General features: G+C 35.4%; 46 protein-coding genes and 1 pseudogene (1 of these 47 cut by a window edge). 2 read left to right on the plus strand and 45 right to left on the minus strand.

Translation table 11 applies throughout. From position 1 onward, the window contains the following. Positions 1-698 precede the first annotated feature (698 nt). From AC5WOE_RS09205 to AC5WOE_RS09300, 20 genes are all read right to left on the minus strand, one after another. Positions 699-2,339, minus strand: coding sequence for an RNA-dependent RNA polymerase family protein (locus AC5WOE_RS09205; protein WP_496052430.1), 1,641 nt, complete (start codon positions 2,337-2,339; stop codon positions 699-701). Positions 2,340-2,943: 604 nt separating this feature from the next. After that, on the minus strand, positions 2,944-5,424 hold the full coding sequence (locus tag AC5WOE_RS09210) for an RNaseH domain-containing protein (RefSeq protein WP_496052431.1): 2,481 nt from the start codon (positions 5,422-5,424) through the stop codon (positions 2,944-2,946). 6 nt (positions 5,425-5,430) lie between these two features. Further along, positions 5,431-8,256: a hypothetical protein gene (locus AC5WOE_RS09215; protein ID WP_496052432.1), complete on the minus strand. Its 2,826-nt coding sequence runs from the start codon at positions 8,254-8,256 to the stop codon at positions 5,431-5,433. Between the two features lie 471 nt (positions 8,257-8,727). Further along, on the minus strand, positions 8,728-10,098 hold the full coding sequence (locus AC5WOE_RS09220; protein WP_496052433.1) for a restriction endonuclease-related protein: 1,371 nt from the start codon (positions 10,096-10,098) through the stop codon (positions 8,728-8,730). A gap of 711 nt (positions 10,099-10,809) precedes the next feature. Continuing rightward, positions 10,810-12,258 (minus strand): protein kinase domain-containing protein, encoded by a 1,449-nt coding sequence (locus AC5WOE_RS09225; protein ID WP_496052434.1) that lies wholly within the window; start codon positions 12,256-12,258, stop codon positions 10,810-10,812. A gap of 1 nt (position 12,259) precedes the next feature. After that, entirely contained in the window at positions 12,260-12,874 is a 615-nt protein-coding gene (locus tag AC5WOE_RS09230; protein ID WP_496052435.1) for a hypothetical protein, read from the minus strand. Further along, positions 12,858-14,546, minus strand: a complete 1,689-nt coding sequence (locus AC5WOE_RS09235) for a helicase HerA domain-containing protein (protein WP_496052436.1) — start codon at positions 14,544-14,546, stop codon at positions 12,858-12,860. The genes AC5WOE_RS09230 and AC5WOE_RS09235 overlap by 17 nt, the downstream gene beginning before the upstream one ends. After that, positions 14,533-15,702, minus strand: a complete 1,170-nt coding sequence (locus tag AC5WOE_RS09240) for a hypothetical protein (protein ID WP_496052437.1) — start codon at positions 15,700-15,702, stop codon at positions 14,533-14,535. Before AC5WOE_RS09240 ends, AC5WOE_RS09235 begins: the two co-directional genes overlap by 14 nt. After that, positions 15,686-16,489, minus strand: a complete 804-nt coding sequence (locus AC5WOE_RS09245; protein WP_496052438.1) for a hypothetical protein — start codon at positions 16,487-16,489, stop codon at positions 15,686-15,688. The genes AC5WOE_RS09240 and AC5WOE_RS09245 overlap by 17 nt, the downstream gene beginning before the upstream one ends. Further along, entirely contained in the window at positions 16,489-20,541 is a 4,053-nt protein-coding gene (locus tag AC5WOE_RS09250; protein WP_496052439.1) for a hypothetical protein, read from the minus strand. Before AC5WOE_RS09250 ends, AC5WOE_RS09245 begins: the two co-directional genes overlap by 1 nt. A 15-nt stretch (positions 20,542-20,556) precedes the next feature. Then, a complete protein-coding gene (locus tag AC5WOE_RS09255; protein ID WP_496052440.1) occupies positions 20,557-21,633 on the minus strand; it encodes a hypothetical protein in 1,077 nt (358 codons plus the stop codon). Further along, a complete protein-coding gene (locus tag AC5WOE_RS09260; protein ID WP_496052441.1) occupies positions 21,633-22,718 on the minus strand; it encodes a hypothetical protein in 1,086 nt (361 codons plus the stop codon). The genes AC5WOE_RS09255 and AC5WOE_RS09260 overlap by 1 nt, the downstream gene beginning before the upstream one ends. Before the next feature lie 14 nt (positions 22,719-22,732). Continuing rightward, on the minus strand, positions 22,733-24,160 hold the full coding sequence (locus AC5WOE_RS09265) for a restriction endonuclease subunit S (protein WP_496052442.1): 1,428 nt from the start codon (positions 24,158-24,160) through the stop codon (positions 22,733-22,735). Positions 24,161-24,211: 51 nt separating this feature from the next. Then, the gene (locus AC5WOE_RS09270; protein ID WP_496052443.1) at positions 24,212-26,104 is read right to left on the minus strand and encodes an HsdM family class I SAM-dependent methyltransferase; all 1,893 of its coding nucleotides are present in this window, start codon (positions 26,102-26,104) and stop codon (positions 24,212-24,214) included. Positions 26,105-26,117: 13 nt separating this feature from the next. Continuing rightward, on the minus strand, positions 26,118-26,477 hold the full coding sequence (locus AC5WOE_RS09275) for a hypothetical protein (RefSeq protein WP_496052444.1): 360 nt from the start codon (positions 26,475-26,477) through the stop codon (positions 26,118-26,120). Beyond that, positions 26,464-27,756 (minus strand): restriction endonuclease subunit S, encoded by a 1,293-nt coding sequence (locus AC5WOE_RS09280; RefSeq protein ID WP_496052445.1) that lies wholly within the window; start codon positions 27,754-27,756, stop codon positions 26,464-26,466. The genes AC5WOE_RS09275 and AC5WOE_RS09280 overlap by 14 nt, the downstream gene beginning before the upstream one ends. 402 nt (positions 27,757-28,158) lie before the next feature. Next, positions 28,159-28,377 carry a hypothetical protein gene (locus tag AC5WOE_RS09285; RefSeq protein WP_496052446.1) on the minus strand — a complete coding sequence of 73 codons (219 nt, stop codon included), beginning with the start codon at positions 28,375-28,377 and terminating at the stop codon, positions 28,159-28,161. 66 nt (positions 28,378-28,443) lie between these two features. Then, on the minus strand, positions 28,444-29,265 hold the full coding sequence (hisJ, locus tag AC5WOE_RS09290) for a histidinol-phosphatase HisJ (protein WP_496052447.1): 822 nt from the start codon (positions 29,263-29,265) through the stop codon (positions 28,444-28,446). A gap of 23 nt (positions 29,266-29,288) precedes the next feature. Beyond that, the gene (locus AC5WOE_RS09295; protein ID WP_496052448.1) at positions 29,289-30,023 is read right to left on the minus strand and encodes a nucleotidyltransferase domain-containing protein; all 735 of its coding nucleotides are present in this window, start codon (positions 30,021-30,023) and stop codon (positions 29,289-29,291) included. Between the two features lie 25 nt (positions 30,024-30,048). Beyond that, positions 30,049-30,798, minus strand: a complete 750-nt coding sequence (locus AC5WOE_RS09300; protein ID WP_496052449.1) for an alpha/beta hydrolase — start codon at positions 30,796-30,798, stop codon at positions 30,049-30,051. 151 nt (positions 30,799-30,949) lie between these two features. Here AC5WOE_RS09300 and AC5WOE_RS09305 point away from each other — a divergent pair, with 151 nt between their 5' ends. Then, positions 30,950-31,456: a 2'-5' RNA ligase family protein gene (locus AC5WOE_RS09305; protein ID WP_496052450.1), complete on the plus strand. Its 507-nt coding sequence runs from the start codon at positions 30,950-30,952 to the stop codon at positions 31,454-31,456. A 42-nt stretch (positions 31,457-31,498) separates the two neighbouring features. On the opposite strand, the gene galU is transcribed toward AC5WOE_RS09305, so the two are convergent. Continuing rightward, positions 31,499-32,368: a UTP--glucose-1-phosphate uridylyltransferase GalU gene (gene galU, locus AC5WOE_RS09310; protein ID WP_496052451.1), complete on the minus strand. Its 870-nt coding sequence runs from the start codon at positions 32,366-32,368 to the stop codon at positions 31,499-31,501. 15 nt (positions 32,369-32,383) lie between these two features. Next, positions 32,384-33,676 carry a UDP-glucose dehydrogenase family protein gene (locus AC5WOE_RS09315; protein WP_496052452.1) on the minus strand — a complete coding sequence of 431 codons (1,293 nt, stop codon included), beginning with the start codon at positions 33,674-33,676 and terminating at the stop codon, positions 32,384-32,386. Between the two features lie 316 nt (positions 33,677-33,992). On the opposite strand from AC5WOE_RS09315, the gene AC5WOE_RS09320 reads away from it, so the two are divergent. Further along, a complete protein-coding gene (locus AC5WOE_RS09320; RefSeq protein ID WP_496052453.1) occupies positions 33,993-35,375 on the plus strand; it encodes a glycine--tRNA ligase in 1,383 nt (460 codons plus the stop codon). A gap of 76 nt (positions 35,376-35,451) precedes the next feature. On the opposite strand, the gene AC5WOE_RS09325 is transcribed toward AC5WOE_RS09320, so the two are convergent. From AC5WOE_RS09325 to AC5WOE_RS09435, 23 genes and pseudogenes are all read right to left on the minus strand, one after another. Beyond that, positions 35,452-36,603 (minus strand): phosphotransferase, encoded by a 1,152-nt coding sequence (locus AC5WOE_RS09325; protein WP_496052454.1) that lies wholly within the window; start codon positions 36,601-36,603, stop codon positions 35,452-35,454. Positions 36,604-36,606: 3 nt separating this feature from the next. Next, positions 36,607-37,866 carry a Gfo/Idh/MocA family protein gene (locus tag AC5WOE_RS09330; RefSeq protein WP_496052455.1) on the minus strand — a complete coding sequence of 420 codons (1,260 nt, stop codon included), beginning with the start codon at positions 37,864-37,866 and terminating at the stop codon, positions 36,607-36,609. Between the two features lie 37 nt (positions 37,867-37,903). Then, complete coding sequence (locus tag AC5WOE_RS09335; RefSeq protein WP_496052456.1) at positions 37,904-38,806, minus strand: transketolase family protein; 903 nt, start codon at positions 38,804-38,806, stop codon at positions 37,904-37,906. 23 nt (positions 38,807-38,829) lie between these two features. Then, positions 38,830-39,678, minus strand: a complete 849-nt coding sequence (locus AC5WOE_RS09340) for a transketolase (protein ID WP_496052457.1) — start codon at positions 39,676-39,678, stop codon at positions 38,830-38,832. Positions 39,679-39,701: 23 nt separating this feature from the next. Next, positions 39,702-40,484: an SDR family NAD(P)-dependent oxidoreductase gene (locus AC5WOE_RS09345; protein ID WP_496052458.1), complete on the minus strand. Its 783-nt coding sequence runs from the start codon at positions 40,482-40,484 to the stop codon at positions 39,702-39,704. 26 nt (positions 40,485-40,510) lie between these two features. Further along, the gene (locus AC5WOE_RS09350; protein ID WP_496052459.1) at positions 40,511-41,758 is read right to left on the minus strand and encodes a hypothetical protein; all 1,248 of its coding nucleotides are present in this window, start codon (positions 41,756-41,758) and stop codon (positions 40,511-40,513) included. Further along, positions 41,743-42,384 carry a class I SAM-dependent methyltransferase gene (locus AC5WOE_RS09355; protein WP_496052460.1) on the minus strand — a complete coding sequence of 214 codons (642 nt, stop codon included), beginning with the start codon at positions 42,382-42,384 and terminating at the stop codon, positions 41,743-41,745. The genes AC5WOE_RS09350 and AC5WOE_RS09355 overlap by 16 nt, the downstream gene beginning before the upstream one ends. Positions 42,385-42,431: 47 nt before the next feature. After that, entirely contained in the window at positions 42,432-45,110 is a 2,679-nt protein-coding gene (locus tag AC5WOE_RS09360) for a non-ribosomal peptide synthetase (protein WP_496052461.1), read from the minus strand. Positions 45,111-45,586: 476 nt separating this feature from the next. After that, a complete protein-coding gene (locus AC5WOE_RS09365) occupies positions 45,587-46,276 on the minus strand; it encodes a peptidoglycan recognition protein family protein (protein WP_496052462.1) in 690 nt (229 codons plus the stop codon). Position 46,277: 1 nt separating this feature from the next. Continuing rightward, positions 46,278-46,520 (minus strand): hypothetical protein, encoded by a 243-nt coding sequence (locus AC5WOE_RS09370; RefSeq protein WP_496052463.1) that lies wholly within the window; start codon positions 46,518-46,520, stop codon positions 46,278-46,280. A gap of 11 nt (positions 46,521-46,531) precedes the next feature. Next, on the minus strand, positions 46,532-46,834 hold the full coding sequence (locus AC5WOE_RS09375; protein ID WP_496052464.1) for a hypothetical protein: 303 nt from the start codon (positions 46,832-46,834) through the stop codon (positions 46,532-46,534). Positions 46,835-46,881: 47 nt separating this feature from the next. Continuing rightward, positions 46,882-47,013, minus strand: a complete 132-nt coding sequence (locus AC5WOE_RS09380; protein ID WP_496052465.1) for a hypothetical protein — start codon at positions 47,011-47,013, stop codon at positions 46,882-46,884. Between the two features lie 12 nt (positions 47,014-47,025). Further along, positions 47,026-47,322: a hypothetical protein gene (locus AC5WOE_RS09385; RefSeq protein WP_496052466.1), complete on the minus strand. Its 297-nt coding sequence runs from the start codon at positions 47,320-47,322 to the stop codon at positions 47,026-47,028. A gap of 6 nt (positions 47,323-47,328) precedes the next feature. Next, the gene (locus AC5WOE_RS09390) at positions 47,329-49,929 is read right to left on the minus strand and encodes a phage tail spike protein (protein ID WP_496052499.1); all 2,601 of its coding nucleotides are present in this window, start codon (positions 49,927-49,929) and stop codon (positions 47,329-47,331) included. Positions 49,930-49,937: 8 nt separating this feature from the next. Then, on the minus strand, positions 49,938-51,389 hold the full coding sequence (locus tag AC5WOE_RS09395) for a distal tail protein Dit (protein ID WP_496052467.1): 1,452 nt from the start codon (positions 51,387-51,389) through the stop codon (positions 49,938-49,940). Continuing rightward, positions 51,390-53,855 (minus strand): phage tail tape measure protein, encoded by a 2,466-nt coding sequence (locus tag AC5WOE_RS09400; protein WP_496052468.1) that lies wholly within the window; start codon positions 53,853-53,855, stop codon positions 51,390-51,392. Between the two features lie 170 nt (positions 53,856-54,025). Continuing rightward, positions 54,026-54,430, minus strand: a complete 405-nt coding sequence (locus AC5WOE_RS09405; protein WP_496052469.1) for a hypothetical protein — start codon at positions 54,428-54,430, stop codon at positions 54,026-54,028. A gap of 75 nt (positions 54,431-54,505) precedes the next feature. Then, positions 54,506-55,447 (minus strand): phage tail tube protein, encoded by a 942-nt coding sequence (locus tag AC5WOE_RS09410; RefSeq protein ID WP_496052470.1) that lies wholly within the window; start codon positions 55,445-55,447, stop codon positions 54,506-54,508. A 360-nt stretch (positions 55,448-55,807) separates the two neighbouring features. Beyond that, complete coding sequence (locus AC5WOE_RS09415; protein ID WP_496052471.1) at positions 55,808-56,269, minus strand: hypothetical protein; 462 nt, start codon at positions 56,267-56,269, stop codon at positions 55,808-55,810. Next, complete coding sequence (locus AC5WOE_RS09420; RefSeq protein WP_496052472.1) at positions 56,266-56,790, minus strand: HK97 gp10 family phage protein; 525 nt, start codon at positions 56,788-56,790, stop codon at positions 56,266-56,268. Before AC5WOE_RS09420 ends, AC5WOE_RS09415 begins: the two co-directional genes overlap by 4 nt. Then, complete coding sequence (locus AC5WOE_RS09425; protein ID WP_496052473.1) at positions 56,771-57,172, minus strand: hypothetical protein; 402 nt, start codon at positions 57,170-57,172, stop codon at positions 56,771-56,773. Before AC5WOE_RS09425 ends, AC5WOE_RS09420 begins: the two co-directional genes overlap by 20 nt. Before the next feature lie 5 nt (positions 57,173-57,177). Beyond that, entirely contained in the window at positions 57,178-57,360 is a 183-nt protein-coding gene (locus tag AC5WOE_RS09430; protein ID WP_496052474.1) for a hypothetical protein, read from the minus strand. A gap of 3 nt (positions 57,361-57,363) precedes the next feature. Next, positions 57,364-57,671, minus strand: a pseudogene (locus AC5WOE_RS09435) (phage major capsid protein); its annotated part runs 544 nt beyond the window's last position; the annotation flags it as partial.

The raw sequence follows: 57,671 nt of genomic DNA on the forward strand, positions 1-57,671 counted from the left end.
TCCCAAAGGTAGTATTAGAAAGACTTGGTCATGCAGAAGTAGGTATAACCTTGAATACTTATAGTCATGTATTGTCAAACATACAAAAAAGTTTAGCAGATAATATTGAAAATGATATTCAAATCGAGAATGCTTCCATCGATAAGAAAGGTAAAATACTTTAGCACAATAAAGGTTACCAAACGAGGTATTAAACAAAAACGAAAAGCCAAAAGTCCTTATAAATCAAGGAAAATTGGCTCTCGTTTAGTGAGTGTCGATTATACTTCCATATTAAATATAGGTGATTCCTTGGGTTTCCTCTGGGTTACATAAGTGCATGAAGTCCTGTATATCAAGGGTTTGTGTTCATTTGTGTGTATGTGGGAGAACCCAAGGATTTTTAGTGTGTGGGCAAAATGTGGGCAATTAGGTTGGGATGTGTTATGGGAATATGATTCGAGTGTTATTAATTTTAATAAAACTTTAAATTATGGTTATCTATTCAGCATTATGTGTTGAAACTTCTTCTATGTTAAATAAAAACGGATGGGTAATTAAATAAAAACAAGAGTGAATTAAGCTAGAGAAATCAAGGAGTTATCTAATATTATGTAGTAGAAGGAAATGAGAGAAAATCGGTTCGTTTGCAATGTAGTAGTCAGCGTTTATTATAGAGAGAAATGTTTTTTCTGTACCTTTACTGTCACAAAAAAGCACTAATTTTCCTTTATGTATTCAAGAAATGCTTTATCTTCAGGCAAATTAAAGTATTCATTCAAAATATCTCCCCCTTTTCCTCGCCGTAGCTCAGAAATAAAATACAAGGCATACCTTCTTTCTAGCCGATTTATTCGATGAGAGGACTTCCCAATATGTGTTTTTAGTTTTTTAAGAATTCCTTTATTTTCGGGTCTTTCAAGGATATCCGCATGGTCTATTAAAAATTTTAAACATATACATCTTGAATACCATTGATAATTTTGATCTACTGCTTTGAAATAGTACTTATAAAAAAAATCAATGTCTTCATCACAACAAGTACCCACTAAAAGTTCGAGAATGAAATACTCAACATTTGGATAAACATTTTGTTTACTAGTCAAAAATTCCTTTAAAAAACTTTTCAGTTTTGGATATGTGTTTATTAGACATCGAAAAAATGGAAAATGATCCTCACTAAGACGAAATAAAAGCTTTGGTTCATTTATAATTGATAGTATTAATTCATGGACTTCATCATAGTTAGAAAACAAAGTGTTTATTGTGTCTTGTTTCATAAGTCTTTTATTTGTAATTAATGTCTTTAGCGCATATGAAGCTGGAGTAAACCATCTGCCTTTATGATATGCATATAGTTTTTGATATTTATTAAGCAGAAAGTTTACATTTGTTTTATTTTCTTTAATTTCATTGATCTCATCAAAGAGCCAATAATCTGCAAATTGGATAGAATCGAAAAAATCTAGTTTTCCTTCATTAATATGTAATTTAATTTTATTTAATTCAAATGATACTTGTTGAACTAACTTTAATACCTCATTCTTATCTCCATTTAAACTAAACCACATGTCATCTGCATAACGAGTATAAAAGCCATTGTTACTAAATTTATCGTACACATGCTGACTTATATTCTTATCAAAAGATGCCAAGTAAAAATTCGCTAATAGTCTGGACATTTCTCCCACATCCTCTTGCGGTACACCCACACTAGATGAGTTATAACCCAAGTCTGTTTTGTCTGATAGACGTAGGAAGTTGAACAATAAATCAATAGTCTTAGATTTACCATTTACAACATTTCTAATTTTGTTTTCAAGTACATCCAGATTTATATCATCGTAAAAATGAGCAAAATCAATATGTATATAGTAATCGAACCCTCTGTCAAATAATGATTTAGCTAAACGTTGGTATTCATTCCACTCCTTTTTGAATCTATTTTTTGATAAACCTCCTTCATATTCTGTAGGGTGATCTTCCAATTGATTTAACTCTTGTTCTGTCATTCTCAAATCTGGAGTGAATTTAAATCCCCCAAAAACAAATTGAGTCTTTTTTATTTCATTAGTTAGTTCTTTCTGTAAATTTTTCACACAATAATAGTAAATACATGTGTCAGCTAATGTATACAATTTGATTTTTCTTAAGATACCATTTGATTTAGGTGAATAGTAATAACAAGGTTTACTAATATGATGTTCAAAATTATTAATACTTCTGGCTAAACTAGATAAAAAATTATCTTTTTCAATATCCTTGTAATTTACGATATCTTTAAATAGAGAATCTTTGCTTATTTTATTCCAAAATTTGTTATCTATTGAAGCTTTAAATTTTTTGACATCTATTATCAAAATCCTGCCTCTTTTCCATTACAGTCTTTATTAATTATTCTAATAATATTTATGATTCCCTCCATATAACATTACGAACAGTTTAGAAAAATGAACAAAATTAGAATGAGTATTCTGAAACCATACATGGGGGAAATGAGCTATGGAAAAATTTATTAAGAAGACAACAGGAATGAATTTTAAGTCTAGTACAAGAAATGGGTTATATGTTGCTTACATACTTGTAATATACAGAAATGAGTAAAGAAGAAAGTTTTAAGACTTATGAGGGGAATTCTTGATTTGTATAACTTATATGATCAAATCAGTATTTTAATAAAACTGGAGCCAAAATCCCTGAAATACTAGGAATTCTGACTCTGGTCGTTTAGAATAATTACATTTCTTAATAAATGCTGGTATTTCCTTTGGTTTTCTCTGTATTACATATGTGCATGAAGTCCAGATCAAGGTTTTCTGTTTATTCATGGTGAATTTGGATTTTTAGTGTGTGGGCAAAATGTAGTAAGTGAGTTGAATTGTGTCTTTTAGATGTTTTTTAATACCAATAAGTCAAGAAAAAATACAATCGAATTTCCTATTGACCTATTATCATTGAAGTTTCTTATTTCACAAAAATATATTCCTCCAATAACTTAGCTAGATGAATTGGTAGTGGATTTTCTAAGTAATCATCTGTTTGTACAGAGATATTTCTTAGACCATGAGTCAATTTTGCTAATCCGAATGAATCCGAATATTTTTTGTTATATGCAAGTATTGTTAATTCGACTGCAGTTTCACGGCGAAATGAAGTACTTTCGTTCTCTAACTTTGTTCCAGGGGATACTCGAAAAGTGTTAGGTTTCCTAGCAATACTGAAGAATACATTTTCGTTCCATCGGACTAATCCAGTTTGTAAAGCTTCTGGAACATCTTTTATTTGTAGTTCTTTTTCTTTCAAATAAATTCCCCTACCAGTCCATTCAGGAGTCTCATTACGATCCTCTTGTCTAACTCTTATTATTGAATATTTCTCTGTAGATAGATAGCGATCTTTACCAAGTATAATTTCGTTCTCTGAAATTATTGTGTTTTGGAACCAAGGAACTACTGAACGTATATTTTGTGCTACAGCAAATAAAATCGTATGATCTACATTGTATAAACTCCTAAACTGTTCCAATGCCTTGTATAATAAAAAACTTACTTTATCTTTCTCTGCTGTAATTGTTTTCGCCACATTCTTTGCCAAAATTTGAGGAAGTAATCTGTAGGGAACCCAGTTTTCTCTGATTGTAGGCGCATTTGCATATATTTCCTCACCTAATAATGAAACTAGTAATGGAATAAATTTTCCAGATTGTTTAATAACATGAATCCCAACTAGTCCAGTTTTCACAGGGAATTTTTTATAAATACTTTTTAAATTACCAAACTGACGCCTCATATCTCTTACAGCACTCAAACACCTATGTTCAATGCTAGCAACCTTATTTTTTTTATTTGATTTATTATCGTTTTCTTTTGGCCCAATTGGGACGATAAATTGAGTTAATATTCCCTTTTTTGCGAATGAATTTCGTAAAATATCTTTTGGATCAGTTCCTTCTTCAAAAGACTCCTTATTCGGTAGCTCAATAAAAGCAAATGATGTAACATTATTATCCTCTACTGCCTTACGTATACTTCCCGCATATTTTTTTCTAGCTTCATTTACCTTTTTATCCTTTACATTAATATCATAAGGATTATCACCAAACATCTCAAAAGCAGATACACATTTAATTCTTATACTCTTCTGATCTAGTTGAAAGACTTCTTCTTGTCCTGTCTGATTCAAATTAAATTCCTTCATTAAAGCTTTGACTAATTCATCTTTCCATTTTGAATCCGTATAAACTATTTGCACAATATCGGGTAAAATATGATTTTGAAATCCTGATTTTCCAGACGAACTATTGAATGATAATTTAGGCAAATGTGGGAAAGAGTCTCCAAAACCTGACCATACATTTCGTAACTGGCTCTTAATCTGCTCAGCAAGTTGTAATCTCTCTTGATTTCCTAATCCAGATTTAACTGAATGTATATTCTTAAAATGATTCCCATAAGGTATCGCGATACTTAGATAATTGTTTTGATCCAGATAATAAGCAGGATTTTTTTTAAATTCATCGATTGGAGGCAATAATTTCTCACTGCCCATCATCTTTAACATTGCCTCAGAAAAACTTGGCCACTTTGCATATTTACTACCTATTTTAAATTCAATAATTGATACTGAGGGACCACCTTTTCCGATAACATAATCTTCGGGTAATTGGTAGAATAAATTAACTCTCGTTTTTGGATTTCTAAGAAAAGCGGAATTTGCACATCGAAATAATTTAGGGTGTATAAACAAGTACATCGATCTATCAAAGGGAATAGATTGTAGAGACAATTCAACTGAATAAGACCATTTTCCAATTTCTCCATGTGGCTTCCAACTAATTAACTTATCATCTCCATCCTTATCTAATAGTTTAGTAAAGTTCCCATAAAAATTCATTTCTTTACCTTTTATACTAAATGACATCTGATTTAATTCATGTAGTATATAACGAATAAAAATTAAATAGGTATTACTTCCTATCTTAGGTTCACAATCCATTTTAGCAGTTCCATTTGGATTTAATCCAAACAGAAACTTGATATCTAGTTTTTCTTCTTCCAAATCAAGTATAGAAAGATCAATACGGTTTTTTGGATAATAAATATTTACCCATTCCTTAATGAATTGGAGAATGTCTTCTTTTGGTAACTTTTCTTTGGAAAGTATCCATGGTAAATGTAATTCCGAATTCTTCACAGGATTTACATGAACTATATCAGAATACATTTCCGCTAAGAAAGCATTCAATTCCTGCAGACAAAGATAGTGTTCATAGTTTTTTCTTCTATCATCTTCCATAAAAGAATCGATAATTCGGAAAACGAGTTTCGGAAACAAATAGGCATAAAGATCGACCCTCATTTCACTGCCTTTTATGGGTACTGCAAGAAATTTTAATTCATCTACTTTGTATTTTTTTTCTACTTTTTTCTTTGTTGTTGTATCCATTTTGATTCACCTCTTCATATTCATCAAACCATCAATTCTAAAGCCATACAAAATTCTCATTATTTCTTCATCAACTGGCTTTTCCATAGGTCTGTTTAAAATTTCTTTCCATCCTTCTAACATACTTGTTTTAAAGGTATCCTTCTTTCCTTCTCCAAATAGAGGTGAGAAACTGTCATCTAAGAAAAATACATTTGCATCCTGAGGTTCAATTCCTCTAAATAGTCTTCCTTCGATTTGCGAACAATTTGTGTTTGTGTCCATCAGAAGGCCATCTCGTAATTCTCCTAGTGAGCGATACCCACAATTCTGCTGAAAATACTCTTTTTGAATGATATAAGCCTTTCTCTTAATTGTCATCATTTCCTCGTACAGTGATTCATTTTCATTTTGGGAATCTTTATAGGCCGACAGAGCATATGCATTTAACAGATTGGCCATACCCAATAGATCTCGAGGTCTAGGAAATGGACGAACCAAATAAAACAAATTGGAAAATGCCGCCACTTTTTCACCATTAACATTTGTCAATATATTATGTCCTCGTTCAAGTGATAACAAAGGTGCAATAAGTACTGTTTTCAAGCCTTTACTAGCAAAACTCGAAACATTTTGCCTTTCAATATAGAATTCTTTCCATTTTTCATCCTGTTTTTCATTTCCAGAAACAAGTACAAATACTCTTCTTTCCTGAAAAAATGATGTATTTTTAAATGCATCTAAGCAGTGGAGTGCTTCCTGATACGATCCAGTTATTAGCAAGGCTCTTTGTCTACCTTCAGGTGAATTATCTAAAATATTTTCTAGATAGTTGTTTCGAAGAAGAAATTGAATCTGTTCCTCTAACGCACTGAATCTGGCTCCATTACGTTTTCCTGATACTTTTGTTGTTTTTACAAATTCATACTTAACTTTTGCCTGCCTATGCCCTTTTTTAGAAATGATATATTGAACAGGTACTTCAATGTGGTATTTAGGAGACAAAGGTGCGTAGCTAGTTGCACTAAGTAAAACAGTATGAGCACCATTTTTTCCATCTAAATTGGAAAACAACTCAGAAAAGTGATTAATTATATATCTTCCGATACCGAGATAGCGAAAAATTTGTAACTCTCCACCTTGTTTCACTTCATCTTCTTGATATTCATAACGAAATCCAAACTGAGTTCCCACCGGATTAATAGGTACAATCCCTCTATAATCTTTTGGAAGATTATAAAAAAAGGAACCAGAGGTAGTCGTCTTTCCGATTTCAAGAAATTCTTTCACATGGGAATATAATTCAGTAAGAAGGTACAAACGTTTTTCAAAATAACAAACAAATAACGCAAACGAAAAACGGTTCACTAATTGTGTAAAGTCTCCACAAATCAATCCTTTTTCTGTAATCAACTCCCCGAGAAAAGTTTCTAACAATACCTTTCGTTGTGTAAAATCGGAATTCTCCGTAATGTTGTAAAGTTGATTTTGAGACGCTGTCAGTTCTATCTGCTTCTCTAACCCATCGTCTTTGTAAGCATCATAAAAACCAAAAAATAGATTTAGCAAGTCTAGATATTTATTATATTTCTCTTTATTTTCATTGTCCTTACTTTCAACCAACCATCCAAAAGAACCATCATCTTTTTTTATCGACACCAATTGAATTGCAAGTTTACTTAGTAATTGTTTCCCTGTAAATGATTTAGAATCCATAAAACTTTTTATATTCTTTTTTGTACTGCTATTCTCAAGTAAATATCGAATTTCACTTTCAGCGTATTCTGCCTGCTTTAAGCTTGATAGCCAATCTCGAATATCTGGATTATGCCATTGAATTGAGGGATTTTCTCTTACAACCGATTTCACTTCATCAGCTATTTTTGTAAGCCACCCTCCCAAATCATCTTTTAGGGATTCATTTGGAATAAATTTCTCATCCGTAACATGCTGACAACGATCTGATTCATCGATAAAAATTAAGCTAGATTTTCTAAGGATATACTCTAAAAACAAAATATCTTTGCTTGTTCTAGAAACAGGAATCCTCTGTGTTAAAATACTCTGCATATTGCTAATGAAAACTTCAGCATTATCCAAATCATCGTTCACTTTGTGATAAGAACATTTGTTGATAAATGGACATATTTTATAACTAATTTTGGATGTATTTTCTCTAGTATCTGGATCAACCAGCGTTTCACAAGGAGGTGAATCTTGAATTAAGTTCCCTAACGATCCTTCGTTTGTTAAAGGACAACCAAATGTTAGATACTTAAATGATTTTTTTTGAAAAATATCTAAACCATTACCTAACTTTTCTTCCTCATCAATCGATTGCAAATATTGCTTTACGTGATTTTTTCTGTTTCTTGGACTCATTATTGGAATAGCATTAATACCCAATTCATCAAAACGATCTACCAGTGTTAACATTTCTTGTATATCTTTGACAATAATAGCTACTTTTTCTTTTCTTGTTTTGACCATAAAATACGTTGCTACTTCGATTAGACTTGATTTCCCTACAGATAGGGGACCTACCCAATGCTGTGTCCCTTTAAAGTTCAATATTTCAGTTTTCTTTATTTGATCTATTACCTCGTTAAATTCTAAAGGCTTCATTCTATCGTACCAATGCATTGTTGGAAGTTCCTTCTCCCGTCTTAGATCGTCCATTTCTTTAGCAGTAAAAAGCAATTGTGAAACTGGTATAGTAATATCTTCACGATTCTCTACATGTCCTAGATCCAGTTCTTTTGGGACATAAAAAGTCCTTAAATATATAGGTATTGGAATTTTCTCAAATCTGTTAGTAGAATTACTCCAAAATTCTGATTTTTGCTTTTCCAATACTTGAATGTTTCGATCTTTTAATCCTAGATAGTTATTTAAAACGTTTTCATATTCCTGTTTTCGATTTTTATGAGTGAGGTTATTCCAATCAAATAACCCATTAGTGAATGAAACATGCAACCCTATTTCTTTGAGTTCTATATACTGGGAGATTTTTTGGTTTACTAATCTCTTTACCTTCCAATGGGGCAATAAACTTTGAACGTTTGCAAGAATATGTTGTTCAACCTTCGATTTTTTTACCATACTTGGAAGCACACTGCTATAAAAAAGAAAAGGTATCGCTTCGATTTTCTTTTCACTTGGATATAACAGCTTCATACTACAAATCGCAAGTTCTACTTCAATTATACAAATGGCTTCTTTTCTGGCCTTTTTCATATTTTTTGCCAAATTTAATCGTAATACTTTCCTAGATAGTTCCTTAATTAATCCACTAAAGACATGCGAAACACTTACTCTCATTTACTAAACCACCTCTATTTTCTTCTTTACTTCTGAAAGAAAATCTTTAAAACTAATAACTTCATAAGAAATATCTTCATCTAGTAGGTTAACTAATTGACGAATGTATCGTTGAGTATAATGCATTGGAATTACTACACATGCTCGTGACCAATTTTGATGAGAGTAATATTGAAATGGAGGACTATCTACTAATTTTCTAGCTAACGACTTGCAGCTTACCCAATCTTTGACATCGATTAACCAATACTCTCCACTATTGAACTGAATACTGATATCACAGGCATCACAATCGGGGTAAAGTTCTACTTGGATATCTGGGATCTCTTTTAACTTTATATACAATTGATATTCAGCAATCCCTGGAACGGTAATATATTCTCGTACTCCACTCTTTAATCGGACAAGTGAATCTACATATTCTATTGATTCAGGATTTCTCCACACTTTTCCTAAATGATTCCTCTCAATTGCTTTTTGACACTTAATACTTCCACAATTCCAATCAATCTCGTCATTTCTATACATTGTCTTTCTCAGAGTCCAACCACAGTAAGGACATTTATAAATGATTTTCCTTCCATATCTTTCCGAATAAATATAAGATAAAGGAATCGGCTCGTAGAATTCAACAATCTCTGCTCTATACTGTTCTGGTAATTTACTGAGTGTTCTTATTCGACTCCGTTTAAGATCTAAAATTGATTGATCAGGATGGAAAAACGATCTTAACTCCCTATATTCTTCAATAGATTGAATCCTTTCTTGTTCATTTATTGGAACTAAAGCCTTTTGTTTTAAATCTTTCATCCATCTTTTAAAAATGATCAAATCTCTATCTTCTTCTTGACCATATTCCCTTGCCATATCCACACAATATTCTGTTATTTCTCCATCGTAAAAAATAGGTTCATCTTCCATTTCATCATCTTCTTCAAAAATTTCTGCAAATTTAGGGATTGGCCATTCATACAAAGGTATCTTCCAATACTTCTGTTGTTCATAAATATTAAATGGAAAGGGTTTACCACACATTTCAAGAGATAGATTATGTAGTCGTAACGATGCTGTTAACCAATTGGTTGGGTATTCTAACAACATATTTTGTTTAATCAAATTATCCATTTCTAATATTCCTTTTGCTAGAAGAGAAACTGTTTGTCGAATCTCCAATTCTTTTCTTTTTGTAATATTGATTCTCAAAACAAAGTTATCGTTACGAATCGCTTCAATTTTATCTATACGATATCGTCGATGTCCGTTAGCTGTTCGAATTGGGGTTAGTATCCCTCTTTCTTCCCATCTACGCAATGTTTTGACATTGACACCTAATAAATTGGCTGCTTCACTAATCCTTAATGTATTTTTTTGCATTTCTTCTTCCTTCCTTTATAAACAAATTGAGTTAACTAAGACATTAATTCTAAATATATACAGAAACTGTAAATTAAATTGGCGGATTTGTCCAGATTTTTTTAAACGAATAGTTTTATCTATTGAAAGTAGCCTTTTTAACGGACTATTTATTTTGTATTTTTCACCATTATAAAATTCCCTACGTGACCAACAAGAAAACCATAATTATGCTAAAAAAATTATGTTTATCAAAACAGCATGACTTGAAATGATTAGATATGATAGAAGATCACTTAATTAGATTGTTTATCACTAATGCCTTGAAAAATGTATATAATGGACTACGAAAACTAGACAAAAAAAAGGAGCCGCTAAATAAGGCAGGCATGGGTAAAAGGTGAAAGTTTTCACCGAAGCCCAGATCCTAGATTGTTCTGAATATACTAAAAAGAGAAAAATCAATCTCCCAACTGTCAAGTGAATACGAAATTCACCCTGTTCAACTGTGCAACTGGAAACGAGAGGATTTGCAGAACTTATTTCAACTGTTTGTCGACGATCGAAAGTATATACCAAGATATAAAAAATACGAAGAGAGGATCGATACCCTCTATAACGAGGCGGGAAAGCACAAGGCTCAATTGAACTAGCCCCACATGGAAGGCTAATGAATGTCTTTAAATAATCCTGCATATGTTTCACACTTGTATTAATATAACCTAAATTGTTTTATAAATAAAAATCATACTTGTCCAATTTCTCTTTCACTTCTTTATCATTTGGGTTTAATCTATGAGCATACTTAAAATAACCTCTAGCTTTTTCGAATTCCCTTTTTTGTTCATACGCTTGGCCTAATTTTTTTACTACTATCCAAACCCCAGGTGTCTCTTGATTTATTTCCTCTAAAAGCTGTATAGCCATATCTTCTTGGTTACACAAGCCATAGCATATCGATAAACGATAGCGATAATCAATAGATTTTGGTTCCCGTTTCACTAATTGCTCATAAATTTTCTGAGCTTCTTCATATTTTTTTATGGAGAACAATATTCTTGCCTTAAGTTCCTTCAAAGTGATGATAAACTTTTCCCTTCTTGTCTCTTCGATTTCTTTTACACTAATGGCATCTAGAGTTTTCAATGCTTCAAAACGACGATCCGTCTTAAAATAAATAAATGATAACTGAAGAAGTAGGTCAGGATATACACGGTTATTTGCAATCTCTGCCTGTAAAATCTTCTCAGCAAGTTTGAATTTTCCTAACTTGCAATTTGTTATTGCTAATTCAAGAGCATCCCTTTTTTCAACAAGGGTTGTTTTTGGTATAAACTTCTCAGTTAAATTTTGATTTAGTTGCTCCTTTGCTGCTTCTTTAAAATCATTTCGAAACTCTTTAATTGTTTGATAACGATCTTTTGGATTACGTGCTAAAGCTTTTAGAATGACCTGCTCCATTTTTTCTTGGATTGACTTATTTAATTCTCTTGGACGAGGAAATGGCTTGTTATGAATAACCTCTAAAAAAGTATGATGCGGTGTCTGCCCTGTTAGAAATTGATAAAGAATAGACCCAAGTGAATAAATATCTGAATTTAGATATCTTTCTTTTGAATTTACAACTTCCGGAGCAATATAAGCATAAGTACCTGCTCCATCAATCGTTTTAACAAAAACATCTTCAACTAGGCGACTTGTTCCAAAATCGGTAATTTTCACTTGGCTATCTTTAATGAGTATATTAGCTGGTTTAATATCACCATGAACTATCTTTAATTCGTGCATAAACTCTAATCCATCTAGTATTCTTTCAAATATTTCATACACTGTTGCAAATGTGCGAAGGGAAGATAGTCCAGTATCTGTTATCTCTTGGGATAGAGGATGACCTTCAAAATACTCCATTTCAATAATAAAGTATCCGTCAACTCGTCCCATATCAAATATCTGAATAAGATTAGGATGGGAGAAGCCCTTTAACTTTACCCCTTCAGCTAACACTTTATCGCCTTTTTCTTGGCTTTTTGGTATCTTTAAGGCAACTGTTTGACTATCATTAGACCGAACAGCCTTCCATACTTGTCCAAAAGTCCCTTCACTTACATATTCTTGTAAAATATACTTATCGCCTAATTCTAAATCTCTTGTTAAATTTAATACATATCGTTTACGTGCCATACTACTTCACCTGAATCCATTGATTAATTGTTAATTTTTCTTTGGAACCTTTGGCAACAGCTTGAAACACCAAATAATCACTATCAAAAGAATTAATCCCACTAATATATGTGCCATTTGAAAGTCGAAAACCTTCATCCAACGTAGAAATAATTCGCTCAATATCTTTTGGTACTATTCCACTGTAAGACCAATATACAAATAATATAATGGGTAGATTGCCACCGAGCTGATGATAAGCGATTAGTAAATTTTCGATTTTCTCCTTTAATTTATCATTTTTGGTTCTGGAATTTTCAAACCGTTCAAACTCACAAACCAATACGGGCTTGAGGTCCTCTTTGTTATACCAAATAGAATCAGGTCGAACTTCACGCGTAATGCTATGACTAAATTCTTCATTAACTGGATATACAGGACACTCAGATACCGCAATATATCCATCCAACTTCCTTCCAATTTCAGTAATATAGTTTAACCCGATAGAATGTACAGTTTCTGAATAATCTCGTACACCTGAAACAGATAGCATTGGGAACCATGTATCACGAATATTACCCTTTTCAAACTCTAGGATAATCCATTCTTTTATTTCTTCTTTACCTATTAAAAACACCCCATTCTTTTACAACTTCTGGTGATTGACCACCATGAACAAGGGCTTTAGTTCCTACCTTAACTAATAATGGTGCTGGAATAGAACGACCTGTAAGTAGCGCTTCACCTGTTGATAGTGCAGGTAGTTCATCAATATCTGCTTTTGTAAGCATATCTGAAGTTTTTGTAATAAAACGTTGATCGTCTGGGTTCTTTAAACGCATTGTAATAATCGTATTGCACTGTGAAGTCACATCAGCATCTAATTTTGATGGGCGTTGTGAAATAATTGCAAACCCAACACCAAATTTTCTGCCCTCTGCCGCAATCTTCTTTATGATTTTTTTTGAAATGGTCGGAATCCCTGCTGGCGCATAGTTATGTCCTTCTTCATAAACTAAGAAACATGGGCGAATAGGTCGTTGTTTATCTCCAGCAGCACGCATAATTTCACTAGATACTAACGCTGTCACAATTTGCTTAGCATCATCTGATAATCCTTGTAAATCGACTATAATTAACCGTCCATTTTTTTCATTCATCTCACCTATTAACTGATAGATATCAGTTGTTTCGCCAATAGCCCTAGTGTAAAAACTTCTTGCTTCATTAATAACTCGTTTTAGTTTCATAGATGCGACAGCAGCACTTCTACCATTTAGTGCACGTGATTCAGCATCTGACAGATCATCCCAACTTTTTAGTTCTTCTAAATCTCCAGACAGTAGATCCCGCAAATCATTAATATCTCTTGGTGAATGTGGATACTTGAATTTCCAATAGCGAAGTGCTACATCCAATACTCTTTGTTGGGGTTCAGTAAGACCTGGCAGAATCTCTTCAAAATCATCCATTTCAAAACGGTCAAATTGCAAAGCAAGGTGATTGTTTTTACTAGAGTATTTATAATCAAAATCCTCTATTTGCGGAGTATATACTTTAATACCTCCACCAGCTTCTTGCAACTTTTTTAACCTTTCCTGAATAAATAAAATATTTCCTCTCTCTTTCGGATCTTCGATCTGTTCTAAATCATTGTTAAAATGAACAATTCCTGTTTCAAAAGCTTTTCCATATTCACCATGAGTGTCAAAAACCACTACGGTTCCATTCATTTGAGCAACCAATCTTTCAATAATACGTCCAACAGTATATGACTTTCCTGAGCCGGTCATTGCTAAAACAGCTAAGTGCTCTGTTACCAATTTGTTTACATCCATATATACAGGGACTATATTTTCCCCACGTTCATAGCCGATTAGATTGCCAATTGCGATACTTTTATTCTCGTCGAACTGATAAAATTTGGCTAAAAACTCATAATCAACTCCTAATACTTTACTACCCGGATCAAGAGGTCTTCTCGGGATACGGATTTGACCAGTTCTTGCTTCTTTATAACCTACAAGATCAATTGTTCCAAAAAGTGTTTCCCCTGTCATTTGTGTTCCTGGCAATAACTCAATCGAATTTAATCCATCTCCCATGTCACTGTTATAGAGAATGTTGCTCCTTGATATAGATGTAATTCGCCCTAGAACGTATGTTACTTCCTCATCCTGTCGTTCTTGATGAGCAATCTTAACAAATTCACCACGTCTGGCAACAAAACTATCTTGGAGAATCATTTTTAAATCGTTTGGATTTCCAGTGTTCCCAATTAACTTGCCAATATATTTATCTTGATTCATAAGTTTCCTCCTCAAACAAATCAATTTCTTCGGTCCACACACTTTCTACTTTTTCGTTTTTAATCATTTCTTGTGTCTGTGTCTTATAATATTGAATGATTGTACCAGTCTTAATTGCTTTTAATCCATGACTTGCATACCAAAGAGGCAATGGTAGAGCTTTTGATTGATCTATTGTATATAACGAAATCAAATCAGAAGTTAGCTTATCGATAGACTGAGTACTCCAATCTCCTTTATGACCAACTACTTCAACTAATAGAGGCATTGTTCTCACGCCTGCACGAAAATGTAAATTGATAACCCCAAGTTCTCTAACAAACTTTGGTTCTAGTCTATTATCTGAAGTTAGCAGATCATATTCATATGCAGCTGTTCTCGTACCTCTTGTTAAAACTCCATGCAATAATTTTTTTAAACCTACTTTTTTTATCTTATTAAAAGACATACTAAGTGCTGAAAGTTCTAAATTATCCAATGGATCAATCACATATTTGTCTGTATCTTGAGATTCTAATCCATAGAAAACAGAACCAAAACGTTTAGAACTAACAGAAACAATTTTGATTCCACTAGAACGAAAAGGGTAAATTTCATTTTTATATTTCTTCCAAAATTGTTCAATTCTCTCTTTACAATTAGTGTATTCATAATGAAGTTCTTCATAAGTTTCTAATGGAGCATCGCTTCGTTCTAGTAATAAAGGTGTATCCACAATAACTAGTTCTGGTCCAGTAGATTCTTTTATTAATTCTTCTAATAAATCATACATTTGATGAATATGAACAAATTTTAATTTTTGAGTTACATCAATATCATCTGCTTCATCCATATCAACTATACTATCCTGAAAGGTTTGATAAACTACTCCATCTTGTATCGAAAGATCTTGACGTAAAGCCCCTGCACTATATAGAATTCCACCAAAAGCAGGGATTGTTTTACTTGCCGTTGCAATACCTGTGGCATTTAAGGTGAGTGGGACTTTCTTGGTGACTGTTCGTATTACACCACTATTACGAATTTTCGGGGCTATTTGATCAATAAAACGCATTTTAGCCCCTAATTGTGAAACCGTACTTGGTAAACCCAATTGCACTTTTGCTACTAGACTACTAGCGATAGATATATCGTTTCTCTTATCTCCATTCTCCATCATCATACCTCCTTCTTTTTATCTCTCGAACGAACACACTATATCCTTTTAAATTGATATATTTTTCCCCTTTATTTGTTAGTTTGTTAGAATTATCTAAGTAACCCCTAATAGTCAACTGTTGAAATACTTCTAAAGCTTTATTCTGTGATAATTCTCTTTTAAAATAATAGCTGAGTTGGCTTGAAAGGTTTGTTGGGTTTAATACTTTTGCGGAAGCAAGTATGAGTATATACTCATGAACTGGATTTAGAGCAGAACTTACTTGAATGTTAGCTATTTCCTCACCAGTTCTCACATTTATTAGTTCAAAAAATAATTTTCTACAAATATCTTGCTGAGACCATAATCGATAATCTAGTAAAGGAATAGTAGTAAAAGTAATACATCCACTTCCTGAATGCTCATAATGATCAACAGCTACTGTCCCCCCATCGTCTAGTTTCCACTTAGGTTTTGAATTCGTGCTAATGGCTTCAACGACTGGAAGGCTATGGAATGATTTAGTATCAATTGCTCGAATCGATAAATCAACGTGTAATTGAAGCAATGAAACAACATCCATTTGATGAAAAGGAGGAGAAACAATGAGTTGGTTCCCCCATTGTTCCCACCAATTTTTAAGTGAATGCAATTCCCTTTCGGATAACTTTAGCAAGATGATAGCAGGAATCACACAAACACCTGACATTAAATCATCTATATTTCGTTCATTTACACTTACCCAGTCCTTTAACACTTTATATTCCGTTCTCTTGATAAATCTCTTAATAATTTGGATGTTCACTATAGCAACACCACTTTTGTTTTGATGAGACCAAAATTTTCGAGTTCCTCTTTTTCTCGGGGATAACTATTCCAATCAATATCTGCCTTGTTCTTTACAACCTCTTTAAAAAACTCAAACCGAACAAATTGAGCATTTTTATTTACGAAAAATTGTCTACCCTCTCCCTCTAACTGTTCCATTTTTTTTCTTACATTTTCTATTGTTTTTTCATAGGTGTTCTCACGAACTGCTGAGCCTATTTCTGGTTGATATAGAGATTTGTTTTGAACACGATAGATATAGTTAATTGAATCAATTAATTCTTGATCATAATGTTCATCACGTATTTTCCTCATTGAACTTTCTAAGTGGCTAAGCATTGAGATTAAAGATGTAACCTTCTTTTTCTGCTCATGTAATAACTTTTCACTATACCCAATCAATCGAGTAGGATTACCTTTCTGTACATAATAATAATCGTCAATTTGTTGATCATACCCTACTTCTAGAAACATCTGTATTTCATGATAATTTTTCTCCAGTTGGTCAAACTGAACCCTTTGTTTTACTTCAGTAGATGTTAACTCAAAGTAGGATATCCATTTTTGAATCTTAGGTTGGTGTTCAATAAAATAATTAATAACTTGCTTAAACACTTCAAACATTCCATCGTAACGACCAGATATTCCACTATGACCCTTCCATTCAACTTGGTTCTGTCCTTCCTTTCTCAACCCAATTTCACCAATCATCATGTTCAATCTATCTATTGCCTCATTGTATCGAGCTAACCATAGATGGTGTGCTAGACTATCTGATTGGGCAACCATTGTTTCCCGTTTAGAAGATTCTATATAATCTTTCGCATACTCAATTTCTGTTTGATATCGTTCGAGAGCACTCGTAAAAGGGATAATAGGTAAAACATAGTCTTCATAAGTACTATTTTTTCTTATAGATTCAAGTTTCTGCTTTAATTTAGTTAGGATATTTTTTTGCAATGTCGAAATATAATCATGGAACAACTGAACAAGACGCAACTTTTTCCAAATTGGAATCTCATGGTCTGAGATATTTAACGAACTAATCATTCGTTCGTTAAATTGAAGGGAATTCCATTGTTCTTCATCATAAACAAAGTTACATTCAGTATGAAATTTTTGTAAAATCTTTAATTGCTCTTTCCATGTATCCATTGGGTTTACGGTATCTACTTGTAGTGATAAAAGGTTGATTTCATTCAATGCTTCATTAATAACATCTAATCGACCACGGTATTTATCATCTTTTAGTATCCCCAGTCTATTTTTATCAATAGTTTGTTTAAATTCATCCACTAGCCCGTCATATACTTCATCTCGCCATTTCTGAATTTTATCACGTTGTATTTCTAATGTGGTTTTCATTACATTTTGTACATGAGTGCCGCTTAGAACCTCAACAACTTTTAAGCTTTGTAAAAAGTAAATCCATTGTTCAACAATTCTGGCTGGTTTGATAGTATCAACAGAATTAAAAAAGAATGTGTTTTGAATATCTTTAAAAATACGCCGAGTCTTGCCGATATAAGTTAACAATGTAGCAAATGTAACGGGCACTTGGACCTCATAATCAGCTTCACTTATTTTTACAAATAATTTAGCATCTTCAAAACCATCTTTTTCTAACTTTGCTCGAATTTCTGTCGCTTTTAACACTTGGCAAAACCGATTATATTTCTCACTCTCAGAAAATTTAATTCCTTGTTTGATGCCTAATTCTGTAGAAGTTGCACCATGAATTAACATCTTGGAATACCCATCTGCCAACAGGGGCAAGTTATCTTCTTCAGCCTTTGTGAAGATTAATGGTCTTAATACATACCCTTGCTGATCTATATGCTCAAACCAAATCCTTACAACTTTAGCTATTTCATCACGTAATGCTCGAATTTTCGCTTTAAAAGGTGTTGCTAACTGATGAGCAACTGGACGTATATCTAAAACTTCACGCTCAAGGGATAATACTTCTAACACATTTTTTTGCAAATTGGTTACTTGAAAAAAGATCACACATCTACCCGCAAGTGGATAATCACGCTTGAACTTGCTTATATCCATTTCGGTTTCGGCCGTAGAAGACAGAATAAATATGGGATGTACACCAATTTCAATAAGCTTACTCTCTACAAGATCACTTAATTTTTCTAGACGACTCGCCCATATGACATCTACTACTTTTTTAGGATGAACCCCTAAGTAAATATCTCTTTCAACATAACTCCTAAGTCCACACACTTGCCCTTTTATCTTTAGTGTTTCAGTTTTTTTGGGGTAATCTTGTTCTAATACTCTCGTAAACCCTAAAACTGTTCTCTCAATATCCTTTTTATAATCCTTTTTTTGTTCTTTTAGTAATTGTTGTAACTCCTGATCTTTTTCCTCTAATAACAAATAGTTTGAAATCCCTGTTTGTGTTGAATATCGACGATTCAAACGCTCTAAGAAAGCAAAGTTAGGTCCAATAAAAGTTTGTTGCAGAAACTGGTCCTTTTTCTGTTCGATATAGCTGTATAATATTTCAGCAGCATTTACGACTTCATCCTTTGGATAGAGTGTCCGGACCTGTGCAAGGAATGTTTCTCTTTCTTTTCCAATAATAAGACAACTATCAGGCGCTTTAATGGAAAATGTCCCTAAACTACGGATTAAAACATCAAGACTAAATGATTCACCCGTCGTTTCGTTTACAAACAAATGATTTGATTCAGAACGATACTTATTATTTATAAGGTAAAAACCAAGATCATTTTTGGTAAGTGGAACAGAAATAAACTCCTTAAACAAAGAAATCCCTTCAATATGTTTTGCAGATAGTAATATTTGTTGTTCTTGTTCCGTGTACTCCTGTTTAGGCATTGGTAATTGACGTAATAAAGCCTTTTTTAACAATGGTTGATAAATAGGCTTTGAATCAATATAATCAAATTGCGAAATATCAATTAAACTGTCTTTAAAACGTGGTACAGAATGAGCTAAATCAAGTAATACCTGTCCAGCCTCTGCATCAGGATGATTGTCTAAATATTGATCACAATGAGCCATAATAACATTGAACCATCCAAAATTTCCTGCTGCAATCGTATAAGCTGCTTCAACCAATCCTTCCGGATATTGACAAATTCCGTCTTCTCTTTGTAATGATTCAATATAATCAGAGATATCTGCATAAGAATTTTGTGTCATTTCTAGCTTATCTCCACGACGATCTAATGCTTCTAATGATTTGATTTGATCTCCGATTGCTGGAGAGCACAGTAATAAGAACGAAATATTAGGATGCCTAGAACGGCTATCTTCATGCTTAATGGCAGAAGTGATCACTTTTATCGCTTCACCATCAAGTTTCTTTTTTCGCTCTTCATTATTTTCATAAATTCCATCTTGAAACAATTCATATTCAGACTCCACTTCATCAACAATAATATGCAAATGTTTTATGGCAAATTGGCTAAGGTACTCCATACCTTTTTGAACAAGTTTATCCAATAATCGAATATCATCGCCTAGCAATTCTTCTATAGAATGTTGTCCTTTTTCAATGATTTCACCTAATTTTTTCGCCGAAAAACCAAGTGGGAGCAGATGACTCTGCAAATGTTTTATTATACTTCCTTGAATGGTTGTTTCCAGATGTTCATTTGCCAGTTTCGACAGAGCAATGTATGCACCATATCCAACCCAATTCTCCCCATACAAATAATCTTCATTCATTTGTTCATAACGAATATATATAGGTAATATTTGATCTTCAAAGTTTTCTCTTAAAAGACGAACAGTTTGTAGCTCCCCCTTACTATTTCGAATTGTCCATCCCTTATCCACACCAAGTACTTCGCTTATAAGTTCGTAACCAATTCTTGATTTACCAATACCCCATTTGGCGATCAATGTAAAAATACGAGACATGGGTGCTTCTTTGATATCACTTAGGAAATTCTGATATGCTTGATAAAATTCAAACTGCCCAACCATGGGCTGCAACACAGGAAACGTAGAAACCCCATCTTTCAACCAAATTGATTTATTCATAATGAACACCCCTTATCAGTGAATATCAAGCTTTATTAACTGATACTCTCGTTTTCCAAGATACCCTCTACCATGACGTGGTTGTCCTGATTCATGTGCAACAACAGTGAAATACCCCTTTTTTATACCATTTGTAACATAATAATCAACAAATCGAGATAGCCCCTTATCCCAATTTGGATAATGTTTTATTAATAATCGTTCCAAAGTAGGTTCGAGCGGAAAAAAACCTTGATCGTCAGAAAGATAATGAATAACTTCTTTTAATGTTAGTAGTTCATCTTCTGATTGTGTCTGAGTAATCGTAAACAAATAACTTAAATCATCTATGTCATTCGTCATTTTTTCTTGATTCAAAGTTACTTTTCCATCTCTAGCTCTAATAAACCAATCAAGATAATCAAATATCTGCATGGGAGCACGCATAAAAGCAGATAAATTGGTCATAGCAGGTTTTGTTCCACCTGAACCTATAAATGACCATCCTTCTTCCAACTCAATCTCTTTCTCCTGAAGAACTCTCATCCATTCGCTACCTAATGCTTCTACTTTAAACTGATCAAGCAAATGGTTCATAGCATTTTTCTGTGGATTATTTGCAAAAGGCTGATAAGATACACCATTCATATCTAGTTTCCATTTTCCAATAAAGTCTAAAGTTGCACCATTCGTAATAAAATAACCCCCATTTAGGAGTATATGAATGATTGCTCTAACTCTTGGTGAAAAACGCAACAACTGCTTTGCTAACAAAACTTCCCATCCATCATCATTTTGATAAGAACGTACAAGCTTTTTTGCATCTTCGGTTAAGTGTAAATATCCATCGATTCGTTCAAAGAAAAAGACACCTTTTATTTCAAATTGAGCAGTTCTGTTAAAATACTCATAGCCAAGTAATCCAAATAATTCTTTTGAACGATCCAGCTTTTTATCCTTGAAAATGACGTCCTTATTTAAATATAATGCAGCAATTTCTTTCATTGACTTTGCTTCTGTTTGTTGTGGTATACGTGATAAAAGCTCACACCACAATTCAAAGTTGCCAGGTTCAATCCAAAAGCGTTCAATTGAAAGGCGAACGTGTTTCATTATTTTTCCCTCAATTCATCAATCCATTGCTCCATTTGTCTTCTAAGTTGTTTACTCTCTGCAATAAGAGGTATATATAGACGAGTATGATAAATCAAATCTTCGATAGTTGTAGGTAATCGATATTCATCATCTACAATAGTAAGTAGTTTCCGCGCAACAAGATTTTGAAAAACTGTCTGTAAATTACTTACTTCGTATGGAAACAACTGATATTGATTTGCCTTGCAGAAGCCCATTGCAAATTCATCAATGCTTCCATAGCTGTATTGTCGATATTTATTTGATGTTAATAATACGTCCACTCCATTTCCTACCTCTTGAAAACGAATCGCTTGTACTCCTTGTGCTTCAAAATTCTCACGTACAATACAACATAAGAATACAAATAACTTCCAAGGAAATGTAAAGATATGTTGAAATTGTGGGTGATCTATCATTTTACTTTCTGGCACAGTGGGAACGAGAGTATGGAGAGGTCGTTCTTTTAATGGAGCAAGAGATAAATCTGCACAAATCTTTCTTCTCTTTTGCCACTTTTCATCGATTTTCCTGCCAAGTTCTATATTTTCCGTAACTTCTTCCTCTTTATACGCTTGTACATGTTTGAGATAAAACATGATTCGCTGATAATGAGGTGGACCATCAAATATCAAACGATCTAAACTTTGATATTGATCCTCCTTTTTCTTTAAGCGTTCTTCTAACTGTACAATGGAAAAACCACTATCTGCTTTTATTTCTATTAATACGGAAATCGCATATACTGAAAGTTTAGGTAAGTGACTTACAAATTCCTCGATTCCCACTTGATCCTCTACTTCACTCATCTTTAATGCTGTTAAAAGTGCAACCTCTACAAGATATTTTTGATAATAATCCTGAAAACAGAATAGGGATAATAAGTGATCATGTTCTGATTGAAATGATTGACCGAAAGTGATCCAATTATTGGTGATTATGTATCGATTTTGTTCTTGATCGACTAGGAACTGCTTTTCAAGAAAAGAAAGAGAATCATGATACTTACATTCTCCATAGTCATATAGTTGTTTTAGACATTGGTACAACTTCTTTACATCCAAAAAGAAACCTCCTTTCAACAAGTAATTTCTGTATCAAAAATTCTCGAGTCATCAAAGGTACCTTCAATGAGAGATTCTACGTCTTGTTTGGCTTGTATAATCAGAGTATTGGATTCCTCTAAATTAAAATAATACTGCTTAATTTTTTCGTCTATATGATTCATTACATCTTTATCCAAAATAGGCACAAATATCTCCATTAATTCCTCTTCACTAATAGCTGGGTATAAACCACCAGAAGTGTATCGAATTAATTGCTTTGTAACTATATCGTTCTGAAGTAATAATAATAGAAAGAAAGGATTTTCTTCAGCTTGTACTATTGCAAACCCTGTTGATGCAACTTGCTGGTCAAAATCATTTGTTACAATACCTATCCCTTTTCTATTTGGTCTTACAGTTGATACCAAAATATCATTTAAAAATACTAGTTTTTGCGCACGGCTAGGTGCTTCATTTGTAGGTATTTCATTTTTTTCAAACAATCCAGTTTCCTCATTTAAAGAACTTATATCCAAATATGTGAGTCTCTCCCTGTATCTAGAAAGGTCAGCTCTATTTTTGGATAACCTTGCGATGTTTTTAAGTTTAATGAACTTATCCTTATTCAGATGAATATACTCATCAAAATCAACATAAATTTTTTTATAAAAGTCAGCATCTAGCCTTCTAATTTGAATTATTTCTTGGTCTACCCATGTTGTAAGAGAAGCATTTTTCCTAAAGATTTTCAGAATATCTTCTCCTAAAATAGCCTTACTTAAAATCCTTTCAGCTTCCTCTTTTAATACATTTGCTTTTTTACGTAACTTTTCTGCTTTACGGATTTTATTTCCTATATATGTTTGAATCATTGAACTGGGAAGTGGAATTGGAATAGTTTTTAAATACTCAATCCCCAATACAAGTTGTCCTGAAGAACCAGATATTCCTCTTTCTAAAAATTTCTTTCCATAATAACTTCTTAAATATGCACTTACATAAAAAGGATCAGCTTTTGAATGTTCTATTCTAACTAATCCAATCGGTCTGTTAAATATAGCCTCCTGGTCTATTGTATAGATATTACTTTTACCAATCGATCCCTCACCAAGTATTGCAATCAGGATATCTCCAAAATTAATTTTAAATCTCTTTAGGTTTTCATATTCTTTTTCGGATACAAAATTAGCTCCTTTAAAGGTTATATACTGATCGTATACGTTACGAGTTCTTAAGCACGGAATTCCTTCCTGATTATTAATAAAAGCAGGGTTTGGACCTTGTGTAATCTTTGAACATATTTCACTTAATGGTTTTATTTGCATACTGCTTTGAATTAATTTGTCAATTAAAGTTAAGTGAAAGTTAGAATAATACTTTGAATCCAATCGGTCTTGTATTATTAATGTATTGACTACATTTACACTAGGAACTTCACTAACATTTTTGTAGTATTTCATCAAATCCACCCTTGTATTTCTCAAAATTTGAACATCTATAAAAGAAATATATTAAATATCTTTCTTATAAGCATTGACAATCTTCAACAAATCATTTCGATCATTTCCTAACTGTACTTCTACCTTATTCTTCACATCAAAACCGATCTCATCAGCTACAGCCATAAAGACAGGTCCCTGTTTTTCATTTTCATGTTCTTTTTTCTTAATATACAAGAAGGATGTTTTGGCACCAGTACCGGATAGTTGGAATGTTACAGTTGGAAGAGAAACAACTGCTTTTACGATTGCTCTACCTCCTTCAAACTCACCTGTTACCTCATTTTTCTTGCCCATTATATATTCTCGAACATGTTTATAACTAGAATTACTTAAAATACCATCCGGTAAAACAATAATTAGTTGCCCACCTGGTTTTAGTAATTCCAAGTTTCGATCAATGAATAGCACAGCTTGATCTGTAGAATTAACTTGTTTCCAAACACCTTTTGCATTTGGTTTTGACCCTAAACATAGACCATCTTTTTTGGGTTTACCTGTTTCATCAATACCCATACTATAACGTTCGATAATTGTTTTTCCTTCAACTGTTTTGTTAGAAACTGACCCAGATCCGAATGGTGGGTTTGTTACAATCACATCAAAACTTTCAGGCTTTAATGTCTCTGTCATTAACGAATCTGTTACCTTAAAAATCGGAGCTTTTGGTAATCCATGCATAACCATATTTAAACGAGCTTTTAAAACCATATTTTGCGTCTTATCTGCTCCAACAAAGCTATGTTCTTTCATCAATTCAAAATGCTTTTCCATTTTTTCCTTCATTGTACCTGTGAACTGTGAAAGCATATATTTTTTTACTGCTTCATAACCTTTAATTAAAAATCCACCTGAGCCACAAGTGATATCGCCCATTCTAAATGTAGGTAACCCTTTATCATCTGCTGAATATAATTTTGCCGCTTGTTTTGGGTCTGCTGTTAAATCATGCATCACCATTTCAATCATCGCTTCAGTTACTTGTCTCGGAGTTAAGTATGTTGCTTGTCCGATTTTATTGTCGTATTTTCCACGCATTAATACATCGAATAAACGGCCTAGTATATCTGCACTAACATTCTTCAATGTCGCTTTAACACGGTTCCCGTCCTCATCTTTAAAGTCTTCTAGTTCCTGAAATGTTTCAAAAGCAGCAACAAAGTTAGCTGGATTTTCCAGTCGAATATACTCATCTGGATCAAAGATAAAACATGCTTCCCCAAGGTCATTTATTGCAACATAATCTTCATGATTTTTAATTTCTTTGAAAGCATCTCGTATCTGTTTTACAGCTTTTTTTCCATGTTCTTTGATATATTGATGTTTCAAAATATCAAAAATCCACAGTCCTGCATTTTCCCCTTCTCTTAATACATATTCTGGGTGATATAAGCGGAATGTCTCCATAAACAACAGCTTACTTAATTCATCAATTGCTTCGTTTGTACTGCTGATATTATCTGCACCACCAGGTCCATATAGTCTTTCGTGTAAATCATCAAACCGTTTTTGAAGAGTGGAATACATTTTCTTTGACCACTCTTCTTGTTTTGAAATTTTCCGTTTTTCTTTCTTAGTTACATCTATAACAGCTGGTATTTCTGCAAGTGGATCTGATTCAATACAATCTGCATAGAAATTCACTTCACCATTTGTTGCCCAAATAAAATCTGGAACAGCTTCATTATATTGCGCCTCTACCAAGGAAGCATCCTGAACATCAAAAGATAAATTCGCACCTTTTGCAAAAACTTTTACATAGACGATTTTTTCATCTCCAGTTACTCTATCACCAGAAGCTAGAAATATCGTTGTTCCATCTTCTTCATGTATTTCTGGTTGTGAAATTGTAGTATACCCTTTCATCATAAGCTGTTCTTTTATTTCTTCCATGTACGCTTGCATTATGCTTCCTCCCCTATTTTCGTTTAACACGAATCACATTTTCTCTTGGTGATTCATAATGACCAGTGCTAATAGCGACTTCGATTATTTCATGTTGAGGCACAATCATATCACTAGGTAATTGTTCAATAATATTTGGATCAATCTTAGTGATTCGACGTTTTTCCAATGCTTTTTCGATTGCTTCTAAAATGAATTTACTACGTTCATCAATTTTTACAGACCATCGACCAGATTCTGTTTGATAAATAGAAGAATCTAGCAAGTTATATAGTACAACTTGATCGTCATTCCAGTCTAAACCTTGCTCATTTGCTATCTCTATTAATTGTTCCGTTGTTTTAGGTATAATCAAGTATTCATGAAATACCATGTGTTCCTCCTTGATACTGTTCTACTATCCTTTCAATCTCGTTTCTCCTATTATTAGAAAACAACGGAATAAGGATATGTTTTAAATCCCTTATTGATAGAAAAGGTTGCATTCCGCCCTTACTATTTAATCGAATTTGAAAACGTACAAAGAAATGAGATAAACACCAAAGCAAGTAATATGGTGATATGTAATCGGACCTTATAACAGCAAATACATTGGATGCTATGGAGTTTGCAAACTGATCGGTAACAATAGCTAGAGGCTGTTCCTTCTTACCAATATTTGTGCCTATAATCCCTAACAATATATCCCCAGTGTTTAACTCGTATCTGGCACGACTTTTCACATTTTTGTATGCAACTTTATCTACTGAGGAGATTAACCATTTCTCACGATCTAGATTCTTAACCCCAACATAAGAAATAGTCTGATCCTTATATTTAGACGGACTGATTGTTTTATCTACTATATCTGCAACTTTACTAAGCTGGACCCATTCTTCTCGTTTTACACACTCTATAAAATCCTTATATATTTTTGCATTTCGTTGTTGATAGTATGGAACGTCTATTCTATCTTCAGTTAAATCATTTTTAACCCACAAAAGATTAGAAAGATCATCTCCTTCATATCTCTTTTCATCTATTTGATAGAAATCCGTTAACTGATCTTTGTATTGCACTTTCTCGGATTTTGGAGACGCACATGAATTATGTGAATATTCATATATCGGAATTAGCAACTTAACGATTTCCTTTATAGATATTTTAGGAATTATCGAAGGAGTAACAGCCAATTGTAAGGAAAGCTGACCTGATGTTGATTTAAAGAAATTGAAAATTAAATCCCTGGCCTTCACATCTTTGGGTCTTATGATCAACAAATCAGGATTAATAACTGCTCCATGAACATTTTCATCTACGATAGCAACTTTGGGAATTGCCGCTATCTTGGATATGAGAATGTCATCTTTTTCAACAATCGCTTTTGATTCAATCCCATAATGACTATCTACATATTTCGCCATATTCAGATTAATTTGTTGATTACGAATGTTTGAGATCTTTATATAAGGGATTCCCTCACTAACAAAATTCAATGCTTTACGAGTACCATCAGATATAAATTCGCATAATTCAGAAAGGTAAACCGACCTAACATTACCCACATGAATACCTATCTTCTGTTTAAGCATGTAGTAATGCGGGTCCAACCTATCAACAGAAAGGTTCTTTGGTTTTATGTATAGAGAAATAGGATTCACCACACTTTGCATCTTGCAAACTCTTCTTAATTTTTAACTTACACTATATACACAAGAAATGTCAACAAAATCATTCAATTGTTCATTTCATTCTCTTTTGTAATGCGTTTAGTGATCTATATCCAGTTCTAGGTAACACACATCTCATCATTTGTTGAACATCTCCTTATTATCACTCCATTCGAACAGAACTCGATATGAACAATCACCTTCTTTTTCTTGCTTGTATTGTTTTTTACCCATTTCTGAATGTGTTCTTTTTGATAATGACCAATGGAGTTCACAAATAGTTAGTTGTCGGAGAAAGCCTTATGCATTTTTCCTAATTCATATCCAAAAGACTCCTTCAAATCCTAATGCTATGAATGGCGAGGCTCGATCCTTCCTCCATCGCCTTCAAAGGTTCAATTGCTGTTACTTGAGCATTTCGGAGTTTTGAAAGATGCCTTTCAATTGATTTCCAGTACCACATCCAAGATCTAAAACTTTAACTGCTTTATCAGTAGCTACGATAGGTTTAGAAATTTTCTTATAAAACGACTCAAAGTCTTGAAGCATTCCATTCATATGTTCATCATATCTGGATGCACGATCGTCGAAAAACTTAGACATTTCTTCCGGTTTTTCAGACATAATCGAATCACCTACTCCCTATTATCTAATCGTTTTGTGATTATTTACATTCGTAATGACTTATAATTAAAAACCAAAAACAGATTCATATCGGTTATAATGCCGTCCTACCTCTTTTACAGCATGTGCATCAGAACCAAAAACAAAAGGAATCCCTAACTTTTGAGCCTTCTTCACAATCCACTCTGATGGATAGGGTTCCAAGCAATATTTCTTATCGAGTCCAGCCGTATTAAAATCAAGTGCTATGCCTTTTTGTTTTAGCAATAATAGTATCTCTTGGATCTCTTTCTCTACTTCTTCTGTAACTGAAGTTCTACCTTGGATATAGTGTTGGAATTTTTGACACAGGGAGAGATGACCTATTCGGGAAGGTTGGAACTGAAGGATAGCCTCTTTGATTGTTTCATAGTAAATCTTCTGTACGGTTTGAAAATTCCCATGGTATAGAACAACATTTTCTTCCAACTCCTCAGAAGTATGATCAATACAGCGCCATCCACCTACTCCCTTGAGAAAATGGACAGATAAAACCGTTTCTTCTATATAACCTTGATACTCTCGGAGTAAAATTCGCATCCAATCGATATATTCAGGTAAATAATCTAGCTCAAACCCTACTCGTATCTCAATTTGGTCTTTGTATTTCTGTTTTAACTGATGCATTTCTTTTATATAGTCATCAATCTCTGTTTCTTTCATGGTAAAATATTGCACCAATTCTTTTTCATAAGGTAAAGCTTCACAGAATGAACTAGGTAATGGAGCATGTTCCGTTAAAACGTATTTCTCAAATCCTAATTCAATTGCTTTTTCAATAAACTTTGCTGTCTCTTCTCCTGAACCATGTGGGCAGAAGTGAGTATGGGTATGCCCGTCTACTTTCATTTTCAATCCCTCCGGTTATTCTTTCACTTAACAATTGAAAATCCTTGAAATAACCTCCCTCCATATGGTTCCAGTATCCTATCAATAAACTTGATTAATTGCTGTTTTTGACCACTTTTGTAAAAGGTATGAAACAGGCTCATAAACTCCTCACATAACTGCGGATTATAGTTTCGTAATGCTCGAACAATCCACTTTGAAGAGCCTATCCATTGTCGATTGGTCCGTAGAATAAATTCATGAACATCGTAAGCTAAACTACTAGCAATAAACAGTGCTTCTTCTTCATTTGTTGATCCTTCTAAGTCGTGTAGCAAGTCCGTTATCATGTATCTCTTTGAATCAATATCTTCTATTGTCCAAGGTTCAGGACCTTGTAATAGTATTTTTTCTGCCTCATCTTTTATTGTTTGAGCTAATCCATCGTCTTGAAGAACTATTCCCTCCAAAAACATTTGAGGCAAAGAAGGTCGTGATCTTCTACAATCTTGTGCAAAAAAATCTTGATAGGTTTCAGATGTATGTACAAAAGTTTCTATCATCCATTGATAAGTAATGACAGATTCACGATAGGCTGAATGAATAGAGTCATCAATGATCACAATATCTAGATCGGACTGATCTGTTCCTTCTCCACGTACAACACTTCCTGCTAAAAGTGCAACCCTACAATCTGTGTAACTTTCAGATATAAACTTTTCTGCTGCTTCCATTGCACCCATTTTCATCTTTGAATCATCTTTTGTTTCATATTGCAACACCATAACTTTCTCAATGATTTCCTTAAATCTTAAAATGTTTTAAAAACCACTCTGTTGCCACTTTCTCAATAATAGATAAGTGATCTGTAAAACTATGAGTCGCACCCTGAATTAATTCCAACTTAGAGTCTTTCGGTAACCATTTCATTCCTTGTTGGCTTAATCGGTATAAGTCCCTTTCTTCCTCATCTGCATCTCCGTTTATAATCAATACTGGACACTTTACATTTGTGAGTAATTCTTTTTGGTCTACTAACTCAAAATCCAAAAGCATTTGCTTATCAATAATGACCTTTCTTTGCTTTTGAATTTTAGTAATATAACCTTTTTCCTTCAATTCCTGTATTTCTTCTTTTGTTAAATGGTTATTCCAATCATATTTCATTGGACCTGTTAATGCTCCTGTCAAAACCATCGTGACAATCTGATCCGTATAGCATTCTAAACACACCCTACTACCAAGGCTATGACCATAGAGAGCTATATGACTAAACCCTATGGATTTTACAAAGGAAATGGCAGCATGTAGATCATCGATCCGTGTGGCCATAGTTAATCTTTCATCATCACTTTCACCGCAGCCACTAAAATCAAAAGCTAAGGCACTATAACCTAATTGATAAAAAGCATTTGCAAATCTATCAAATCTTCCCCCAGAAGATTTATCAGAAGTAAAACCATGACACATGATAATAATAGTTTCCAGAGATGATGGATAAAAGTTACCTACTAACGTTAGATTTCGGGAATTTTTAAAGGTCACTTTTTCCATGCATTTGACCCCTTCGCTCTTATTGTATAGATATAATTTTATGCGGGCTAAGTGAGTATGGGTATTCTCATCTACTTTCTAATTGAAAACCAATTTGTTATCCTTATTTAAATGCGAAACTAAATACCCAGAGATAACTAGGAGAAATGCTATGATCAAAAGGTGTATTCACATTTTCCCTAACTTCCCTAACGTAATAGAAATTCAGAAACTCAGAGAGCAGTATGATTCAATATACCAATTGATACCACCCCATATCACTCTTGTATTTCCGTTTAAAAGTAATATTTCCTCTAAGGATCTAAGAAAACACATAGAGTTGAATACTGCTCAAATAAACCCTTTTCCAATTCGCCTTCAAGGAGTCACTGGAACACAAGATTTTTATCTTTTTCTAAATGTAAAAAAAGGGAATGATCCAATCATTGAGCTTCATGATCAACTTTATTCTGGAATACTTTCTACTTATTTAAATAGAGAACATAGTTATTTGCCTCATCTTTCAATTGGAAAATTATCTAATAGAAACGACTTCCATTCTGCTGTAGACAAAACATTCTGTTTTACAGAGCCCTTTGAAACAACTGTTAATGAAATTGTAGTTGAAACGATTGATGAAACAGAGAAATCTCATATCGAATTTAAAGTCTCATTATAGGTATCTCGTTTCATAAAGAGTTTTAAAGAACGAAAAACATCATCATTCTTCAATTAAAGATAACAAATATTGTTTCAAGGGCGAATTGAGTTCCCTTCTTTTTAGTGCAAACTCAATAACTGCTTGTATATAACCAAGCGGTTCTCCAACATCGTATCGAGTTCCTTGAATTTTAAAGGCTAATACTGATGAACTCTGGCAGAGAACTTTCAATGCATCAGTAAGTTGAAACTCATTCCCTATACCAATAGGTATCTTCTCCAATATCGAAAAGATTTCTGGTGTTAAAATATATCTTCCAATAACAGCGAGGTCTGAGGGAGCAAATTCTACTTCTGGTTTTTCTACCATGTCTTTAATATATAATTTGGAACTATTTGACCCTATACTAAGATCAATTACACCATATCGGTTAACTTTATCCACAGGAACACTTTGTACTCCAATAACAGTACGTTGTTCCTCATTGAAAATTTTTATTAACTGATCTAGACCTGGAGATTCTGAAACAATTAAATCATCTCCAAGTAAAACAGCGAAAGGTTCATCTTGGATAAAATGTCTAGCACATAATATAGCATTTCCTAGACCTAAAGGTTCTTTTTGTCTCACTGTGTTGATATCTACTAAATCTGACAATTCTTTAATGGTCTTATATAAATCCAATTCACCTTTTCTTTGAAGCTGCCATTCTAATTCAGCTGATTTATCAAAATGATCTTCTATTGATCTTTTATTTTTTCCAGTAACAATAATTATACTTTCAATACCAGATTCAACTGCTTCTTCAACAACATATTGGATAACCGGTTTGTCAACAATGGGTAACATTTCTTTGGGCATCGCCTTTGTTGCTGGTAAAAATCGGGTACCTAATCCAGCAGCTGGTATAATAGCTTTTCTAACTTTCAAAGAATCCGCTCCTTTTTACAAACGTCTTCCTATCGAGTGATATGAAAAACCTAATTGTTTCATAATTTGTATATCAAAAACATTACGGCCATCAATAATAACTGGGTGATTTAATAATTGGTATATCATTTTCAGATTCATCTGTTTAATCTCTTGACAATCTGTTAGTACAAAACACACATCTGAATTAGAAACTGCTTCATATAAATCCTGATAATAATCGATTTCATCACCAAATTGTTCCTTGAATTCATCCACACATAATGGATCATATACTTTGATTTGATAATTCATTTCTTTTAGTTCTCTTACTATTTTTAGTGAGGGTGCTCCTCTCAAATCCTTCGTTAACGGTTTAAATGCTAAACCAAGCACTGCGACCTTCTTAATGGGTATCTCTTTAGCTACTTTTATTAATTTATCTATTAATACTTTTGGTTGATCTTCATTTACTTCAATAACTGATTTCAACATTTTAAAATCATATCCATAACTTTCTGATGTATGAACTAACGCCTTTGTATCCTTTGGCAAACATGATCCTCCATAACCTACTCCTGCCTGTATGTATTTAGATCCTATCCTTTTATCAAATCCTAACCCTGTTGAAACTAAATCTATATCCGCCCCTACTCTTTCACAAATGTTCGCTATGCTATTGATAAAGGAGACTTTTGTAGCCAAGAAAGCATTAGTTGCATATTTTATCATTTCTGCACTTTCATGATCTGTAAAAAGAATATTTTCGCAGGAAAATGAACTATACAACTCTTTTATTTTCAATCTTGCTGTTGTACTTGTCGACCCTAACACCATGCGATCCATAGTAAGAAAATCCTCTACTGCTGAACCTTCACGTAGAAACTCAGGATTCGAAACAATATCAAATGGAACACTACTATTTCTTTGTATGATTTCCTTCACTCGCTGTGCAGTACCCACTGGAACCGTACTCTTAATAACAATGACCTTGTATTCGTTTAAATTTTTTGAAATAGTTTCAGCTGCTGAATATATATAATCTAAATTCACTTCTCCGCTACTACTCATCGGTGTACCGACTGTAATGAAAACAATATCGGAATTCCGAATAGTCATCTCCACATCTGAAGTAAAAAATAGATTCTTACTTTTATTTCGATCAATTAATGATTTTAAACCGGATTCAAAGATCGGTACTTCTCCAGCATTTAGTAAATCAATTTTTTCAGCATCAATATCTGTACAAATCACTTTATAGCTTTTATCTGCAAAACAAGCTCCTGCGACAATCCCAACATAACCAACTCCAATAAAAGCTATTTTCACTATGACAGACCTCGCAATCTTGGATGTGTTTTTCTTAATATCTAGATTGGATCTTAGAACATATAGCTGTACAAAATTAGTTATCACGAAATGTTCGTATCAAGTTAATCATGTCAATAGCAAACTATTTAACTAACTTGACTTACTCCTAGATAATTAAGTACAATTGTTTCCAAGTGTTTTGGTGTTTGTATTTCTAATAAATCATACATTTACATATTCCAATTAATCTATCTAGTTTTAAAGCAAAAAGGAAAATTACTTTATAAACGAAACTTTATGTTTTTCGAAAAATTAAGTACAAAGGAAGAAAAAAATGAGTGTAACAATGGATCAACTCACTGCTCTTGCAAAGCACAGAGGTTTTATTTTTCCCGGTTCAGAGATATATGGCGGACTAGCAAATACATGGGATTATGGACCACTTGGTATCGAATTGAAAAATAATGTAAAACGAGTTTGGTGGAAAAAGTTCATCCAAGAATCTCCTTATAACGTTGGACTTGATAGTGCTATTTTGATGAATTCTCAAACTTGGGTTGCATCAGGTCATATTGGCAACTTCAATGACCCAATGATTGACTGTAAAAATTGCAAGACACGTCATCGTGCTGATAAACTCATTGAAACAGCATTATTTGAAAAAGGAATCGAACTAATTGTTGATGGTTTATCTTTTTCAGAAATGGTTGATTTAATTAACGAACATCACATAACTTGTCCAGAGTGTGGAAAATTCGATTACACTGATATTCGTCAATTTAATCTTATGTTTAAAACTCATCAGGGCGTCACAGAATCAAGTGCAAATGAAGTATATCTTCGACCTGAAACCGCTCAAGGTATATTCGTCAATTTCAAAAATGTTCAACGTACAATGAGAAAGAAAATTCCTTTTGGAATTGGACAAATCGGGAAAAGTTTCCGAAACGAAATTACACCTGGAAACTTCACATTCCGTACTCGCGAATTCGAGCAAATGGAACTTGAATTTTTCTGCAAACCAGGAGAAGACTTAGAGTGGTTTACATACTGGCGTGATTTTTGTTATCAGTGGTTATTATCTTTAGGTGTTTCAAAAGAAAACTTACGAGTAAGAGATCATTCAGAAGACGAATTATCTCATTACAGTAATGCAACTTCAGATATTGAATATAAATTCCCATTTGGATGGGGAGAACTTTGGGGAATTGCCGACAGAACAGACTATGACCTAAAACAACATATGGAACACTCAAAAGAAGATCTTCAATATGTTGATAAAATAACCAACGAGAAATATATTCCTTACTGTATCGAACCTTCACTTGGTGCTGATCGTGTAACATTAGTATTTTTAATTGATGCATATGAGGAACAAGAGCTTCCTGATGGAGATGTCCGCAGTGTTCTTCATTTTCATCCAGCACTTGCTCCGATTAAAGCAGCAATCTTTCCTCTTTCTAAAAAACTGTCTGAAGGTGCCCAAAAAGTATTCTCAGATCTATCCAAGCACTTTATGGTTGACTACGATGATGTCGGTTCTATTGGCAAACGTTATCGCCGCCATGATGAAATTGGTACACCTTTCTGTATTACATACGACTTTGATTCCGTGGAAGATCATAAAGTTACTGTTCGTGATCGAGATACCATGGAACAAATACGTTTACCAATTGATCAATTAAAAACATTTCTGGAAGAAAAAATACAGTTTTAATCTGTGTCAGTCCCCTTGTCTTCTTAGTTACCTATAGACACAGGGGATTTTTATTTATTCTAATTTATCTTTTGACTTATGATGTTTGATCTAACATACTTAAACAGTCCAGATCTTCAACAGCTAAAAAGATCCTTTCAAGATGATTCCACCACACTTGTGGGGAAATTGCCCCACTACTCCATTGTCTTAGTGGTATAAAAATTTTTCGTAAAACAGAGAGGCGATAATCATTCCACAAATCTTCAAACTGATAATGTTTTACCCCATTTAATAGCAACTGGTTATAGTATCTCTGAATTAATCTCTTCTCAAGAAGTGCTCTTCGTTTTGGAAACCAGTGCAATGCGATCATGTGAGACAAATCTTCTGTGCAAACATTGATATCCCAAGTTTGCCAATCCACAAGATAGCAAGTTCCCTCTTTCTGAATTGGATATAAAAAATTCCCAAAATGTGCATCGCCATGAATTAAAGTTAAATTCTTTTCATTTCTTGTTCGATTTAAGATTTTAGGTAAACTATCTATCACCTTGTCATAAATATAACGCTTATCTTTTGAAAGTCGATCTCCTAAATAATGACTAAAATCTGTATACATGTTATACGTTTGATTCATATGGTATTCAAGTAAACTATCATTCACCTCGCTTTTGAAAGGGGATAATCGAAAAGAATCTAGACAGGTAGATTCTTTTTCCAAAAGTGATTCTTGAACTAAATATTGTTCGAAGTATTCTAGATGTCTATCATCCCAATATTGTGCATGTAATTTTGCTAAACTATCCACTGCTTTCTCACATTGTTCTATATATGGAGGAAGAGGCCACTCTAACTCTCTATGTCCTTCTGATAAATCTTCTAATAATATATGGTAACGATTTTCCCTGTAATCAAATGAAGCACTATAACAATTTGGTATCGGTAATTTATCGTATACATTATTGTAAAACGTCACTTCTTTTTTTCCATGTTTACTAGTTAAATTATGGGCTATGTTTGCTTTTGGTATCTTTAATATTAAATTCGAAGAATGGTTCTCATTTTTGTCTGTTTCATACTGAATTCTAATATGATAGATACATGAAACAGGGGTATCAAAAGAAGATCTAACTTCTAATAAAGATATTCTATCGTAATCATTGTATTTATTGTTATTTATAAAAATCTCAGTAAGTTTTGAAGATGTAAGTTGGTCAATAGAAAGAATTGTTTCATCTAAAATCACCTTTTAACTCCCTCCTTCATTACTTCTTAATTTGTTTTTATATATTTTCTCATTTATTGATCTGCCACAATTTCTACAGCTATAATTCCAACCATCTTTTAACACTAACTTTCCCTCGCATGAAAAACACTTCAATATTTCTGGTTCGCCTATGTTTTTTCTATTTGCCAAAGGCTTTCCTAGAGTAGTTAGTTTATGCGACCCATATGAGAATGCATCAATCAACTGCATTACATCAATTGCATCCTGATAATGTGCATTTTCGGGATGACGTTTCTCTAATATGCAATCTACAAACTCTTTCAACTCTCCATAGTATCCCAATAGGAACAGGCCTTTATTGTAAAGTTGTCCTAAAGAAAACTCAGGTGTAATTTCTATCACCTCTCCCTCTTTTGGTATAAAGCTAGGTGTTCTACCATAAGAGCCAATAAAACCTTTTCTATAATGTTTCAACTGGATATTATTCTCCAGAATCACATGCTCACATTCACCAACAATTTCCAATCTTTCAAGTGGGGAAATCTCTGATGCACCATTGGCAAAATGAACATTTCCAATAGCTCCATTTTCATGGAAAAAAGTAGCAAATCCTCCACTAAATTCATTTCTGTAATAGATCATTTCTTTTGGTTTTCCAATTAAATATATTAGTGAAGATGCAACGTGCACAAAATCATCTATAAACCGGCGACTCTCCCCAACTACTAAATTCAGACTATTCTTTGGTAAATCAACCGGATAACGCATTGTATAAGAAACAATTGAACCAAATGTTTCTGAATCAATAATCTCTTTTACTTTCTGCATAGAAGGCATAAACATCTTTTTAAAACCCACTTGAAAAAAAGTGCTGCCATGATCCATAGCTTGTTTCATCTCTTGTATCTGATTTGCATTGGAAGCCGGGGGTTTTTCCATCCAAACAGGTAAACTAGCCTCTAATATATTTGGTACAACTTCTGGATATAACGGAGAACCAAAATCATCATAGCCCAAAACAGCGATAACACCATCAAGGTTAGATCTATGAATCATTTCTTTATAGTCAGTGTAGTATTCCTTTGCACCAAATTTTTCAGCATAAAGCATAGCTTTTTCGATATTCAAATCACAAGTTGCTACCAATTTAGCTGGTAGAAATTGTATACAAGGAATTATATTTCGATATGTGTGACTGCCACAACCAACTAGCCCAAGTCTAACTTGAGGATTATTAAATTCATTTAATAATTCACCTTCAATACCCAGCACTTTTCCCATTAAAACTCCCCTTTTTGGGATAGTTTTCTCTCCTCAACTATGCTAACGACCTGATTCTTTCCATAATATATGGATGAGTTATTTGATAGTAATTTAATAATTCTTCTCTTGTTCCTACTACTGGTCTTTTTTCATCGATTCCCATTCGTTCTAGAGGGCAAATTTGATACTTACTTAACGTCTCCGCAATGGTACTACCAAGTCCACCCATTCTGCTATGTTCTTCTACTACTATCACAGCCTTTTTTTCTCTAGACAGTTCCATTACTATTTCTTCATCGAATGGTTTAATTGTATGAACATTAACGACTCCTACATCATATCCTTCTGTCTCTAATTCCTTAGCAGCTATTAAAGATTCGCTAACACAAATACCTGTAGCAAAAATCATGAAATCTTTTCCTTGTCGTAATACAGTTGGTTTACCAATTTCAAACTTAGATTGATGAGAAAAATAAGGTTCATCACCTGTGCCTAATCTAATATAAGCTGGTCCATCCCATTCAAGTGCTGCTTTGATAGATTCTTTGGCCTCATTAGCATCTGCCGGAATAAAAACTGTTGTATTAGGAAGAGTACGTGCTAATGCAATATCTTCAATCATGTGATGTGTTGATCCTAACGCATCATAACTAAGCCCGCCTCCAACCCCAATCATCTTTACTGGTAAATTATTATTGCAAACATCTATTCGAATCTGCTCATAAGCTCGTCTCAATAAAAAACTCGCAATTGCTGATACAAAAACAATTCTATTAGATCTAGCAATACCAGCCGCCACTCCTATAAGGTTTTGTTCTGCAATTCCTACATCTACATATCTCTCTGGAAAAACTCTTGCAAACGTTTCAAATATTGATCGTCCATCTGCACCAATAGTAATGAAATTTTCATTTTCCGACCCTAATAACTCCATAATATCGAGACAGCTTGAACGCATTGATTTCTTTGGAAATTTGATGATTAAACACCCTCTCTGAGTGAATTGAGAGCTATATCATATTCCTCTCCTTGCAGCCATCCCATGTGCCATGACGGATCATTTTCCATAAACGATATTCCCTTTCCTTTTATAGTAGAAGCTATAATGATAGAGGGGGATTGATTACTTTGATACGCATGATCCAAAGCAATAGCAAGTTGATTAAAGTTATGTCCGTCAACTTTCACCACATTCCAACCAAATGCCCTCCACTTATCTGCCAGCGGTTCCATTTCTAAAATTTCACTTGTCGATCCTTCTTGTTGATAATAGTTGCGATCAATAATAGCTATTAAATTATTGAGATTTTGATGAGATGAAAATGCAGCTGCTTCCCATACTGATCCTTCATTAATTTCACCATCTCCAAGTAATACTAGTGTTCTATATGATAAATTATTAAATTTTGCTCCCAATGCCAGACCAGCACCTATTGATAAACCATGTCCTAATGCCCCTGTCGGAACATCTACACCAGGAATATCTGCAACTGGATGACTAGCGAGTATACATCCACTTTCTCCAAATCTATCAATCCATTTTTTATCTAAAATATTTGCTTCAGCTAATACACCGTATAAGGCTAAAGCACCATGACCCTTACTCAATATAAATCGATCTCGTTCTATCCAATTTGGATCATCAGACTTATAACGTAACTGTCTGAAATAAATTGTTGATAAAATCTCTGTTATTGAAAAAGCAGGACCAATATGAACCCTTTTAACCCTAGCCATTTTTAAGACAGTACGACGAATCTCCATAGCAACGGTCTTTAATTTTAGTAATTCTTCATCTGATAAGACTTCGTAATGTGATATGTTTTTCATAACTAAGAATCCTCCCAGATCACTTAGACATAACCATAAGAAAGCCAACCACCATCTACAACGATTGTTTGCCCGACTATATAATCTGATAAAGAGGATGACAAAAATAACGTAGGTCCTACTACATCATTAGTTGATCCTTTTTTATTGGCTGGAATTCTTTTCAGTAAACTTTCATTAGTCAATTGTTTAGATGGATGTGGAGTTTCTATTTCAATCATCCCAGGCACTACTGCATTTACGTTTACTCCTTTATTTATCCACTCTATTCCAAGTACACGAGTCAACTGTAATACTCCACCTTTACTAGATGCATAGGCTAACCTTTCTGGAAATGCAGTAAAAGAGAGAAGTGATCCAAAATTAACGATTTTACCCGATTTGTTTTTTATCATTTCTTTTCCTGCTGTTTTACAAGCAAGAAATGTTCCTGTTAAATTTGTTTTGATAATGTTCTCCCATTCCTCAACTTCTACTTCAATAGATGGACTAAGTTTGAATACTCCTGCACAATTAACCAGAATATCCAATCCTCCAAAATGGGAGATTGTAAGATCCACAGCACTTTGTATATTTTCTTGAATACAAATATCTCCACTTACAGCAATTGCTTCTCCATTGTTCTTACATACTTCATGAGCAACTTGATCAATTTGTGATCTAGTTCTACTAAAAACTGTAACCTTAGCTCCTCTTTCTGCAAAAGCTTTAGCAATTGATGCACCAATTCCACGACCACCGCCTGTAACTAAAACAGACTTACCATGAAATTCTTCTGATGAAATAATATATATCCCCTTCTCCAAAAACATATACTTGTTAAAACCAGTGTCTATTTAGTTTGATTCAATACTTTAAATAGATCTTGTTTCATTTCATCAAAAATTGATGATCCATTTTCACTTAAAGAGTTTGAAAATACTTTTTGTTGATTTTTAAGTTTCGAATACAATCTAAGATTTTCTTTTCTAGTCAAGGTTTCTTCTATATCTTTCTTCATAGAACTGAATATTTCAGGATAGTTTCCTTGCAGTAGATGTTCGTAAAAATCATATAGATTTCTAGTGTATGAAAGAGGGTCTGTATTATGGATCAAATCATGACGGAAGTTCAAAAGAGATTCAGGGAAAATATTTCTAAATTGACTTAGATCCTTCATTGTTTGAGAGAGAGATAGGTAATTTTTAAAATGACCATCATGTTGTTCCGGGAGAAATAAAATTGGGGTCTGATATGCAAAGCATTCATAGATCGTAGTAATTCCTGCGGGTGCTAACACTACAACTGATTGATTTAGTTGTTGAAGAAATTCTTGATGAGTAAAAGATTCAACTTGATCAGAAAAAATAGAATTTGCTTCCTTTAATACGGATGAATTAACTGTGTATATGATCTTAAAATCCTTTTTTAGTTTATCAAGTGAATTCTGCAAAAGGAGAGAACATAGTTTCATATATGTTGTCAGATCTTTTTCTGATACTAATGGATTCACCATTCCAGAAAAAGAAACTAATACAGTATCCCTTTCTACTTCTTTCTGATAACTCATATCCACTATAGACTCAACTTCCATCGTATTAAAACCATCTTCTTCTAAAGACCTCTCGCTTCCAGGATATTTTTGTATATATGAAACATTAGCCATAAAATGTAAAGCATACTGTTTTAAGTGATCCGGCAATGAGTCTATATAGGAGGTAAATTGATCATAGTCACTGGTATCTTTTATTGATTGAATACTTTTTCGTATCGTTTCCTTTTCTTTTTGTGGCCATTCCCAGAACCAATATAAACTATCTACTGCAATCACAGGTATATTATAGAAATATCCCCATGCCGCTAATTCTGGGTCCATTACAGTTAAAACAGCATCATAATCAAAATTATTAGCTTCCTTTAAATCAATTATTTTTTTCCTGATCTTCATATTTGATTGGGCATATTGTAAGTTTACTCCAGAGCCATAAAAGTCTATTTCAGTCCCTTGTTTTATCAAATGATTAGCTATCGATACAAGTTTGGAGCATGGACCAAAACCAAAAGCCTGTGCACCACATAACAATCTTAGATTTTTTTCCATAATGTCCACCAAAACCACCTTGTTTTATTTTTCCGTGGTAAACTGCGAAACCGATAAAATTCTTCACATTCAAAAAAGGGCAGAAATGTCTCAAGTATTTCTCGACTTTTTAATCGAAATGGGCTTTGTGGACCTGTACCTGGTTCAATCCAATCTGAGAAACCTCTTAAAGCAAATACCCCCCCTTTTGACAATACATTTGCTACTTGTTCCGCATATCTAATACGATCATTTGGAAGTATATGATGAAAACATCCTTGGTCAATAATCAAATCGAATTCTTCAGACTTAAACGGAAGATTTAAAGCATCTCCTTGCATGAATTTCACAGGCGCTTTGTAAGAACTTGCAATTTTTTGTGCGGTTGTAACTGCGTCATTATTTAAATCAATTCCAATAACTCTGGCACCTTGTAAGGCAATAGCAATAGCTTCAGTTCCATAACCACATCCTATATCTAATACTTTTGTATCATTGGATATCCGGCCATCTTTGATTAAATTCAAAATATTAATATCGACACAACCAGTCACCCAAGGTCTGTCATTAGGATCGACAACACTATAAACATTTTCAAAGTACGTATGATTAAAATCCGCTGTTTTAATTTCGTTTTCTTTCTGCAAACAAAACCACTCTCCATTTTTATTAGAGATTACATAAAATGCATTTTCTAAGACATCATGTCCTCCGTTTTATCTTCAATAAACTGAACAATATTGTTTACATTTGGATTTCTCATCATTGTAAAATGCGATCCCATTACATCAACAATTTTAAAGTTCCCAGTTAAAACCTCTCTCCAACCAAGCCAAAAATCATGAGAACCTGAAGTCCTCCGATCCACTGCTCTTAGTAAATAAACTTCTCCACTATACGATTCAGGAGAATACTGAATGGTTGATTGTATAAAATGTTTTTGATTGTATAGTAACGTGCAGGTTTCCTCTGTACTTTTATAGAGAAATCGTTTTGGTAATTTACTACTTTGCTCTAACTGTTTTACAACAAAATAAACTTGTTCCTCAGATTTTAGTCCTTGTAATTCTTTAGATAAAATAACTGGATCTAATTCCTCTTTGAATTTGTCACACCAATAATGGATATCACTTAACAAATTCTTATCCCATTCCGTAGATCCATTTATACTATCTACCATAAAAAGAATGCTTTCTTTACCTTTTTCATTTAATTGTTTGGCCATTTCTAATGCGATATTCCCACCTAGACTAAAACCTATCAAGATAAAAGGATTACTTGCCTGTCCGAATTTTGAAATCAAAATATCAACATATATGTTTGCAATATCTTGAATAGTACAGTTTTTCGAAGGTAAAGATAGGGTTTGAAAACCATATATTGGTCTATCTTTTTGTATTTGAGTAACGAAATCAGAATAACTTTCTAGAGTACCACTACTTGTATTAATGAGAAAATAGGGAGTCAATGTTCCATTTGGTCTTATTTCAACAAGATGTGCATTTCCTCTTTGACTATAAAAATCATTTATTTTTTCAGCAAAATCAGATATTGTTTGATTCTCGAAAATACTATAGATAGGTACTTCATTATAAAATTCCTTTTTTATTCTCGAAATTAATTGAACAGCTAATAAGGAATTTCCACCTAAGTCAAAAAAATTCTGATCTACCCCAACTTGTTCAATTCCTAATAATTCAGACCAGATATGACACAATTTCTTTTCTGTTTGATTGCGTGGAAGTTTATTTTGATGATTATTCTCTTTAACATTTTCAAGTTTAGAAAGATATTCTCTATCTATTTTACCGTTTGGTGTTATTGGCAGTTTTTCTAGAACAATGATTTTGGAAGGTATCATGTAGGCAGGTAATTTCGATTTTAAATAATTGCGGAATGTTTCAACTGTTGTATGAGGAATATTTGTGGTTATATATACAGCTAGATGTTTTTGAGTTGTATTTTTTTCTTTTAAGATCACTACTGCTTGGTTTACTATCGGATGTTCTTCAAGAGCTGTTTCAATCTCTCCTAATTCTATTCTAAATCCACGAACTTTTACTTGATGATCAACTCTTCCAATAAGCTCAATATTTCCATCAGATCTAAATCTCGCTAAATCTCCTGTTTGATAAATATAAGAATTCGTTTCATTTAAGAATGGATTTTTTATAAAACGCTCTTTTGTTAGCTCAGGTCTATTCAAATAGCCTTTTGAAATTCCATCACCTCCAATATACAACTCACCAATCTTTCCTATTGGAACAGATTTTAGATTAGCATCTAAAATATAGGTTTGGGTATTTGCAATAGGTCTACCTATTAAGATATCATCATCAGATTGTTTAAACTTGTAGGCTGTAGACCAAATTGTTGTCTCTGTTGGACCATACCAATTCCAAAGATTCTTCACTTTTGGTAATAATCGATTTACCAGACTCTTTGTCAGTACATCTCCACCGCTTAAGGCTGCCAGCTCTTTATTCCCTTCCCATCCAGCTGTTAATAACATTAGCCAAGTCGATGGGACTGCTTGTAAATATGTTGCATTTGATTTGTTAAGTAAATTACATAGAGAGTTACCATCTCTAATTGCTCTATCATCTGCTAATATAATTGTTCCGCCAGTTATTAAGGGCAAAAATACTTCAGCTACTGAGATATCAAAAGAAAGTGAAGTGATAGCTAAGAATGAGTCTCGACTAGTAAAAGAAATTTTTTCTTGCATAGATTGCAAAAGATTAACAACCGATTTATGTGATATTTGTACTCCCTTTGGCTTACCAGTTGAACCCGAAGTATAGATTGTATACATTAATTGACTTGAATTTGACAATGAATTTAACCTGTTCTTACCAGTGTTATTTATATCTTCATTGATTTCATCTATATTAATTTTTTTACATCTAATCCTTGAGTATTGTTTTTGAAATGATTTTTGTGTCAGCAACAAATCTGGTTTTGAGTTTTCTAATATATAGGTAGTTCTTTCTATTGGATAGTTTGGATCAATTGGAACGTATACGCCCCCAACCTTCATAATTGCCAGTAATCCAACAATCAAGTTTAAGGATCTTTCCACAGATAAACCAACTAGCGATCCTGGTTTTATTCCTACTTGATTCAAGTAATTCGCTAACCCGTTAGATCGATCATTTAATTCCCTAAAAGTTAAATGTTTATCTTGATAGATTACTGCTACGGACAATGGAGAATTATCTGCTTGTTTCTCGAAAAGTTCATGCACACAGCTTTTACTATCATACTGTTTGTGTGTTTGATTCCAATCAAATAGTAACTGAGAGGATTCTTGTTTGTGGAAAGGATTGAAATTATTTATAAGAAACAACTCCTTCACTAACCACTTATTCAATTCTTAAAATGGTTCTTATGTCTGAAGCAATAACTATCTAAAAGTCCACTCACTACCTATGTAACTGATACGGCTTGTTATTTCTAACCTGTAAGTCTTAGACAAGAAGTCGTTAACCCAATCCATTAGAATTCAACAATTTATTGTAGTTCTTATCCCGTGTATATCTATTATTAAAAATTATAATAAATATCCTTTTTGTGTCGATGCTTTTATTCTTACTCTATTATCCCTTTTGTAAAGTTATTTTTCAAGCAATTGGTAATATTTTTTTAGAGTGACTGTTCAGCAAAATCCCTTGTGCGATTTATAAAATAATATCTTTTTATTGAAATTTATAATATTTTCACAGACTTTGAAGACAAGAACATCAGAAATAGGTGTCATCTAACTAAATTCTAAATACCTTCTGTTTAACTTTATGTTATAAAAAGCCCTCGGCAATTATTTAGGAGAGCCGAGGATTTAAAAATTATTTATCCAAATAACTTACTCCAAGTTTTTATCCCCACTATTCCGTCTACCACTAAACCTTTTCCCTTTTGAAACTTCTTCACTGCTATTTCTGTCTTTGATCCAAATATCCCATCTACAACAAGACCGCCTAATTTCCGTTGAATCAATTTTACATTCACCCCTCTGGAACCACGACCCAGGAGAGTACCAGGATAGGTAGGAACACTAGGTTTACTAATTCCTTTTATTTTGCTTACAAACTCACTCCACTGAGGCAATAGTTTATGGGGACAATCCTTGCCACTCCATATTTTATGGGGGACTACTCGTCCAATTGAAACGTTATGCTTCTTCATCAAATATCGAATAAGCCAGATCGCATTTTCTTTCGCTTTCTCATAATTCCCATCTTGATTCACACAAATCTCTAGACTCAAACTCTGCCTATTTCCTGTACCATTCCGCCCATCACCAGCATGCCAGCTTACCTCGTTCTCTGGTATATGCTGAATGATCTGGTGATCATCAATCGAAAAGTGCCAGCTTGCAGTTCTTGAATTTCCTCTTTCCAATAAAGAAGCATGAGCCGCAGCATCTGCACCGCGACTCAAATTCGCCGTCTCATGGATGGTGATATATTTGGGAACTAGTTTTATTCGAGGTCGAATGTTCGTGTATTTGGCGGGAATCAAACGTTGTTTAATTTCCATCTTATTCTCCCTCCTTGTTAGCAAACAGCTTAATTTCCGTTGTATTCTTCACCCCACTGTGAAACCCGATTGCCGTTAAAGCAGCAGAAATGGATGTAATATAATCTCCATTCCCAAAAAAGGCAGTTGCAGATCCTAACACCACTGCTACCAGTGGAATAAATTTTTTAAATTGATCTGGAAGAGCAATATTGACTGCCTGACAAACGGCAAAGATTACAGTAGCTAAGGTAGTAAAGGTCATTACTATTCCTCCTAATGAATGAAATTCTGTTGAATCAACCAAATAAAAAAACCGAACATCCCAGTAAGAAAAATTCCTACCCATGTCCGGTCTCGGTTTGTGATTTTTTCATGTGCTTGCTTTACTTCCTGCCTAACTTCGTTTAACTCCTTTTCCAACTTATCTAACTCTATTTTTAAATGTTGAACCTCGTTACTTTGTTTTTCTCGAATCAGAGCTAGATCAGTCTCAATGCGATCTAATCGCTTATCCAATTGAATCATCAATTCATACATCTGATTAATCGAGATTGACGCACCTTGTAGCTCTTGCATGTCATCTCCTCCTCATGATAATCACCCCCAAACAAAAAAGAGCTTCGTTAGCTCGTTATCATTCTGTCGTATTCCTCTTGGGTGATGTATCCTTTGGTAGCTGCTGTTTGTAATTGCTCCTGCGAAATCGTTCTGTTTTTCCAACAGGTATAAAAGTAGGCATATAATCGACTCAACATCCTCTTCCTCCTTTACAATCCCAGTAGAAAATTAATGGCTTCTTGATTCGCTTGAACATCTGCTTGCAATCTCGAAATATCGCTTTTGAGATTCTTTTTTTGGTCCAAATTCTTCAAGCTAGATTCTAGTACACTTCCTGTTTCCCCAACGGAAATCGACTCATCCAAAATCAAAAAAGAGGACTGCACATCTACCAATCCTCCACCTGCCCATGAGATATTATTTTCTTCTACTATTATTTTTTCGAGTTCAGAGAAAACATCTAAGATGACACCCTCTTCATCATATAAAACCACTTGATAAGCCATACACCATCACCCTTCATAAGTAATTTTGAGTTGTACACTAGAACCGCCATTGAAAGTCATATAAGGGGAACCAGCAGAAGAATAGAGAGCAATTCCTTTTGCTGTTCCGCTTTTTAGGCTGTCTCCAACAGAGTTGGGAATGGTAATCCACTTTGCTTGTCCTACTGCATAACTCCCTGCAGATGACTTATGCAACGTTAGAACTGGAGTGCCGGATGCACTGGTCAAATTATGAGTATACACATTAATGGGTTGAGCAGCATTCGTTCCTCCAGACCGACGAGAGAGATACAATTGCACACTCTTCACGGTTTTCCCTGATAACTTGGACTGAATATCGCTGTAATTAAAAAAAGCACAGCCTCGATGGTTTCCATAACCGCTGTACTCTCCTTGATATACATAATTGTTGTCGCTCCTCCAACCTCCATACGCATCTCGCCAAGATAGCGTAGAAGTTGCCGTCCAAGTGGTAGTCGTGGTCGAAGTTGTGCCCGCACTCGGGGCTGTCCCTGCATCCGTAGTAAAGACACTATCACAAAAACCACTTTGTGCTTTTAAAATACTTCCCGTTGATCCAGTAGGTTGTGTGCCTGTCCCCCCTAACATAGAAGATCCAACCACATAAAGCCCATACTGCCCTCCAGAACCTTTACATCCCGTTCCTTGTAAGTCAATTCGAGAACCATAAGCAGAAACAATTTGAGCGTTGAACCCATTGTAGGCTTCACAGCTGTCTACTTGGATATAGGAGTTAAAAAGACCAGCGATACAATAAGCTAGTTTTGCACCTGCCCGTGCATCGAAATACATGTTTTTCAAGGTAACTCTGGTAACGGATTGGGTATACAAACATCCTTGATAGAAATTGGATACAAATACTTCTTGGTTTTTAATGGAGCCATTTTGAATCAATACATGGTTGGTGCAGTTGAAAATGTTGATCCGACTATTGAGGATAGCTGTTCTAGCTTGGAAATTGATGATAATGGTTCCTGGCCCACTTACTCCAATCAAATAAAGTTCCGTTCCTTCTGTCCATAAAGTTGTTCCAGCCTTGATCCATATGGTGATGGTTCCTTCATTAAATCTGGGTAAGGAATCAAAAGCGGATTGGAGCGTTTTCTTGGCTGCTACCCAATCTCCATCTGCTCCACTGTTGTTGTCATCCCCGTTTATTGGGTCTACATATATTGAATAATCGATTGTATTCCGTGACACTACGGAATCCGACTCAATCTGTCCCGCAGCTAACACACTAAACCCTCCTGATGTTCCACTCAGTTGTCCAACGGGTGTCTCATCATCTGCCAGCATCACGATGCTGTCGTTAGCAGTAAGCGTCATTGTGCCACCTGCGGTTCGATCCAATGGAAGACTGTTCGTTTTTACTTTTTGTCCATCCAAAACCACCTGTCCATTGGTATCGGTCGTCGCCCAAGCAGAAACGGTGTCCCATTTACTCTGGTTTTGTTGGATGATACTTTGGATTCGTTTGATTCCATCCATAGTAGAAGGCGCAATAGGAATAAACTCTCCAAGCGTAACGCTGTTTTGTGTGGGATCAGATAAACTTCTTTTCTTCTCGATGATCCTTGCTTCCAGTAATAAATCCGGTTGAAAGGTGGTGTCCTGTACCCGAATCGTATCTCCCAAACGAACCCGATGTGCTCCATACCCAGTCAGTTGTTCCAACAGCACGACATTTACGGTGTATGTGGTGCGTGGTTTGGATAGCTCGTCCAATTTCTTAATCGAGTTGTTGTACAGCTCAATCGCATTCGTTGCTTGATCATCTTTGTACACGCCAAAGATGTGCTTCCCATTTTTCCCGAACTGTTGAAGGGCAACAGTACTTCCTACCCAATCGTTTACCTTCTCATAAGTTAGATTAGCAGGTGGGGTATAGGTCGTAAACGTTAAGGGATTTCCATTGGCATCCGCTTGCCCTGCTGCAACCAAAGCTGTTACCAAGTCTTTGGTGTCTTCCACGCGCTCCACATCAACCAAATCCAGACCATAAGTAAACATTTTCTTCGTATCTTGTCCTCTTCGTTGAATGACATCAATCCACTTTTGCGAGATTCTGAGTCCTGTAAAGTCCACCCGAAAGACAATTTCTGCTCCAAACACATCCAATACTTGGTGAACTGCTTCAAGGGAGGTAATGTAATCATCAAAATGAAAATCATGTACTCCTGCATAATCGGTTCTTCCTAATGACCATCCTGTTCCTTGCAACACATAGGTAAAGATTTGTTCAAGACTCTGGCTGTTTAAGGTAACGGGACGGACAATCTGACCGAGTAAATCCGATACCGCCGCATTCTCACAAAAGACTTGTTTGGTATAAGTGTGATCTTGATTTTGATCCGTTATTTCCTTGATTTGGAGCAGTTGCCATTCGCCATCTTCGGTTTGATACATGATATAACCCTCTGTCATCAAAAGGGAAGCAGTGGGATGATTCGCTGGAATCACAAACTCTAACGTCAGTAACCCATGTTCCAATTGCTCGGTGTGTATGTCGTTCCAGAATGGACAAGCATTGGGAAGATCGTTGCTCAGTACTCCTAATGCAACTCCATCTGCATTTAACAAAAACATATTGGACACTACAACCACCTCTCCCGAAAAGTGATCGTTCCATTGCTAATAATAGCTGGCATGACAGAGATTCCACTCGTTCCAGTTGAAAGCTGAATAAACGTACTGGAAGGATTTAAATCTGCGAAAAATGGCTCCCCGTTTTTCCAAATAGAACCTGTCGCACAATCCACTTCCAGTACATCTCCTGCCGCAAAAATATAAGGAACTTGAGTACTGGTTGGGACGTTCTCTTGGGTTATCTTTACATTCGTAACATACAATCGATTGATAGGAATAACGGCATACGAAGCATAAGCCCCTACATGAATTTGTACCCCTGCGAGATTGGCGGTATAGAGATTTTTGGTATCCACAAAGGAGTAGGTAAACTGCTTGATCCATCTTCCATTGCTATCGATAATAGCGGCAAGGCATGTCCACTTATTTCCGATCCGAGAGAAACGCAAGATTCCGCTAAAATCTTTCCAATATCCTTCTTTTTTTCCTCGATAAGCGACAAACAATGTCCCCGATGCCAGATTCCCTGCTCGTGCTTCGAGTTGTGGCGACTCCAGATTGACAGACATGTCTTTGATGGCAATCTTTCCGATGACCGCATTGTTAACATCCAATAAATAGACCTCTACTCGTCCCATTTGGTTATTGGCTGTAGGATTTAAGGAGACAGAAGCCTCCATCGTGAAATTTTGGATGGGTGTAGCGATGGTTTTCACAGCGGATGCCCCATGCCAAGCAGAACCTGTCCCATAGTTCCCTCCAGATTGAGAGAAACGAAATCCATCGGTAGCAAACGTTCCAGCGATGGTTCCACCATCTACTCCTATACCACTTGTCCAACCCGTAAGAGAGAACATATCATCATTCAGCATGACCACTCTTGTCTGTGTAGCTGTTTGTGTATCTTGTTGCAAAGGTTGTCCAAAGTATAGAAAAGCTTCTCCTGATACCAAAGCAAACTCCGTCGTATTTTGGGTAAACTGCATTTGAAATCTTGGGGATGCTTTTTGATTTCCATTATTGGTGACGGTAACAGGTGTCTCATCTGTCGGATTCAATGGGACAACCTTCTCCTGAACAGCATAAGAAAAAGGATCGTTACACCAAAAGGTAATCGATCCCTGTCCGATACTAATATTTTGTTTGATTTCTATTTCATCTGTTACTTTAGCTAGATAATACTTATCTGGTTCATCTAGTAAGATCAGTTGTTTTGCATCTTCATAATACAGCCATGTGGCTAATTGCCGAAGATTAGAACGTAGTTCTGAAGAGGTGCTTGCCTCAATCGTGATATCTACGGTTATTTTTCGTTCTCCTAACTCATTGCCGAAATCATAGGAGCCTGCCCGTCCCGATACCGAAATCGTTGTTTGTTTGATAGGAGGAACAAGGGAGACATGAATATCATTGACCAGTACAAAAGAAGGAAGATCGAGTCCATTAAAGCGAATCGCCAATTACCGCACACCTCCTGTCCTTGCTCGGATGTTCTGCAATCGATTTAATTGTTGAGCCAGTTTTTGGATATCTGCTTCCTCTCGGATGGTAGCTTGAATATAAAACTGATTGGTGATCGTATCACCTGTACTTCCCCCGTTTGGCAATTCTTTGGCAATCGCTTGTGCAAAGGGACGCATTCGAGAAGAGGACAAAGGAACAATCGCTTCTGGACCTCGTTCTGCTAAACCAACTACGCTCGGTTGATTAAACACGCCCCCTTTAGCAAACCATGAAACAGAAAAAGTAGGATAAGGAATACTAATCCCACCAATGGAAGTAGAAGCACTTCCTATGCTAATCCTTGGCAATCTTGGTTTGGGTATAGTGATTCTCATACTCGCAAAGGCACCCTTGATACTCGAAATAATCCCAAGTAGTATCGATTTAGCAGACTGAATCGGTTTGATAATGGCATTTTTCACTGCATTCCAGCTACTTGAAGCCGTAGATCGGATTCCAGACCAAATCCCAGAAAGCGCACTCTGCAAACTACGAAAAGTGCCAGATATCCCGGTAAGAACTCCTCTTGCTAAAGAAAGAATCACATTCCAGCCACTAGAAGCAGTCGCTTGCATGGATCGAAGACCAGCAGAAAAAAAGGAACTCGCTAGGCTTATCCCAGTAGTAACGCTACTTGCAATCCCACTCATGACCCCGAGGCTAAAGCTATAGATTGATTGGAAAATGCTCACGAAAAAACTTGCGATGGAGGAGAGAATGGCGTTCACATTCACACCCATTGCTGTTAGCATGGACACTACTGTATCGACGATTCCCATTACAAACTCCGCTAGTACATTCCACAGGTTCATGAAAATATTTGCGAATTCCGTTGAGGCATTGTTTAAATACTGTAGTCCTGCTTGCCAGTCCCCTACTAGAAAGGCGACCAGCATACTTAGTGTGTTAATAGCTAACGAAATCACATTGACGATTAATGCGGACAGTGGACCGAGTGCCCGAAACAACCCATTAATCAGGGGAAGGAAAATGGCAATCGCTGATGCTACCAGCACCCCTATACTACCTAGTAATGGTTGTAATCCTTGCCACAAACGAGCAAACGAATCTTGGATCGGCTGGATATAGGTTCCAAATTGACTGGCACTATTCGAGATAGACGAAACAAAGCCATCCCACAAAGCCGTTACGGTTTCACGAAATTCCTTGACAGAATTCATCAGAAGCATAAACATGCCTACTACTGCAACAATTCCTGCCACCACCAATCCTGCTGTTCCTCCAATGCCAGCAAACAGCGGAATCAAAGCAGATGCGGTCATGACCAACGCCCCAAGAAACATCGTAATAAGAGGGTGCACCGCTAGTAATGCTGTAAATCCAATGATCGCTACCTGTGAAGAATCCGAAAGCGAAGCAAACCACTGCCCGAATTCCTGTATCTTTTGGATGACTAGTGGAAGATACTGTTGGGATAAAGCCAGTAATTGTTCCCCAATAGGAGTTAAGGCTTCTTGTAGTTGTCGCCATTGAGCGATCAATTGAACATAGGGGGATGTCTGCATGGCTTTCGCTACTTCTTCTGCTCGCCCTTTTGTCTCCTGTAACTTTTGGTTTAAGTATTTTGCTACCAATGCGGCTTTCTGCTTTTCTATAATATTCCTTTTTAACCCTTCTGTCAGCTTTTGGACCGATAAATCCGCTTCGGTATACCCTGCTGCCACTAAATCCATCGCCTGAGAAGCAGATACTTTGTAGGTTTCCATGATGGCGATCACTTCATCTATCGCACCAACAGCGTCAGTCCCAATAGCTTTTTCCAAAGACTCTGCTTGAACAATGATCTGTTCCAACTGAACCGTAGACAAACTGCTTAATTTGGTTCGTGCATATCCAGCCACATCTGCTACGCTTGCTAAACTTTCCCCCAAGCCTTGATCGAATACACTTTTCACAATGGGAGTTACTTGCTGAATGCTTTGTTTCACCCCACCCACACGAGCAGAGAGGATCGCCAACGCATGATCCACATCTGCCGTAGCTTTAAACGCCAATGCTCCTACTAACGCAATTGGCACGGTTAACCCTTGCGCTATGTTTTCCGAGAAATCGATCATACCTTCTCCTACTTCTCGTCCCCTTTGTCCCACTTCATTCATTCGTTCGCTAACTTTACGAAGTAAAGCGAGTGCTTGTCCTACCTTAGCTGTAATCGTGATATGCCGATCTCTGGTGGCTACATCCACTTCTCTCTGCAATTGTTTTAGTTCTACTTTTGCACGTTCTTCTTGAACATGAATATCCAAGTTGGGTTCAGGGAGTGTACGGAGCTTCTCTTCTATTCGGTCTACCGCATCCCCCACTTTAGCAAAGGAATGTTCGGCATTTTGAGACACTCTCTCCAAAACTTTGGAGGCTTGGTCGATTCCTTTCACCACAATTTCAACGATGTTATTTGCCATTACCTCACCCCCTCCGTCTCGTTAGTTTTTTATTTCTTCGTTCCTCTGCTTTCTGTTCTTCATTCCAGTGATAAATTAGGGCTTGTTTTTGTAACTCAGTTAACTGTGCAAACGATTCTGGTGACATATGGAGATGTCGAACAAAAAAATAAAACTCCTTTGCTTCGGGACTAGCCACGAAAGGAGTCTTGTTTCGCTCGATTCAATCCAGATATTTCAGCAATTCGCTGGTAGACTTGTTCCACCCATTCGGATTTCCATAGCTGATTGATCGTTTCTTCGTTCCATTCCTTATCTACGGTTCCCAGTGCAACGGCTTTTAATTGGGCATTCCCTTGATCTCGTACCAACTCACCAGCATTTACTTCAAACGTTTGTGTGTTCAGTTTTCCGGTTGTCCCTGCACTCTTGGTGTTCACTTTCACCGATGCTTGTTCACAGGCTTCTACTTGTCTTTTTTCGATATGCGTAAGGGGACGAATCTCTACTTCAAATATCTGATTCTCTACTTTCAGAGGAACGATTTCGATATAAGATTTCCCTGCAAGAAGTGCAGGTGTTAATTTGGTCGTCATCTGTTTACCTTCTTTCTCTTTGCTATAGGAAAGATTGTCAGAAGTATTGCCGGTAATGATTGCCCACAATTTTTCCTACACTGGGATATAACTTGCCTTGCTGTTGGTGATCGAAAACTCAATCGGTCCTGTTCCATCGGCTTTCACCAAAGCTCGGATGGTAGCAGACTGTTCAATCCGATCTCGACCACTTAGCGGTTGGAACATGGCTGTGTAAACTGCTCGTGGAATCAAGATATCCATGTTATCTCCTACATGTATGTTGGTATCGATCTCGGTTAGTTTATTGGTACTTGGGCCTGTTGCAGTTCCCCAAAACCGCTCCAATTGCGTAGTAGAGAAAAAAGATAATCCCAATTCAATCTCGACCGAAAAAGCCCCTCGATACGCTCTCCTTGGAAAACGGGAACCAATGGTGCGGCCAGCCTCGTTATCTGCTCCTGTCTCGATCTTGATGGAGAAACTCTCAATAGTTGCCGACTCATCCACTCCATTGATCTCCGCAGTAACTTGATGAGGAGCATAGATTTCTCCTTGCATAAACGTTGGATTGGCTAAAAGTGTTCCTTTCTGATCTGCTCCTCCTACGATATCTACACTTCCTTTAAAAAATCCGTCATCCAACTCCAAGGAAAGAGAGCCAACCACGCATCCGGTAAAGATATGCTCCAACACGTCCTTTCCTACTCTAGCGGTGAACGATTTCATTAAAGCGGACTGCTCTGGAAAAAAATGATGCGTAAAGGTCGGATCAGTCCCTGTTACGGTATATCCACCCAATGCCCATTTCAAAAACCACGGAAAAGCAGTAAGGTCAACAGGAGTAGACAGAGAACCCTCACTCCGGTAGAGAGCAGGTGCTACGGTTCGGTCTAATCTCGATACTCCTTCATAAATAAGAGCCTGATCTCCACTGGGATCAAGCTCGGCTGATTCTGGATCGATGGTTTCTACTGCTAATGAAGCTGTTCCAAAAGTGGTTTCTTCTCCATAGCTGAAATATCTGGTGATGCCCAATTGAAATCCCTCCCTATATACATAAAAAAAGTAGTATCTTATAATAAAAGAAAGTCGGCATCGCAACGAGGAGTAGAGATGCGCAATCTTCCTGAGAATTTGGTTTCTCTTCTTCGATCTGACGACCCTCCTCTCTACGGAGTGGACGAGAGGTTGGCTCTCAACATCGCCAGCCTGAGCTTCCCTGTTCTCCCTTCCGAGGACTGGGGTCGCTTTCTGAACCCTGACGGGGAAACGGATTCCTGATTCCCGTGTGACACCGATTTGTATGATTGTCTATTAACCAAAAAGGCGTCATGCAAAAGGCTGGACAACCCTGTCACATATCAGTGATAGAGACAGTCCAGCCACAATTTTTTCTTATTCTCTTCGTTGAATCCGAAAGGCAAATTCACAACTTGCCCAATAGACATTGGAATTGGCGACTGCTTCATAACTTGGATCAAAATTTAAGGCTCGTACATCAAAAACTTTCTTTCCTAATGTCCGATCCGAAACGATCACATCATATACCCTTGAAGTTAACTCTTCTGCCAACTCTTTTCCTGTGGTGGATTCCAAATCATGCACCATCACTACAAAATCAAAGATAAAATCATGGAGTGCGGTGTGTCCTCCTTTAAATTCCGGCTGATGAAAAACAGGCAGTATCCATAGGACAGGCATTTCCTCCATCGTTCCTACTTCCATTTGATCCCCGTACACAATGGAAACAACAGGGGATAAAGTAGCTGTTCTGGCATCTTGTAACTTCTGTAGAATGGCATCTTTTATTTCTTTACGTATCTCTGCTAAATTACGAGGATCGATGGTATAACTCATATTAATCCCACCTTCGCCAATGCCATTTCTACAAACTCTGCTTTTCTTCGCTCGGTTTGTGAAATGGATTTCTCCACATACTTTCTTCCTCTCATCCCTTTCACACTCATGGCATGTACCGTTTTTCCACCTACACGAAATACTAAAGGTAATCTCGGTTGTTTCACTGACTTTGCAAAGATCGTTTTCCCATCGATTTCAAAGACAAGTACCCCATTGGGACGTTTCGAAGTAATGGTTTTTCCTTTTTTCTTGGATTGAATGGGTTTTCCCGAAGGACCGTATACACCTGTTCCATCATTCACAAAACGAGCATATCGAACCGCTGTATAAACTTTGTAGCTCAAAGCTCCAGTTGGCTTCATATTCCATGATCCAGCGAGTCGCCCATGATCCACTGGGCTGTTCTCTCGAATATTGCCTGTTAGTTCTACTGCTGTGAATCGAACAGCTTGTTTTACCGCTTCGGCTGCCTTCCTTGCAATCTCCCGAAGTTCACCCTCATCCAATCGTACTGGCATCGGCTATCACCTCTTCGGAAGAAAGAAAAATGGTTATTTTTCGTTTCAAATATGGATGGAGTTCTCTATCTAAGTCCTTCACCACATCCGAGGAATTTAAAAGTTGAATGGCAAAGTCCCCGATTTGAACCACTTTCGTAGTTCTGTTTTGGATGGCATATCCCACTAATTTGGATAGTGTTCGCAGAGCAACTGCCTCAATGCCAATATATCTGGAATCAGTGTTTAAAATGGTCTCTCTCAACCGCACATCGATTTCTGTTCCTATGTGATTGATCCACTGCAATAAAACAGCATCCAACTCTTCCTCCGTCATGGATTTGGAAAAGTGGGATGCTTGGATTCCTGTTAATTCTCGAATTTGCTTGGGCGTTCCATACATGTTGATCACCCTGTCTTACTGCTTTTTTTCTTCTCCTTGATTTCTTCCACTTGTAGATACTGACACGCCTCCAATAGAGAATGGTGTCGGGGATGAGAAATTTCTATCTCTTGTTCCTCTTTTGGCTGGAAGAAGTAACCCAATCGCTCTACCACTCGCTCGGATGTATTCTGTACTTTAACTTTCATTCCTCACACTCCTACATATCCAGTCGCAACAGCAGAAGCGTTCTCGTCTTCAAAGTGAGCATCTGCACGTACTGTCACCACAAAATCCGTTTTTCTCTCTTTTGGTACTCGGTCTGGTTCAATTTTCACATCGCGATACAGTCCATAAACTAGGTTATTCGGTGGTGCAAGCAGTGCGGTTCCTAGTGGCATTTGAGGAACATACTCCAGAATAATTCCCTTGAATGCCAGTTGATTTGCTCCCGTTTGGGCAAAATCCCCAAGAGCTGTTTGTCTTTCTCGAAGGGCATCCCGATAATCATCTAAAATGT

It is taken from the genome of Shimazuella sp. NTD248 (genome assembly GCF_059510395.1).

Bases quoted from the DNA above. Each gene is read 5' to 3' on its own strand.
- AC5WOE_RS09210 (WP_496052431.1), bottom strand. From the start codon at position 5,424: ATGGATACAACAACAAAGAAAAAAGTAGAAAAAAAATACAAAGTAGAT.
- AC5WOE_RS09220 (WP_496052433.1), bottom strand. From the start codon at position 10,098: ATGCAAAAAAATACATTAAGGATTAGTGAAGCAGCCAATTTATTAGGT.
- AC5WOE_RS09225 (WP_496052434.1), bottom strand. From the start codon at position 12,258: ATGGCACGTAAACGATATGTATTAAATTTAACAAGAGATTTAGAATTA.
- AC5WOE_RS09235 (WP_496052436.1), bottom strand. From the start codon at position 14,546: ATGAATCAAGATAAATATATTGGCAAGTTAATTGGGAACACTGGAAAT.
- AC5WOE_RS09240 (WP_496052437.1), bottom strand. From the start codon at position 15,702: ATGGAGAATGGAGATAAGAGAAACGATATATCTATCGCTAGTAGTCTA.
- AC5WOE_RS09250 (WP_496052439.1), bottom strand. From the start codon at position 20,541: ATGAATAAATCAATTTGGTTGAAAGATGGGGTTTCTACGTTTCCTGTG.
- AC5WOE_RS09255 (WP_496052440.1), bottom strand. From the start codon at position 21,633: ATGAAACACGTTCGCCTTTCAATTGAACGCTTTTGGATTGAACCTGGC.
- AC5WOE_RS09265 (WP_496052442.1), bottom strand. From the start codon at position 24,160: ATGAAATACTACAAAAATGTTAGTGAAGTTCCTAGTGTAAATGTAGTC.
- AC5WOE_RS09270 (WP_496052443.1), bottom strand. From the start codon at position 26,104: ATGCAAGCGTACATGGAAGAAATAAAAGAACAGCTTATGATGAAAGGG.
- AC5WOE_RS09275 (WP_496052444.1), bottom strand. From the start codon at position 26,477: ATGGTATTTCATGAATACTTGATTATACCTAAAACAACGGAACAATTA.
- AC5WOE_RS09280 (WP_496052445.1), bottom strand. From the start codon at position 27,756: ATGCAAAGTGTGGTGAATCCTATTTCTCTATACATAAAACCAAAGAAC.
- AC5WOE_RS09285 (WP_496052446.1), bottom strand. From the start codon at position 28,377: ATGTCTGAAAAACCGGAAGAAATGTCTAAGTTTTTCGACGATCGTGCA.
- hisJ (WP_496052447.1), bottom strand. From the start codon at position 29,265: ATGAAAGTAGACGGGCATACCCATACTCACTTCTGCCCACATGGTTCA.
- AC5WOE_RS09300 (WP_496052449.1), bottom strand. From the start codon at position 30,798: ATGGAAAAAGTGACCTTTAAAAATTCCCGAAATCTAACGTTAGTAGGT.
- AC5WOE_RS09305 (WP_496052450.1), top strand. From the start codon at position 30,950: ATGATCAAAAGGTGTATTCACATTTTCCCTAACTTCCCTAACGTAATA.
- AC5WOE_RS09320 (WP_496052453.1), top strand. From the start codon at position 33,993: ATGAGTGTAACAATGGATCAACTCACTGCTCTTGCAAAGCACAGAGGT.
- AC5WOE_RS09330 (WP_496052455.1), bottom strand. From the start codon at position 37,866: ATGGGAAAAGTGCTGGGTATTGAAGGTGAATTATTAAATGAATTTAAT.
- AC5WOE_RS09335 (WP_496052456.1), bottom strand. From the start codon at position 38,806: ATGCGTTCAAGCTGTCTCGATATTATGGAGTTATTAGGGTCGGAAAAT.
- AC5WOE_RS09340 (WP_496052457.1), bottom strand. From the start codon at position 39,678: ATGAAAAACATATCACATTACGAAGTCTTATCAGATGAAGAATTACTA.
- AC5WOE_RS09350 (WP_496052459.1), bottom strand. From the start codon at position 41,758: ATGGAAAAAAATCTAAGATTGTTATGTGGTGCACAGGCTTTTGGTTTT.
- AC5WOE_RS09365 (WP_496052462.1), bottom strand. From the start codon at position 46,276: ATGGAAATTAAACAACGTTTGATTCCCGCCAAATACACGAACATTCGA.
- AC5WOE_RS09370 (WP_496052463.1), bottom strand. From the start codon at position 46,520: ATGACCTTTACTACCTTAGCTACTGTAATCTTTGCCGTTTGTCAGGCA.
- AC5WOE_RS09375 (WP_496052464.1), bottom strand. From the start codon at position 46,834: ATGCAAGAGCTACAAGGTGCGTCAATCTCGATTAATCAGATGTATGAA.
- AC5WOE_RS09380 (WP_496052465.1), bottom strand. From the start codon at position 47,013: ATGTTGAGTCGATTATATGCCTACTTTTATACCTGTTGGAAAAACAGA.
- AC5WOE_RS09385 (WP_496052466.1), bottom strand. From the start codon at position 47,322: ATGGCTTATCAAGTGGTTTTATATGATGAAGAGGGTGTCATCTTAGAT.
- AC5WOE_RS09390 (WP_496052499.1), bottom strand. From the start codon at position 49,929: ATGTTTTTGTTAAATGCAGATGGAGTTGCATTAGGAGTACTGAGCAAC.
- AC5WOE_RS09400 (WP_496052468.1), bottom strand. From the start codon at position 53,855: ATGGCAAATAACATCGTTGAAATTGTGGTGAAAGGAATCGACCAAGCC.
- AC5WOE_RS09405 (WP_496052469.1), bottom strand. From the start codon at position 54,430: ATGACGACCAAATTAACACCTGCACTTCTTGCAGGGAAATCTTATATC.
- AC5WOE_RS09415 (WP_496052471.1), bottom strand. From the start codon at position 56,269: ATGAGTTATACCATCGATCCTCGTAATTTAGCAGAGATACGTAAAGAA.
- AC5WOE_RS09420 (WP_496052472.1), bottom strand. From the start codon at position 56,790: ATGCCAGTACGATTGGATGAGGGTGAACTTCGGGAGATTGCAAGGAAG.
- AC5WOE_RS09425 (WP_496052473.1), bottom strand. From the start codon at position 57,172: ATGTATGGAACGCCCAAGCAAATTCGAGAATTAACAGGAATCCAAGCA.
- AC5WOE_RS09430 (WP_496052474.1), bottom strand. From the start codon at position 57,360: ATGAAAGTTAAAGTACAGAATACATCCGAGCGAGTGGTAGAGCGATTG.